Genomic DNA, 57,671 nt, shown 5'->3' on the forward strand with positions numbered 1-57,671 from the left:
GCCCACTTTACGGATCGCCTGCGCCGAGCCCTTGGGCGCGGCCCATGAGAAGAAGATGTCGGCCCCGGAATCGTGCAGCGCGACGATCTGCGAGTCGATCGAGGGATCGCTGACCTCATAGGATTTGTCGGCGATGATCATGCTGGCCTTGTCGCCGAGCCCGTCCTTCAGGCCCTTGAACTGGTCCTTGCCGGCGTCATCGTTCTGCCAGAACACCGCGATCTTGCCGTTCGGAAAATGGTCGCGGATGTATTTTGCGTAGATTCGCCCCTCGCTCTGGTAGTTCGGCTGAAAACCCATGGTCCACGGAAAGTTCTTGGGGTCGCCGAACTTGGTGCCGCCCGAGGCGACGAAGAGCTGCGGCACTTTCTTGGCGTTCATGTATTTCATGATCGCGGAGTTCGAGGGCGTGCCGAGCGCCTGGAAGATCAGCAGCACCTCGTCGCTCTCGACCAGCTTGCGCGCCTGCTCGATCGCCTTCGGCGGCGAATAGGCATCGTCATAGCTGATGAAGTTGATCTTGCGGCCGTTGATGCCGCCTTGATCATTGATCATCTTGAAGAACGCGGCCTCGGTCTTGCCGATCACGCCATAGGACGACGCAGGTCCGCTATAGGGCATGATGTTGCCGATCTTGATTTCGGTATCGCTCGCGCCGGGATCGTATTTCTTCTGCGCCAGGGCCGGTGTCATGACGAGCACGCCGGCAGCGAGCATGGCGAGGGCAGCAAGGTTTTTGCGACGACCCGGCATCGTTATCTCCCCGATTTTGTAGTCTTGTTTTGTGGGGAGTGTCGCAAGGCGGAGAGTGACTGGCAAGCGGCAGGATTTTCCGCGCAATGAAACTGCAGCTTGGGAACTTATCCGACGCGCTGCAACATTCTCAGCACTCGTCCGTCGATTACGATCAACGCGCTGCCGATGACGATCGCACCGGCGATCTCACGCGCGGAGATCGGCTCGCCCAACACCAGCCATCCAAGAAGGATAGCCGTCACGGGGATGAGCAGCGTCACCAGCATGACATTCGTTGCGCCGGAGCGTCGTATGATCTGAAAAAAGACGATGTAGGCGAGCGCCGTCGAGAGTGCGGCAAGGCCAAGCACAGCGAGCCAGGTCGCCACGCCCGGCATCGCCAGATGCCACGGCTGCTCCACCGCGCCGGCAACGATTGCCATCATCGCCGTCGATGCCATCAGTTGAAACGTCGCCGTACCCAAGGGGGCTGAGTCCTTCAGCAATCGCCGGGCGGCAAGCGCGGCGAAGCCATAGCTCAGCGCGCCGCCGAGACAGAGCAAAATGCCGAGCCCCTGCCCCGTACGCGCCTCGATACCCCACCCGCGCAGGATGATCACCCCGGCAAGGCCCAGCGCCACGCCGGCCACCCGCCGTGCCTGCAACGCCTCTTCGCCCGCCATAGCCATCACCATCACCGTGAACAGCGGCGTGGTCGCGTTCAGGATCGAGGCCAGCCCGCTTGGAACGAACGTCTGGCCGGCGACAATCAGCGAAAACGGAACGACGTTGTTGAGCAGTCCGATCACGAAAAACGGCTTCCAGCCCGCTACGCCTCTCGGAAAGCTGATCCCCTGCCGGCCCAGCAGCGGCAGCAGAATGACCGCACCGAGCGCGACGCGCAGGAACACCAGCGTCAGCGGCGGCAACTCGCGGAGCGCGGCGCCGTTGAAGAAGAACGAGCCGCCCCAGAAGATCGAGAGCACAGCGAGTAGCGACCAGTCTCGTGCGTCGATCCTGATATCGTTCGGGGGCATAGGTTTCACCTCAGCGGCCGAACCTGCCGCCTAGAGCAACGTGACAGATGTAACCACCCGATTCCCGACAGACGCCGCTGCGCGGATCTCCCCAAACCCACCCGGATTCAGAACGACATCAGCCGCATCTCGAGCGTCGCGATCAGCGAGGTCTGACCCGAGGGCAGCAAGCGCCCTCGACCAGCAACCTCTCCTTAACGGCGCGAATTCTCCTTTCTGCCGCAATCCTGGCGTGTTGTTCCAGAACTGGAACGGATAGAGGACGATGCGATGAAATTGAGTCTCACAAGCGGCACAATGGGCGCAAGTCTGATGTTTGCATGCTCTCTGCTGATCGCCCCAATGGCTCACGGGGCACCACAGACGTGCTCAGTCGAGAAACTCCAGGGCCGCTATGTATTTACTGGCCAGGGCACAAACTATCACTACGGCGCGTTTGACTTTGACGGGGCAGGAAAGTTTTCAGGCAAACAGACCTCCCTGCGTCATGCGATCGTTCAACGCGAAACTCTGAACGGGACGTACACGATTGACAAGGACTGCACGGGAACGATCACCCTCCAGGGTCAACCCGGCGGCACAGCGCACTGGGACGTCTTTTTGACTGATGACGGGAAGAAGGGACGCATGATCCGGACGGATTCCGGCATACAGGGCGTTCGCACGTTCGAGCAATAATGCAGATCAAACGCGCGGCTCATCCCGGAGATCGGGCCGCGCATTGCTCGCGCCGCGGTCAGACCGCGCCCTTCGGCCGCGACACCAACTCGATCATCTTGCCTTCATCGTCGTCGGGCATCGCGGCTTTGGCCTGCGCGTAGGCCTCGACCGCAGCGCGCGAGACCAGCGGCTTGTCCGCCAGCAGGCTCTCGGCGAGCTTCACGGCGTAGGCGGCATCCTTGTGCCGGAGCGCGGCCGTGAAGGTTGCGCCACTGAAATCGCGCGCGACCATGCGCTTGGAATGGCGCTGCACCTGCGGGCTCGCAGCAACGCCGGCCTGGATCGACTCCAGCACCAGCTTCATATCGAGCCCCGCCTGCTCGGCAATCGCGAGGCCCTCGGCGAGACCCGCGATCTGGATGGCGCCGAGGAGATTGTTGATGAGCTTGTAGACCGTGCCCGAGCCGACCGCGCCGAAATGGCGGATGGTCGAACCGATCGGTTCGAGGAACGGCCGCGCGCGCTCGAGGTCGGCGCTATCTGCGCCGGCGAGCAACGTCAGCTTTCCGGCGGCTGCCGCATCCGGCAATCCCGTCACGGGGCAATCGATGTAGATGAGCCCACGCGCATTGAGCTCGCGGCCCATCTCGCGCGCATGGTCGTAGGAAACGGTGGAGCACTCGATCGCGATGGTGCCCGCCTTCGCCGTTTTGGCGGCCCCGTTGGGCCCGAGCCAGACCGCGCGCGAGGCTTCGTCGTCGGCGACCATGGTCACGACAGCGTCAGCGTCTATCGCGGCGTCCTCGGGCGAGGTTGCCCATTTCGCGCCGCGCGCAATCAGGTCTTCCGCTTTTGATCTGCTGCGATTCCACAGCGTCACGGTAAAGCCGGCATCGAGATAGCGGCCGGCCATGCCGTGACCCATCCGCCCCAATCCGATGAAGGCGACGCGGCTCATGATCAGTCCACGTCCTCGACGTCGCCGGCGGTGGTGCCGAAGGCGCGCTGCGCGAGCGTTGCGGCCATGAAGTCGTCGAGCTCGCCGTTGAGCACGCCCGAGGTGTCGGAGGTCTGCACACCGGTGCGCAGGTCCTTCACCATCTGATACGGCTGCAGCACGTAGGAGCGGATCTGGTGGCCCCAGCCGATATCGGTCTTGGCGGCCTGATCGGCGGCGGCTTTCTCCTCGCGCTTCTTCAGCTCGATCTCGTAGAGGCGCGCGCGCAGCATGTCCCAGGCCTGCGCGCGATTCTTGTGCTGGGAGCGGCCGGCCTGGCACACCACCGCGACGCCGGTCGGAATGTGCGTCAGGCGCACCGCGGATTCGGTCTTGTTGACGTGCTGGCCGCCGGCTCCGCCCGACCGCATGGTGTCGGTGCGGACGTCGGATTCCTTGATGTCGATCTTGATGCTGTCGTCGATGACAGGGAACACCTGCACGCTCGAAAACGAGGTGTGTCGCCGTGCATTGGAATCGAACGGCGAGATGCGCACCAGCCGGTGCACGCCGGCTTCCGTCTTCAGCCAGCCATAGGCATTGTGACCGGAGACCTGGATGGTCGCGGACTTGATGCCGGCTTCTTCGCCCTCGGACTCTTCGAGGTATTCGACCTTGAAGCCGTGCGTTTCGGCCCAGCGCGTGTACATGCGCAAGAGCATCTGCGCCCAGTCCTGGCTCTCGGTGCCGCCGGCGCCGGCATGGACTTCGAGATAGGAATCAAAGCGGTCGGCTTCGCCCGACAGCAGCGCCTCGAGCTCGCGTCGAGCGACTTCCTTCTTGAGGGTCTTCAGCGCGGCTTCGGCCTCGGCGACCACGCCGTCATCGCCCTCGGCCTCGCCGAGCTCGATCATGCCGATATCGTCTTCGAGCTCCTGCTCGACCTTGCCGATGCCCGAGAGCGAATCCTCCAGCGAGGTTCGCTCCTGCATCAGCTTCTGGGCCTTCTGGGGATCGTTCCAGAGGTTGGGATCTTCTGCGAGCTTGTTCAGCTCAGCGAGGCGCGCCGTCGATTTCTCGACGTCAAAGATGCCTCCTCAGCAGCCCGACTGACTGCTTGATCTCTTCTACCAACCGTTCGATTTCGGCGCGCATGTCGTTCTCGGATCTCGCGGAATCCCGCGTACAATTCAGATGGGGGATGTAGCGGCGGCGGCCGCAAAGCGCAACCGCGATCGCCTGTCTTATCCGCTGGCCTAGTACAGCCCGCCGGTGCCCGGCCGCATGAATAAGCCTGAATCCGGTGCCTGCGTCGGCGCCGGCGGCACGCCGCCGCGTCCGTCGGCGTCGGCGACACCGATGACCGAGTAATTGTCCGGCGGCGCCGTGCCCGGCTTGAAGGCTTCGAGGATGGTTCCACCGGTCTCGCCGGGGCCGGCGCGCATGCCGGTCTTGGCGACGACGCGGATCAGCTTGATGCCGGCCGGCACCTTGAAGGGAACGGCGGGCTTGTCGGCGAGCGCGAGCTTGAGGAAATCGCGGGCGATGGGGGCAGCCAGATGACCGCCGGTCGCGGCGTTGCCCTTACCCAGCGGACGCGGCTTGTCGTAGCCCATGTAGATGGCGACCGCGATGTCAGGCGAGAAGCCGACGAACCAGGCGTCCTTCGCTTCGTTGGTCGTACCGGTCTTGCCGGCGATCGGCTTGCCGACTTCCCTTACGACGGTCGCGGTACCGGCCTGGACCACACCTTCCATCAGCTCTGTGATCTGATAGGCGGTCATGGAATCCAGCACCTGCTCGCGGCGGTCGATCAGCTGCGGTTCAGGCTGGTTCTTCCAGCCGCCGGGCGCATCGCAGCCACGGCATTCGCGCTGGTCGTGCTTGAAGATGGTGTGTCCGTAGCGGTCCTGGATGCGGTCGATCAAGGTCGGCTTCACGCGGCGGCCGCCATTTGCGATCATCGAATAGGCCGTGACCATGCGCATCGCCGTGGTCTCGCCGGCGCCGAGTGCGTAGGAGAGATAGTTCGGCAACTCATCATAGACGCCGAAGCGGCGCGCATATTCGCCGATCAGGGGCATGCCAATGTCCTGCGCGAGGCGCACCGTCACCGTGTTGAGCGACTGCCGCAGCGCGTTCCGCAGCGTCACCGGTCCCTGATATTTGTTCGCCGAGAAGTTTTCAGGACGCCACACGCCCGCGCCCTGGCCCTGATCGATTTCGATCGGCGCGTCGAGCACGACGGTCGACGGCGTGTAGCCGTTGTCGAGTGCCGCCGAGTAGACGATCGGCTTGAACGACGATCCCGGCTGCCGGTAGGCCTGGGTAGCGCGGTTGAACTGGCTCTGGTCGAACGAGAAGCCACCGACCATCGCGAGCACGCGGCCGGTCCATGGGTCCATCACCACCATCGCGCCCGACACTTCGGGGATCTGGCGCAGACGGTACTGACCTTCGACCGGTTGTCCTTCCTTGCTGTAGAGCGGATCTGCATAGATCACGTCGCCGGGCTGGAGCACCTGCGCGACTGACGTGGGCGTCTTGCCTTTCAGATTGCCCTGGGCCGCCCTCGCCCAGCGCACGCCGTCGAGCGTGACGAGGCCGGTCTCGCGCTGCTTGCTGACGGCACCGCCGAGCTCGCGGTTCGGCTGGAAGCCGATGCGCGCCGACTGGTCGCTGGTCTCCAGCACCACCGCCATGCGCCAGGGCGAGATGTCGGAGAGCGACTTGATCTCGGCGAGCTTCACGCCCCAATCGCCCGAAATGTCGAGCTTGCTGATGGCGCCGCGATAGCCCTGCTGTTCGTCATAGTTCACGAGGCCAGCGACCATGGTCTTGCGCGCCATGACCTGGATCTTCGGATCGAGCGTGGTGCGGACCGAGAGGCCGCCCTCGTAGAGCTTCTTCTCGCCATAGCGTTCGAAGATGTCGCGGCGGACCTCCTCGGCGAAATACTCGCCGGCGAAGGTGTGGGCGCCGTTGGAGCGGTTGGTGACGACCAGCGGCTCCTTGCGGGCCTTGTCGGCGTCGGCCTGCTTGATCCAGCCGTTCTCCTGGAGGCGGTCGATCACGTAGTTGCGACGCTCGATGGCGCGATCGCGGTTGCGGACCGGATGCAGCGTCGCCGGCATCTTCGGCAGCGCCGCGAGGTAGGCGGCTTCCGCCACGGTGAGTTCGTTCACCGACTTGTCGAAATAGACCAGCGAGGCGGCGGCGATGCCGTAGGCGCCGAGGCCGAGATAGATCTCGTTCAGGTACAGCTCGAGGATCTTGTCCTTCGAATAGGTCTTCTCGATTCGCATCGCGAGCAAGGCTTCCTTGATCTTGCGCGCAAACGAGACCTCGTTGGTCAGAAGGAAGTTCTTGGCGACCTGCTGGGTGATGGTCGAGGCACCCTGCGGGCGGCGGTTGGAGCCGTAGTTCTGCAGGTAAAGCAGGCCCGCGCGCGCCATGCCGGTGTAGTCGATGCCGCCATGCTCGTAGAAATTCTTGTCTTCGGCCGCGAGGAACGCGTTGATCACCAGCTTCGGCACCGCCTGGATCGGCAGGTAAAGCCGCCGCTCCTTGGCGTATTCGCCGAGCAGCGAGCCGTCGACCGCGTGCACACGGGTCATCACCGGCGGCTCGTAATCCTGAAGCTGAGAGTAGTCGGGCAAGTCCTTGGAAAAATGCCAGATCAGGCCTGCCACGGCACCGACACCGACAAGGAACACCACCGTTCCCGCAGCGAACAGGAAGCCCATGAACCGCACAAGCAAGCGCATTATGTGTTTATCCGTTCAATCCCAGGATCAGCCCAAGGCCCCCAACCAACCGCCCAAACAAGGCGGCTCAAACGGGCGCCATCCTCACGTCGCGAATTCACCGGCCTACTCGATTACACCGCCACCGGACCGAAAGACGCTTGCCGAACGGGATTCTCGTCGATTCCGGAACCCCCTGCATCGTTTTTATAAGGCGTCCGCTGTGGCCAAACTAGGGCTTAACAGCGGAACCGGCATGCCCTTGTCAATTGCTGGCCCCTGCCGTCGCCATCCGCTTGGCCAGGAATGTGTCGATCGCCTGGGCCATCGAGCCCACGGCCTTGGACCGCCAGCCCTCGGACACGAGGTGCTCGAGGTCCCCCTTGTTGGAGACGTAGCCGATCTCGACCAGCACCGAGGGCACGTCGGGCGCCTTCAGCACCCGGAAGCCGGCCGACTTCAGGGGATGCTTGTGCATCCGCACGGTCGTCTTCATTTCACCCATCAATAAATGGGCAAAGCGGTTTGAAAAGGTGCGCGTTTCCCGCTGCGTCAGATCGATCAGGATGTCGGCGACATCGGTCGGCTCCTCGGCGAGGTTGAAGCCGGCGATTGCGTCCGCGCGGTTTTCGGCATCCGCCAGGCGCTGGGCTTCGGCATCCGAGGCCTTGTCCGACAGCGTGTAAATGGTGGCGCCCTGCGCATCGCCTTCGGCCTTCGGCAGCGCGTCGGCGTGGATCGAGACGAACAGCGCAGCGTTCAGATTGCGGGCGATCTTGCTTCGGTCGTTGAGCGGAATGAAGGTGTCGTCGTCCCGGGTCATTACCACGCGGTATTTGCCTGATTTTTCCAGCCGGTCGCGCAGCGCAAGACCGAAGGCCAGCACCAGGTTCTTCTCGCTCTCGCCGCTCGACTGGGTGCCGTTGTCGATGCCGCCATGACCGGGGTCGATGACGACCACCGGTCGTCCATCGGCCGGCGCGGCCGGCTTCTGCGGCGCGGGCTCCGGAGCTGTGGGAATCGTTGCCGGCGGCGCGGCGGCGATCGTCGGCCGCAGTTCGGAGCGATTTTCGGGCGCCGGCGTCTGCACGAAGGCCGCGCGGTCGACCTCCTCGAGCTCGAGCACCAGCCGGGCCGGCTGGCCATTGGCCGCCTCGAGCACGTAGGAATTGGTGATCTTGGCTGGTCCCGTCAGATCGAACACGATTCGGGAGCCGCCTGGCATCACCAGCCCATAGCGGAACGCCTTGACCAGTCCTCGTCCGGCCCCGGTACCCGGTGCCAGCTGAAAGTTCATCTGGGGGACGTCGACCACGACACGATAGGGGTCGGCGAGCGTCGTGGCGCGGAAGCTGACGGTCTGGTCGAGGTCGAGAATAAAGCGGGTCTGCTTGCCGTCACCAGCGAGCCGCGCGGCCGAGGCAATCGGAAAATTCGCCGCCGCAACAGAGGGTTGCGGTGTGCTCTCCGCCGCATTCAGACGAGACGAATCGGCGCACGGCAATGCTGCGGCGCAAAGGAGCGCAAATCCCAGCAAAACCCGTTGATTTGTGCGGCTCGCCACCGATTCCGTGCCTCCGAGCAGCCTCTTTAACGCAATAGAACCACAGGGTTAATCGATCCTTAATGACGGTAGCGCGAAACTCTCCGACTGTGACCGGCGTGCGACGCTCCCTTGCACGGATGGCCCATTCCTCGTATGTACGGATTGCTGACGGCCAATGATTTCCGGTTGTGTCGCATTCAGCCTCTCGGTGCAGCGCCGGAGTTCCCAAAGTTCAGGAATTCCAGCGTTTTTCTGTTCCCCTCAACGACCAGCGCGGTGCGCGGCGGCGAGGCGGAACGGGGCAAGCCCCGGTGGCGGACGGTTTCCGGTTACCACACTGTTTCCGGGACAGTTTTGACAGCGACGCGACCAGTTACCCGGCTTCTCAATCCTGAGGGGGCGGTTCTTGATCCAGGGCGAGTGCGCACGCGCCATGCCTGGCCAGCAGCAACTGATTAGGGGTGGCTCCGCCGCCCAATGTTTCATACGGGCCGACGCTTGATGCGCCAGACTGTGCCGACGAATTCTAAGGGACCGTTCGCGACGCTGCGGAGTGAAAAACCCGCGCGCCGCTTCGGTCCTGAAGCTTCCGTTTCGGCAAGGCGCGAGAGACGGCGTTTCGGCCTTCCCCTCACCCCCGAATCAGGTGGACCGTCGCGTCACCCGGCAGCGCAGATTGCGCCCACGGTCGATCGCGCCCGCCGCCGCCAAGAGTTAAGACATGCCCAACAAGATGTTGATCGATGCCACCCACCCGGAGGAGACCCGGGTCGTCGTGGTCCGTGGCAATCGCGTCGAAGAGTTTGACTTCGAGACCGCGCAACGCAAGCAACTGCGCGGGAATATCTACCTCGCCAAGGTCACCAGGGTCGAACCCTCGCTCCAGGCCGCCTTCGTTGAATATGGCGGCAACCGCCACGGCTTCCTCGCCTTCAGCGAAATCCATCCAGACTACTACCAGATCCCGGTCGCCGACCGGCAGGCGCTGATCGAGGCCGAGGAGCAGGCTCATCGCGAAGCCGAGGAAGAGAGCGAGAACCGCTCCCACGGCCGCCGCCGCTCGCGCCACCGCAACGCCCGCCGTCGCGGCCATGGCGAGCGCGTTCGCAGCGACATCGTCGAGGGTCTCGATGCCGGGGCAGATTCCGCGGCCCAGCCGGTCGAGGGGCAGCCCCTGCTCGAGCATGCCGAGGGTGCGCCCCATGAAGGCGAGCACCTGCACGCCGATGCGGAGCATCACGGCGAGCACGAGGGCCGCGACCATCACGACCACGATCATCACGATCACGACGATCACGAGCATGATGATCACGGCCACCACGATCATCCGCACACCCATGATGACGCGCATGCGCACGATCATGACGATCATGGTCACGACCACGCGCACGATCATCACGACCACGAACATCACGCCGAAGAGACGTCTGCGCCCGTCGCGGCGATCGGCGCAGAGCCCGTCGTTGCGGCCGAGACCGCTGCCGAACTTCAGGAGGCCCCGACCTCCGAAGCACATGGCGAGGTTTTTGCCGAAGTCGTAACCGCCGTCACCGAGCCGGCTGATGCTGTTTACGCCGCCGGCGAAACGGCCGAGGCGCCGGATGGCGAGGCTGCGGAAGCTGCTGGTGAAGACGACGAGGACGAGGAAGACGGCGAGGAAGCCGAAGAGGAAGTCGTCGAATCCGTCGGCGGTGACGACGTGCTCGAGGAAGTGCCGGAGCGCACCTTCCGTCCGCGCCGCCAGTACAAGATCCAGGAAGTCATCAAGCGCCGCCAGGTGATGCTGGTGCAGGTGGTGAAGGAAGAGCGCGGCAACAAGGGCGCGGCGCTGACGACCTATCTGTCGCTCGCCGGCCGCTATGCCGTGTTGATGCCGAACACTGCGCGCGGCGGCGGCATCAGCCGCAAGATCACTTCGGCTCAGGACCGTTCGCGCCTGAAGGAAGTGGTGCAGGATCTCGACGTGCCCGAGGGCATGGGCATCATCCTGCGCACGGCAGGCGCCGCCCGTACCAAGCCCGAGATCAAGCGCGACTTCGAGTACCTGATCCGGATGTGGGAGACGGTGCGCGACCTGACGCTGAAGTCGCAGGCCCCCACCCTCGTCTACGAGGAAGGCTCGCTGATCAAGCGCTCGCTGCGCGACCTCTACAACAAGGAGATCGACGAGATCTCGGTCGCCGGTGACGCCGGCTACCGCGAAGCACGCGACTTCATGAAGATGCTGATGCCCGCCAATGTCAGTGCGGTGAAACAGTACCGCGACGGCCAGCCGCTGTTCTCGCGCATGGGCGTCGAGAGTCAGCTCGACGCAATGTTCTCGCCGACGGTGCAGCTGCGCTCCGGCGGCTACATCGTGATCAACCAGACCGAAGCGCTGGTCTCGATCGACGTCAACTCCGGACGCTCGACGCGCGAGCACCATATCGAGGACACCGCGCTCAAGACCAATCTGGAGGCGGCCGAAGAGGTTGCCCGCCAGCTTCGCCTGCGCGACCTCGCCGGCCTGATCGTCATCGACTTCATCGACATGGACGAGAAGCGCAACAACCGTGCGGTCGAGCGCAAGCTGTCCGACTGCCTCAGGCAGGATCGCGCGCGCATCCAGGTCGGCCGCATCTCGCATTTCGGCCTGCTCGAGATGTCGCGCCAGCGCATCCGCGCCAGCGTGCTCGAGAGCTCGACCGACCCCTGCCCGCATTGCGGCGGCACCGGCCATGTCCGCTCGGTGTCCTCGGTGGCGCTGCAATTGCTGCGCGGCCTCGAAGAGATCCTGATGAAGGGCGCGACCCACAATCTCGTGGTACGCACCCGCACCGACGTCGCGCTGTATGTGCTCAACCACAAGCGCGGCCATCTGCGCGACCTCGAAAACGGCTTCAAGGTCACGCTGTCCGTGATCGCCGACCCCAGCGTCAGCGGGCCGCAGGCTTATGTGATTGACCGCGGCGAGCAGGTCCATACGCTCGAAGCCGCCAAGGCGCTGCTGGCAGCCCAGGCCGCCGCAAGCCCGCCGCCGCTGGCCGAAGAGGCCTATGACGACGAGGACGGCTTTGACCTGGAGACTGAATCCGAGGTCGAGACCGAGGAGACCGAAGGTCTCGCCGAGGAGCAGGCCGCAGGCGACGCTTCTCCCGAGCAGGACGGTCAGCGCCGCAAGCGCCGCCGCCGCCGCCGCGGTCGCGGCGGCCAGCGCGAGGGCGAGTTGCGCGAGGATTCACCCGCGACGCTTCCCGAGCCTGCAATGATTGCCGGCGAAGGCGAAGAGGATTCCGAGTCCGAGCAGGACAGCGAGGAAGGCGAGGAACAGGCCGCCCGCGGCGAGCAGCAGGGCAACGGCGAACGCCGTCGCCGGCGTGGTCGCAGGGGTGGTCGTCGCCGGCGCGGCGGCAACGAAGAAGGTCTCGCCGGCTCGATCGGCGACGAGCTCGGCGGCAATCCGCCGTCGGAAGCGACCGACGCGGTGGCCGATTTCGACAGCGCCGGCAACGAGGCGGCGCCGTCGATTGCGCAGTCGGAGCACATCGCCGCGGTTGAGCCCCAGACCTCCCAGCCCGAGCCCCATTTCCACCAGGCACCGGTTGAAACTCCGGTCCAGGCCGCGCCGGCTGCCATCGTGGAAGACGAGCCCGCAGCCGACGACAAGGCCACGCGACGCCGCTCCACCGTTCGCGAGAAGGTGAGCTTCCTGTCGAGCAGCCCGAGCGAGCCGTCAACCGCTGCTGCAGCAGCGCCGGAGCCTGTAGCTGCGCCCGCGCCTGCACCTGAACCCGCGCCGGAAGCGACAGTCGAAACGCCGGCGGCTCCGCGTCGCGCAGGCTGGTGGTCGCGGCGTTTCGGCGGCGGCGAATAGAGCGAACATCCAAATAAAAAACGCCCGGCAAAAGCCGGGCGTTTTTCGTTTCAAACCTCACTGGACCACTACGGCGGCAGTTCGTCATCCCCGACCGGCGCCACATCGCGCGATGCGATCTGGCGCAGCTGGTCGTAGAGATCGGGCGCCTCGCTGGTGCAGAGACAGACGCCCTTGGCGGAGGCTGCTTCGCCGGCGTTGAGGTAGGCGTGGCCCATCGTGCTGTCGAGATAGATGCCGTCACCCTCGCCCAGTATCTCCGGCGCGTAGAACTCGGTGTGAACAGCGACGCGTCCGCTCGTCACCAGAAAATACTCCTCGCCGGCATGGCGCAGCAGCGGGCCGAACTCGTCGAGCGACCGCGCGCGCACCTCGGCCACGATCGGCACCATGCGTTTGCCGATCAGATCGGTGCATTGATAGGTGTAGGTGTAGAACTTCGTATTGATCAGCTGGCCCTGCCCGGCCCGGCTGATGCTCCGCCGCGCGGTGACCGGCCGTCCCGGCGCGGGCGCTGCGACCGCGGGATTGAACAGCTCCGCGATCTCCATCTTCAGGCCGGAGGTGAGCTGGAGCAGCTTGTCGTAGGTCAGCGACATCAGGCCGTTCTCGACCTTCGACAGGGTCGAGAGCGCCATGCCGGTCCGTTCCGCCACCTGCTTGAGCGTCAGGCCTCGCGCCTGGCGCGCAGCCTTGAGACATTGGCCGAGCTGGGAATTGGCACCTTCGGATGTCGTGATCTCGCTCATGCAGCATCTCTATCACGAAGCTGAGAAAAGATATTTGCGGATCGGCCTAATATTTTCGGCTTATCGCACCCCTGGATACCTTCAACGGTGGCCTCCTGGGCATAAAAGCCAGGATTTGTGCATGAAGTAGCCGACTTTGACGAATATTGGTGCGCCGGCCCTACTTTCCGATATGCTAAATCGTTTTCATAATTTGAAAGGGGCTGGCGTTGTCCGAACCGTGTGACACGAGTGCCGTTGAGCTGCGCCGCCTGCTGGCCGCGCGGGCGATCTCCCCCGTCGAACTGCTCGATTCCTGCCTGTCGCGCATCGCCACCACCAATGCTGCCGTCAACGCCGTCGTGACACTCGACGAGCCAGGCGCACGCGCTGCGGCAAAGCAAGCCGAGGCCGCGATCCTGCGTGGCGAGGATCGTGGCGCGCTGCACGGGCTTCCCGTCCTGATCAAGGACACGCAGGACACCGCCGGGATGCGCTCCACCTACGGCAGCCCGCTATTGCGCGACAACGTGCCGGCCGCCGATCAGGGCTCGGTCGCGCGGCTGCGCGCCGCCGGCGCCATCATCTTCGGCAAGACCAACACGCCGGAATGGGCGGCGGGCGGCAACACGCGCAATCCCGTGTTCGGCGCGACCGGCAATCCCTTCGATCCCGCGCGCTCGGCCGCCGGCTCCTCCGGCGGCTCGGCGGTCGCGCTCGCCTGCGGCATGGCCCCGCTCGCCTCGGGCTCCGACACCGGCGGCTCCTTGCGCAATCCCGCGGGCTATGCCGGCATTGTCGGCATGCGTCCCTCCTACGGCCTCGTGGCGAGCGAGAAGCGCGCCTTCGGCTGGTCCAACCTGTCGACCGACGGACCGATGGCGCGCAACGTCGCCGATACCGCGCTGATGCTGTCCGTGATGGCGAGCGACGATGCCCGCGATCCACTTGCCTACTCGCTTCCCGGCGAGCCCTTGCGCGGACGCGCCGAACGCTGGGCCGCGCCGCGTCCCGCAGAGCTCGGCAAGCTACGCCTTGCCTTCACCGAAGATTTCGGCTTCGCGCCGACGGAGCAGGCCATCCGCCGCGTCTTCCGCGTTCGCGTGAAAAAGCTCGCGCCGCTATTCGCCGAATGCCGCGAGGCGACGCCCGACTGCACCGGCGCGGACCATGCCTTCGCCGTGCTGCGCGCCGGACTGTTCCTGGCGATGCACGGCAAGAACTACAAGGAACGGCCCGAGATGCTCGGCCCCAATGTCCGCGCCAATGTCGAGGAAGGGCTGAGCTACACGTTGGAAGACCACGGGCGCGCCGCGACGACGCAGACGCGGATCTATCGCGCCTATCAGAGCTTCTTCGCAAGCCACGATGTGCTGATCAGTCCGACCATCACGCTCAGTCCACGGCCCTGGTCGGAGCTCTATCCCGCCGAGATCGACGGGGTGCCGACGAAATCCTATTTCCACTGGCTCGCGCTCGCCTACGCCGTGACGCTGCCGGGCCATCCCGCGATCAGCATTCCGCTCGGCGTCGACGAAGCCGGGCTTCCTTTCGGCCTGCAGATCGTCGGCCCGCGCGGCGGCGACGCCATCGTGCTCGCGGTTGCCGCGAGCATCGAGGCCGCATTCGCGAATGACGCGCAGATGTGCCAGCCGGTGCCGGACCTCGCACGGCTTGCCGCAGCGCCGCCGTTGGCGTCTGCGCCCGGCTTCCTCGCCTGGGAATAGACCCCCGGAACAAACCAAGCAGGCATGACCGCCGGGTCGCCGGCATCACGGAGATCCACATGGCCGAATTGTCGAACCGCAAGACCGGAATCGTCGCCTTCGTCCTGCTTTATCTCGCCTATTGCATCTCCTACATCGACCGCGCCGCGATCTCGCTGGCGCTGGCGCAGATCGGCAAGGACTTCAATCTCCAGGCTGCCGATCTCGGCATCGTCATCAGCGCGTTCTTCCTGGGGTACGCCGCGATGCAGGTGCCCGGCGGATGGCTCTCCGACCGCTTCGGCTCGAAATATGTGGTCATCGTCACCATCGTGATGTGGTCGCTGTTCACCTCGTTCACGAGCCTTGCCTGGTCGCTGACCTCGCTGATCGCGATCCGCTTCATCTTCGGCATCGCCGAGGGCGGCTTTCCCCCGGCGAGCATTCGCGCCATCGCCGAGCTGTTCAGGAAGGACAGCCGGCCCAAGATGTCGGCGCTGCTGCTGTCGTCGAACTATGCCGGCAGCATGGTCGCGCCGTTGATCATGGCGCCGCTGATCCTCTGGCTGGGCTGGCGTCATGCCTTCAATGCCATCGGCATCGCCGGCGTCCTGTTCGCGGCGATCTATTTCGTCTTTGTTCCGCATCTCGCGCGTATCGGCGTGGGGCCGGTGACGGCAAAGCCCCGCGCTCCGATGCGCGAGCTGATGAAGAATCCGCTGCTGTGGCAGCTGATGGTGGTGTGGTTCGGCCTCTCCTGCGTCAACAAGGGCCTGGATTCCTGGATGCCGCTCTATCTGCTCCAGCAGCGCGGGCTCGACCTCAAGACCGTCGGCGTGGTGGCGCCGATCCCGTTCGTGATGGCGACGTTCGCGACCGCGATCGGCGGCTGGGTGATGACCACGTTCTTCGCCGAGCGCGAAAAATACCTCTTGATCGGCAGCTCCGCGTTGACCGGCATCTTCCTCTACGCCATGTACAAGGCGGAGACGATCACCGCATTGATCGTCTATCAATCGGTGGTCTACTTCTTCAAATCCTTCGTGCTGGCCTCGGTGGTAGCACTTCCGACAAAGCTGCTGCGTGACGACCAGATCGGATCCGGCATCGGCATGGTCAATCTCGGCGGCCAGAGCGCGGGCTTCGTCGCGCCCGCCATCATGGGCTTCATCGTGACCGGGTCAGGATCGTTCGACGCGGCCTTCGGCTTCCTGGTCGCGATGACGGCGATGTCGGTCGTCGTCGCCGCGACCATCAACACCGCGCAGCCCAGGCTTGCGCCGAAGCCGGCCTGACAGGAGAGCTCTGCCGATGCAAAGCGCAATCATTCTCGGCGGCGGCATGGTTGGCGTGGGCGCCGCCGTGCATTTGCGGCAGCGCGGCTGGGCGGTCACGCTGGTCGACCGCAGGGAGCCGGGCCGCGAGACCAGCTACGGCAATGCCGGGATGATCCAGGCCGAGGCCGTGCGGCCCTATCCGATGCCGCGCGACCTCTCCTCACTCCTGAACATCGCCACGGGGCGCACCAACGATGTGCGCTACAGTTTTTCCTCGCTGCATCGTCACGTCGAGCCGCTGCTCCGTTATTGGTGGCACTCGGCGCCGAAGCGGCATCGCGAGGCGATCGCCGCCTGGGCCCGCCTGATCGCCCATGCGACGCCCGAGCACGACGTCCTCATTCGCGAAGCCCATGCCGGCAATCTGATCCGCCGCGCCGGCTATCGCGCGCTGTTTCGCGATCCCGCCGCCATGGAGCACGCGATCAATGACGCGGAAGCAGACCGCCGCGAGTTCGGCGTGAATTTTCGCGTGCTCTCCGGCAGCGAGCTGACCAAGGCCGAGCCGATCCTGCGCGACGACCTTCCCGGCGCGATCCACTGGCTCGATACCTGGACGGTGTCCGATCCGGGCGCGCTGGTGACCGCCTATGCAGAGCTGTTCCAGCGCCTCGGCGGTCAGATCGTGCTCGGCGATGCGCAGTCGCTGCAGCAGACCGCGACCGGATGGTCCGTCAACACCGACACTGGACGCGTCGATGCCGCCAACGCCGTCGTCACGCTCGGGCCGTGGTCGCCGGATCTGTTGCACAAGTTCGGCTATCGCATCCCGCTGGTGCGCAAGCGCGGCTACCACATGCATTACAGCGGCGGTGCCTCGCTCGATCTGCCGCTGGTCGACAAGGGCCGCGGCTACGCCATGGGCCCGATGGCCAAGGGCATCCGCATCACCACCGGCGCGGAGTTGACGGGGCCCGATGCGCTGGCAACGCCGGTGCAGCTCGCCAGTGCCGAAGCCTCCGCGCGTGAGCTGATCGATCTCGGCAAGCGCGCCGAACCCGAACCGTGGTTCGGCACCCGCCCCTGCACGCCCGACATGGTGCCCGTACTCGGCCGTGCCCCGCGCCACCCGGGCCTCTGGATGAACTTTGGCCACGGCCATCAGGGCTTTACGCTCGGCCCCGCCACCGGACGGCTGCTCGCGGAGATGATGAACGGCGAGACACCGTCGATCGATCCGACGCCGTACCGGCCGGAGCGGTTCTAGCTAGCTCTCCGCTTTCGCAGCAAGCGCTGCGAGCGCCGCCGTCAGACGCATCAGCGGATCATCCCATTCGCGGGGCCTGCGCTGGCGAAACAGGCGCATGGTCGGATACCACGGGCTGTCCTCGCGATCGCGCAGCCAGCGCCAGTCGAGCGCGTAAGGCGTCAGCATCCACACCGGACGGCCGAGCGCGCCGGCCAGATGCGCCACCGACGTGTCGACGGCGATGACGAGATCGAGCGTCGCCACAGCCGCCGCCGTATCCGTGAAATCGCCGAGCGCGGGCGCGAGATCGATGACGTCGTCGCCAAGCGCTGCCAGCACGGCACCGTCCTCAAGGCGCGGCTCCTTTTGCAGGCTGTAGAGCTGCACGCCCGGCATCAGCAGACATGGCAGCACAGCCTCGGCCGACAGCGAACGCTGCCGGTCGCCCTTGTGTTTGGGATTGCCGGCCCAGACCACGCCGACCTTCGGCCGCGCCTCGCGACCGAGCGCGGCCTGCCAGCGTGAAACCTTCTCGGGATCCGCATGCAGATACGGGACCTCAGCAGGCAGATTGTCAAGCGTGGTGCCGAACAGGCGCGGCAGGCTCATCAGCGGCAGTTGCAGATCGAACCGCGGCAGCGCCTCGCCGCGCGGGATCACGGTGACATCGGGCAGTTGCCGCAACAGCGTCGCAAGCGCGGGCTGCACCTGCAAAACAATCCTGCCGCCCTTCCCGGTCACCATCGGCAGATAGCGCACGAAATGCAGGGCATCGCCGAGGCCGTATTCGGCGAACAGCAGCAGCGTCCGGCCTGCGAGCGGCTCGCCCTGCCATTCCGGCTCGTCGAAATGGGGATCGCCGTCCGACAGCGTCTTGCATTTGCGGCGCCAGCGATAGGCGTCGAACCCCTCGGCGAAATGGCCGTTCATCAGCAGGAAATGCGCGTGGTTGTATTGCGCCAGCGGCTGCTCCGGATCGAGCGCGACGGCATGGGCCGAGACCGAAAGCGCTTCGTCGAGCTCGCCGGCATTGCGCAGCGCGACCGCGAGATTGGCGTGGCCCTTGGCATAGGATGGATCGACAGCAACCGCGTGGCGATGCGCGGCCACCGCATCGGTGACGCGCTGCTGTTTCTCGAAGATGATGCCGAGATTGGTGTAGGCCGGCGCGTGGTCGGGCTTGAGCAGCAATGCGCGCTCGCAGGCCGCGACGGCACCGTCGAGCTCGCCGAGATCGGAGAGACAGGCGCCGAGATTGGTGGCGATCGTGTGATCGTCAGGATCAGCAGCGAATGTCTGCCGGTAGACATCTGCGGCCTCCTGCAAATGGCGGGCTTCATGCAGGACGAGGCCAAGCAGGCGCAGCGCCGCGACATTGTCGGGCGCGAGCGCGATGGCACGCTGGTACTGCGCGATGGCCTCTTCGAGCAATCCTTGCCGATAGAGCGCCGCGCCGAGATTGCATAGCAGCCCGACGTCATCGGGATCGAGCTGAAGCGCGCGGCGATAGGCGGCTACCGCATCGCCAAGCCTGTTCTGGTCCGCAAGGACGTTGCCGAGATTGAGCCAGGCGCCGCGAAAAGCCGGCTCGCGCACGATCACGGCGCGATAGGCGTCCTCCGCCTCGGTCAGCCGTCCCTGTCCGGCGAGTGCAACGGCAAGGTTGAAGCATGCGCGCGTCAGATGGGCATCGAGCGCGATCGCACGGCGATAGGCCGTCTCGGCCTCGCCGAAGCGTGACAACTCGCCGAGTGCCACGCCGAGCTTGTTGTGCAGGCCGGCATCATCGGGCCGCCTGCGCAGCGCACGCCGGAACGCGGCCACGGCGCCCTCGTGCTCGCCTTTCACGGCGAGCGCATCGCCGAGCGTCACCAGCGCGGGCGCATGGTCGGGATCGATCGTGAAGACCCGGTTGAGCAGTGTCGCGCCGTCGGCGGCACGGTCGGTGACGAAGGCAGCGATCGCGGCCAGATGCAGCGCCGGCAAATGGCGCGGCTCCGATCTCAAGACCTCGGTGCAAAGCAACTCCGCCCGATCCGGCCGACCGGCCGCAAAATGCTCCGCCGCCTCGCGTACGATCCTGTCCACAGTCGCATTGCCCACGATACCGCCCGCCGCTCCGACATCAGATGCCGGTTAAACGTGCGAGCTCGCCGATTCCGTCAGTCGACCTTTGCGGCGAGGACGGCTCTGATACGCGCGGTGTCATCGGGCGTCGCCGGGTTATAGACGACCATGCCCAGATCGGGCCGACCATCGACCGCGAAGGCCGAATATTCGAACGCGATCGGGCCGAGCACGGGATGGCGCAGATGCTTGACGCCCTCGCCATGGGAGCGGACGTCGTTGTCGGCCCACAGTTTCGCAAACTCGGGGCTCTCGCGGCAGAGTTCGTCGACGAACTGCGCGACATGCGAGACCGCGCCCGCGCGCGCGGCGTCCGCCCGGAACGCTGCGACCACGAAGCGCGCCACGCTGCTCCAATCATACTGTGCGGCCCGCACATGCGGCTCGCAGAAGATCAGGCGCAGGATGTTGCGCCGTTCCGGCGGGAGCTTCGCGTAGTCGGTCAGCACCATCGTGGCCGCACGATTCCAGGCGACAACGTCCCAGGTCATGGTCCTGATGATGGCGGGGCTCGTCTCCAGCGCGTCGAGCACCCGTTGAAGCCGTGGCGAGACGCCTTCGCTCGCCTGGTAACGGACCTCGGGCGGACGGCCGAGCCCGATCAAAAACAGATGCTCGCGCTCGACGTCGGTCAGCATCAGCGCACGGGCGATCCGTTCGAGCACATCGGCAGACGGCGCGCCGCCACGGCCCTGCTCCAGCCAGGTGTACCAGGTCGGGCTGATATTGGCCCGCTGCGCCACCTCTTCGCGCCGCAGCCCCGGCGTGCGCCGGCGGCTGCCGCCAAAGCCGAACGCGGCCGCATCTAACCGGGTGCGCCGGTCCTTCAGATAGGTCCCGAGCAGATTCCCGCTGGCGATCTCGCTCATCCTGTTAGCTATTATACTCTGATAATATCACTACTTTACCCGGATAATTCTAGCGCAGATGTTGGCTCCTACCAACTTTGGGGACCTGCTCATGCGTGTATTCGTCACTGGCGCCACCGGCTTCGTTGGCTCCGCCGTCGTTGCGGACCTGATCGCCGCCGGCCACAGCGTCCTCGGGCTCGCCCGCTCTGACGCAGGTGCTGCAGCCCTCACCGGAATGAGCGCTCAGGTCCATCGGGGATCCCTGGAGGACCATGCCTCCTTGCGCAGCGGCGCGGCCGCATCAGACGGCGTGCTGCACCTCGCCTTCAATCACGACTTCACCAAATTTACCGAGAATTGCGAGCTCGACCGCCGCGCCATCATAGCGCTCGGCGAGGAGCTCAAAGGCTCCACGCGTCCGCTCATCGTCACCTCAGGCGTAGCGCTGCTCGCGCCCGGACGTCTTGCAACCGAAGACGATGTGACGGCCCGTCACTTCCCGCGCGTGTCGGAAGCCGCGGCCGAAGATCTCATCGAGCAAGGCGTTCGCGCCGGCATGGTGCGGCTGCCGCCAACCACCCATGGTGAAGGCGACCACGGCTTCGTGCCGCGCCTGATTGCGATCGCACGCGAGAAAGGCGCGGCCGCCTATATCGGCGACGGCAACAACCGCTGGCCTGCCGCGCACCGCGTCGACGCCGCCCGCGTCTATCGTCTTGCGCTCGAGCAAGGTGCGTCCGCTCGCCGTTATCACGCGATCGCAGAGGAAGGCATCCCGTTCAGAACGATTGCGGAGGTGATCGGGAAACGGCTCGGCGTGCCCGTGGTCTCGAAAACGCCTGAAGAAGCCGAGGCGCATTTCGGCTGGCTCGCGCGTTTTGCGGCCGTCGACGTCCCGACATCGAGCACGAAAACGCGCGCCGCTCTCGGCTGGACGCCGAAACAAAAAGGGCTGATCGAGGATCTCGACCAGCCCTACTACTTCAAGGTCTGACGGCGCGCTGCGCCGTCGGATCAGGGTCAGTCCGTCGTGACGGCGGTTTCCATGTCGGTCGGATCGATCTGCTGGCTCAGGCGTGCATTGAGCTTGTCGCGATCGAGCTCACCCTCCCACCAGGCGACGATCACGCAGGCGACGCCGTTGCCGCAGAGATTGGTCAGCGCGCGGCACTCGCTCATGAACTTGTCGATGCCGAGCACGATCGCCATGCCCGGCACGAGGCGCGGATCGACCACGGCGAGCGTCGCCGCCAGCGTGATGAAGCCCGCGCCTGTGATGCCGGAGGCGCCCTTCGAGGTCAGCATCGCCACGACAAGGATCGTGAGCTGCTGGCCGAAGCTGAGATCGAAACCGAGCGCCTGGGCGATGAACAGCGTCGCCAGCGTCATGTAGATGTTGGTGCCGTCCAGGTTGAACGAATAGCCCGTGGGCACCACGAGACCGACCACCGACTTGGAGCAGCCGAGACGCTCGAGCTTCTCCATCATGGACGGCAGCGCGCTCTCGGAGGACGAGGTGCCGAGCACGATCAGCAATTCGTCCTTGATGTAGGCCAGGAACTTGAAGATCGAGAACCCGGCGAGCCGCGCGATGATGCCGAGCACGACGAACACGAACAGCGCGGCAGTGAGGTAGAACGTCGCGATCAGGCCCATCAGGTTGAGGATCGCACCCGTCCCGAACTTGCCGATGGTGAAGGCCATCGCGCCGAAGGCGCCGACCGGTGCCGCACGCATCACGATCGAGATCACGCCGAACACCGCGTGCGCCGCATCGTCGATGAAGCTGCGGATCACGTGGCCGCGCTCGCCGAGCCCCATGATGGCGAAGCCGAACAGCACCGAGAACAGCAGCACCTGCAGGATCTCGCCCTGCGCGAAGGCGCCGACCACGGTGTCGGGAATGATGTGCAGGATGAAGTCGACGGATTTCTGCGCCTCCGCCTGCTTGGCGAAACCGGCGACGGCCTGCGCATTGGCGGCGGCATTGCCGAAGCCCGCGCCTGGCTTGATCACGTTGCCGATGATCAGGCCGATCACCAGCGCGAAGGTGGAGACGACCTCGAAATAGACCAGCGCCTTGATGCCGATACGTCCGACCTTCTTGGCGTCCTGGATGTGGGCGATGCCGGAGACCACGGTGCAGAAGATGATCGGGGCGATGACCATCTTGATCAGCTTGATGAAGCCGTCGCCGAGCGCCTTGATCCAGTCGTTGGTGGCGACGTGCGGCCACAGCCAGCCGACGATCGCGCCGAGCAGGATCGCGATCAGCACCTGTACGTAGAGAATTTTATACCACGGCTTGGCCGTAGCAGGTGCGGCCGGCGCGCCGGCCATCGTTGTCGTTGTCATTGTTTCGTTCCCCCTGAAAAATCAGAGCCAGCCAAGATCAACTTGGCCGGCCCTGTCAATTGGAACATTCCGTACGGTGGAATCTAGCCGCGTCTGTCGACGATCCGACGCGCAGCCGGCATTAGCGCCGCCCCGAGCGCATTCTTGATGACGGAGGCGAGGATGAACGGCGTAACGCCGACGGCCCAAGCCTTGGTCGCGCCGAGGCCGATGCCATAGGCCAGCCAACCGAAACCGCCGATGAAAATAACGACGTGGCCGACCGCCATCGCCGCAAACAACAGCATGACGTTGCGATCCCAGCCGCGTTCGGCGAGCCAGCCGGTGACGAAAGCGGCGGCCACGAAGCCGTAGAGATAACCCGCGGTCGGGCCGACCAGCGGTGCAATTCCACCGACCGGGCCCGCGAACACCGGCAGCCCCACCGCACCTTCGGCGAGGTAGGCAATCATGGTTGCGCTGCCAAGACGCCAGCCATAGCCGGCGCCGATCACCAGCACGACGAGCGTCTGCAACGTCATCGGCACATAAGGCAGCGGCAGGTTCACCTTGGCGGACAATGTCATCAGCGCGGTGCCGATCGCGATCAGCACGAAAGCGCGAACTGCGCTGACGGCTTCGCCGGGTCGGGTCGGCCACATCACTGCGGCGAGAGGAGAATGCGAGGTGGCGGCGGGCTGGACGATTCGGTCAGACAAGATGCACTCCGGAAGTGTCGCTAAAACTGGCGGCTATTTAAGCCAGTGAGCGATCCGGTCAACCGCCTCGCGCATCTCCGCGGCCGATCGTGCATAAGAGAATCTGATGAACGAGCGACCGTGAATCGGATCGAAGTCGACCCCCGGTGTTGCCGCAACGTGAGCCTTTTCCAGCATCTGCTTGGCGAAGTCGAAACTGTCGGACGTGAAATCCGAGACGTCGGCATAGAGATAGAACGCACCATCCGCCGGCAGGAACTTGCTGAGGCCCGCCTTGGGCAATCCCTCGATCAGGATGCGCCGGTTTTCCTGGTAGCCGTGCTTGATCTCCTCCATCTCGGCCGTGCCGTCGAACGCAGCCTCGGCGGCGATCTGCGACAGCGACGGCACCGAGATCGAGAGATTCTGCTGGAGCCGCTCGATCGGACGCACCAGCACGTCAGGCACGACCATCCAGCCGACGCGCCAGCCCGTCATGCAAAAATACTTCGAGAACGAGTTGATCACGAGCGCATGGTCGGACAGCGCCGCCGCCGTCACCGCGGGAAACGCGTAGTCGAGCCCGTGATAGATCTCGTCGGAGATGAAGCGAATGCCGGCATCCTCGGACGCCGCGATCAGGCCTGCGAGGGCCTCGCGGGACATCATCGTTCCCGTCGGATTGGCGGGGCTGCCGACCAGGACACCCTTCAGCGGCGCCTTGCGATGGGCCGCCAGCAGCGCCTCGCCGGTCAGCGCGTGTCGCGTGTCGTTGGTGGTCTCGATCAGCACCGGCTCGCAGCCGAGCGCGGTGAGGATGTGACGATACGGCGGATAGCCCGGCACGGTGACCGCCACGCGATCGCCGGGTTCGAACATCGACAGGAACGCGAGGATGAAGCCGCCGGAAGAACCTGTGGTCACCACGATCCTGTCGGGACTGACGGCGCAGCCGTGGGCATCGCGATAATGCCGCGCGATGCGCTCGCGCAAGGAGGGGATGCCGAGCGCCGACGTATAGTCGATCCGCCCCTGATGAAGCGCGGCCTGCGCCGCCGTGATCGCAGTCTTCGGAGCTCCCGCCGCGGGCTGGCCGACTTCCATGTGAATGACGTGACCGCCGGCCGCCTCGATTCGGGCCGCCGCGGCCATCACGTCCATGACCATGAACGGGGGAACATCACTGCGGCGGGACGGCTCGAGCCACTGCCCCACCCGGTTCCTCAATGTCGCATCGTGCATCGATTTCTGCTATTCGCTGGCGGACCGGTCCGTTCGGTCCGGAAAACAGGGCGCTTGCGCCCCAGACTAGCCGCAATATACGGCTCATAAGGGCATATCGCGTATCCGGTCCGCCGCCAATCGCCAAAACCAAGCACAAATCTGCATTCAACGCCCGTTTGACCCTGACCGTTTGATGTTGCTCCAGATCGCATTGCGCAAGAAGGCCTCGACGCTGACCGCCGTTGTCACGGCAGCGGCCATGGCGCTGTCACCGTTCGCCTCGGCGCGGGCGCAGGAGGGCAAAGGACCGCCGGTCCTGCGCGACACCGAAACCGAGCAGCTTCTGCGCGAATATACGCGCCCGATCCTGCGCGTTGCGGGCCTGGAGAAGCAGAATATCCGGATGGTGATCATCAACGACAGCACGTTCAATGCGTTCGTTGCCGATGGCCGCCGCATCTTCGTCAATTACGGCGCGATCCTCCAGTCGGAGACGCCGAACCAGCTGATCGGCGTGCTCGCGCACGAGACCGGGCATCTGGCCGGCGGCCATCTGGCCAAGCTGCGCGAGCAACTCGCGGGTGCCCAGACCCAGATGATCATCGCCATGCTGCTTGGCGCAGGTGCGCTGGCGGCAGGCGCCAGCCGCGGCGGCAATAACGGCCTCGCCAATGCCGGCGCCGCCGCGATCGCCGGACCGCAGGAGATGATCCGCCGTTCGCTGTTGTCCTATCAACGCCAGCAGGAAGAGAACGCCGACCGGGCCGGCGTGAAATTCCTGACCGCGACCCAGCAGTCGCCGAAGGGCATGTACGAGACCTTCAAGCGCTTCACCAGCGAGAGCCTGTTCGCGGCGCGCGGCGCCGATCCTTATCTCCAGTCGCACCCGATGCCCGCCGAGCGCGTCGCGGCGCTCCAGGAGTTTGCCAGCACCAGTCCGTATTGGGACAAGATGGACGATCCCGCGCTCCAGCTCCGGCACGACATGGTGCGCGCCAAGATCTCGGCCTTCATGGAGCGGCCCGAGACGGTGTACCGCCGCTACCCCCAGACCAACGACAGCTTGCCGGCGCGCTATGCCCGCGCCATCAGCACCTATCTGCACGGCGATTTGCGCAGTGCGCTGAGCCAGATCGACGCGCTGATCGCGGTGCAGCCGAACAACCCGTACTTCTACGAGGTCCGCGGCCAGGCCCTGCTGGAAAGCGGCAAGCCGGCCGACGCGATCGCCCCCCTGCGCAAGGCTGTCGCACTCTCGAACAATGCCCCCCTCATCGAGATGTTACTTGGGCAGGCTCTGGTTGGAACCGATAATAAGGCCTACACGGACGACGCCATCAAGATTCTCCGTGCCGCGGTGGCGCGCGAGCCCGAGGCGCCGATCGGCTTCACCCAGCTCGCGATGGCCTATGGCCGGAAGGGAGATTATGCCGAGGCGGATCTCGCCTCCGCCCAGGCCGCGTATTTGCGCGGCGACAACAAGACCGCTCGCGAGCTCGCCACGCGTGCGAAAACCCGTTTCGCCGTCGGCACGCCCGGATGGGTCAGGGCCGACGACATCGTTGCGTCGAAACCGCCGCGCAACTAGACCGAAGCCTGAACTGCCGCTTTGACGTCACGACACCACGATTGAGTCCGCCGGGACTTTGTTTGAAACCTGCTCTGGATAGAGGATTTGCCAATGCCTTCGCTGCGCCTGTTTGCTCCCGCGCTGTTTGCGCTCGCCATCTTCGGCGCAACGGGACCGGCTTCGGCCGACAGCTTCTCGGATGCCCAGCGCACCGATATCGAGGCGATCATCAAGAACTACCTCGTCAGCCATCCTGAAGTGCTCGAGGAGGCCATGACCGAGCTCAGCAAGCGCCAGGCCGACGCCGAGACCAAGAAGCACGAGGCCAGCGTCGCGCAGAACTCGGACGCGATCTTTAACTCGCCGCGCCAGGTCGTGCTCGGCAACAAGGACGGTGACGTCACCTTCGTCGAGTTCTTCGATTACAATTGCGGCTACTGCAAGCGCGCGATGAGCGACATGCTGGACCTGATGAAGTCCGATCCCAAGCTGAAGATCGTGCTGAAGGAGTTCCCGGTGCTGAGCCAGGGCTCGGTCGAGGCGGCGCAGGTCGCCGTCGCGGTGCGCATGCAGGATCCCACCGGCAAGAAGTATCTCGACTTCCACCAGAAGCTGCTCGGCGGTCGTGGCGCCGCAGACAAGGCACGCGCGATGCAGGCGGCGAAGGAAGCGGGCCTCGACACCGCCAGAATCGAGAAGGACATGGCCAACCCCGAAGTGCGCGCCACCATCGAGGAGAACTTCAAGCTCGCCGAAGCGATGGGCATGAACGGCACGCCGAGCTACGTGATCGGCAAGCAGATCGTGGTCGGCGCCATCGGCCTCGAGGGCCTCAAGGAAAAGATCGGCCTCGCCCGCTGCGGCAAGGCGACCTGCTGACAAGGCCACTTGCTGGTCAGACATTCTACACCTCACGCACGCAACGAGGCCGGCTGAAAAGCCGGCCTTTTTCGTTGGCCGAAGCTCTGCACAAATCTCGACGCGAAGAGTCTGGCGTGAATCCGGCGCGGACGTTCATCCCGCGTTTAGGAAACAAATGCCGGGGAACAGCAGATGTTCCGGAACAACTGGCACCTCCTCCCGTTGGTGGCGCGGGCAATGACGCAAAGAAACACGTGAGGAGAATACGATGTTGAACCGCTTTATGATCTCGGTTGCCGCACTTGCACTCGTCGCAGGCACCGGTCTGGCGAACGCACAGGGCACGATGAAGAACGAGAGCGGCGCCGGCGCTCAGCCGATGCAGCACTCGCAGTCTTCGGGCGGCGCCGCCGAGCGCGGCGGCTCGATGGGCAAGGAATCGACCCATGAGAAGGGCACGGTCGGCCAGGCTGGCGGCTCCAGCACGATGAAGTCCGGCGCCTCCGCCGAGGAGAAGTCCTCCGGTGCTGCCAAGGAGGAACACTCCGGCCGTGAGATGAACAAGAACGCGGCCGAGGAGAAGTCCGGCGCCACCAAGAGCCAGCGCATGGACCAACGCGCGCAGGGTCAGCAGGACAAGTCCAAGAGCATGAGCCAGGACACCAGCAAGTCCGGCGCCAAGGACCAGAAGGACATGAAGGCTGAGGGCAGCAAGAGCGGCGCCTCGACCAACAATGCCGAGAACCAGAAGGGCACCGAGACCCGCACCAACCAGAGCGCCCAGGGCAAGAGCAGCACCAGCACGACGGTTGGCCAGGCTGGCGCCGGCGCCAAGCTCTCGACCGAGCAGCGCACCCAGATCACCTCGGTGATCCACGAGGAGCACGTGCGGCCTGTGACCAACGTGAACTTCTCGATCTCGGTCGGCACCCGCATTCCGCGCGAGGGCATCGAGCTGCACGCCCTGCCGTCGCGGGTCGTGACGATCTATCCGGAGTGGCGGACCTACAAGTTCGTCCTCGTGAAGGAGGAGATCGTGATCATCAATCCGGACACCTACGAGATCGTGGCTGTCCTGAACGCCTAGAGGCCTGAAGACGGCAACCTCCGGGGGCGGGCAGCGATGCCCGCCCCTTTGCGTTCGGCCGGCAGCCATGCTTTGGACTGGTTAACAAGCAATTTCCGTAGTTTCCGCACAGGTTTTTGCACACTGGATGAGGTGCCTGAACCGCCCCCCGAGGCCCTTCAAGGCTTCCCCTCACGCGCTTTGTTACCTATAACCCCCGCCACGCCGAAACACCTTTTCCGGGACAGGAATGGCCGAGCCAGCAACCGACACGATCCTCGTTCTCAACGGGCCGAACCTCAACATGTTGGGGACGCGCGAGCCCGAGAAGTATGGCCATGCGACGCTGGCCGACGTCGAGGCGCTGTGCCGGGAGACGGCGGCGGCCTTCGGCCTCAAGGCCGACTGCCGGCAGTCCAACCGCGAGGGCGAACTGATCGACTTCATCCACGAGGCGCACGCCCGCAAGATGAAGGGCATCATCATCAACGCCGGCGGCTATTCGCACACCTCGATCGCGCTGCACGACGCGCTGCTCGCGGTGCAGATCCCGACCGTCGAAGTGCACGTGACCAACATCCACGCCCGCGAGAGTTTCCGTCACCATTCCTACACCGCGCGCGCGGCCTTCGCCTCGCTCTGCGGCTTCGGCATCGAGGGCTACCGCCTCGCCATCCAGGGCCTTGCCGCCAAGCTCGGCATCAAGCCCAAAGCCTGACGCTCCCTCTTCACCCAGAACATTCGGATCAATGAACATGGCGCGCCAGCCAGACGACAAAGCAGCCGCAAAGTTTTCCAGCGACGATTCCGCGCTCGTCCGCGAGCTTGCTCTGCTGCTCGATGAGACCAGCCTCACCGAGATCGAGATCGAGCGCGCCGGCCTGCGGCTGCGCGTCGCGCGCAACATCAGCGTCGCCGCGACCATGCCGATGCCGGTCGCAACCGCGGCTCCTGCGCTCGTCGCGGCGCCTGCAGCAGCCGCTCCTGCGGCCGCCGGTCCCGATTTGTCGAAGCATCCGGGCGCCGTGACCTCGCCGATGGTCGGCACCGCCTATTGGGCGCCGGAGCCCGGCGCCAAGCCGTTCGTCGAGGTCGGCTCGAAGGTCTCGGTCGGCCAGACCCTGCTGATCATCGAAGCGATGAAGACCATGAACCAGATCCCCTCGCCGCGATCGGGCACGGTGACGCAGATCCTGATCGAAGACGGCCAGCCGGTCGAATTCGGCGAGCCGCTGGTCATCATTGAATAAGCGAACGACGAATTTCGCCCGCTGAGGCACCATGTTCGACAAGATTCTCATAGCCAATCGCGGCGAGATCGCCCTTCGCATCCTGCGGGCCTGCAAGGAGCTCGGCATCGCAACCGTCGCCGTGCACTCCACCGCCGACGCCGATGCCATGCATGTGCGCCTGTCGGACGAAAGCGTGTGCATCGGGCCGCCGCCGTCGAAGGACAGCTATCTCAACATTCCCGCGCTGCTCGCAGCCTGCGAGATCACCGGCGCCGATGCCGTGCATCCCGGCTACGGCTTCCTGTCGGAGAACGCGCGCTTTGCCGAGATCCTCGGCGAGCACAATCTGCAATTCATCGGCCCCAAGGCCGAGCACATCCGTCTGATGGGCGACAAGATCGAGGCCAAGAAGACCGCGAAGAAACTCGGCATCCCGGTGGTGCCCGGCTCCGACGGTGCGGTCGGCCCGAACGACGACGCGATGGCGATCGCGAAGAAGATCGGCTTCCCCGTGCTGGTGAAGGCGGCGGCAGGCGGCGGTGGCCGCGGCATGAAGGTCGCGCAGAGCGAGGCCGATCTCCAGATCGCGCTGTCGACGGCGGCCAATGAGGCGAAATCCGCCTTCGGCGACGCCTCCGTCTACCTCGAGAAATATCTCCAGAAGCCGCGCCACATCGAGATCCAGATCCTCGGCGACGGCCGCGGCGGCGCGATCCATCTCGGCGAACGCGACTGCTCGCTGCAGCGCCGCCACCAGAAGGTCTGGGAGGAAGGCCCCTCGCCCGTGCTGGCTGCGGCGGCCCGCGCCAAGATCGGCGAGACCTGCGCCAAAGCGATGCGCGAGATGAAATATCTCGGCGTCGGTACCATCGAATTCCTCTACGAGGACGGCGAGTTCTACTTCATCGAGATGAACACGCGCATCCAGGTGGAGCATCCGGTCACCGAGAGCATCACCGACATCGACCTCGTGCTGGAGCAGATCCGCATCGCCGCCGGCGGCGAACTGCCGGCCAGGCAGAGCGAGGTCCAGATCATCGGCCACGCCATCGAGTGCCGCATCAACGCGGAGAACCCGCAGACCTTCCGTCCCTCGCCCGGCCGGATCTCGCAGTACCACCCGCCCGGCGGGCTCGGCGTGCGCATCGATTCGGCGGTCTATCAGGGCTACCAGATCCCGCCTTATTACGATTCCCTCGTCGGCAAGCTGATCGTCCACGGCAAGACCCGCGCCGAGTGCCTGATGCGCTTGCGCCGCGCGCTGGACGAGATGGTGGTCGACGGCATCGAGACCACGCTGCCGCTGTTCCGAGACCTCGTCCGCCAGGACGACATCATCAACGGCGACTACCATATCCACTGGCTGGAACAGTACCTCGCCGGTAAGACGGAACCGGCGGCGAAATAATTCGCCGAAATTGTGGAACCCCTTGGCCCCAATCGCGTTCTGGACGGTTGGGGACAGTTCCAAGGGGCTATTTTGCACTCCACTTCGCGTAACAAGGCAAGCCCATCGTGACGGTCGACGCCCAGCGCCGCCGCACGGTGATGCAAATCCTGCTGCTCTCGGCGGGATTCCTCGTGCTGGTCGCGATCAGCCTGGCCTCGACGCTGCTGATCAACAAATCCCGCGAGGACAATGCCTGGGTCGTGCACTCGGTCGAGGCCGAGAACCAGATCTCGACCGTGTTGCTCGAGGTGCGCCGGGCGGAAAGCGCCGTCCGGGCCTATCTGCTGTCCGGCGGCGCGCAATATCTCACGGAATATCGGGCGGCCGCTGCCAACGTGCTTCCCGCCATCGATCACCTCGCCCAAGTCACGCGCGACAATCCGGCCCAGGTCGCAAACATTGCCAAGCTGCGCCAGGCTGCGGAACAACGATTGTCGGAATTTGCCCGCGGCGCCGAGCAGGTCGAGAACAACGATGTCTCGAACGCCGTGACAGCCCTGCGCAACGGCACCTCGACCGGCGCGGTCGAGACCATCGCCCAGGTCGGCCGTGACATGCGGGCGGAAGAAGACCGCCTGTTCAGGGAGCGAACCGAGACCGCCGACCGGACCCAGAGGCTTTCATCGTCGGTCACCATTGCCGGCTCCGGCATGGTCCTGGCGCTCGCCTTCGGCTCGGTGCTGCTGGTGCGGCAATCCTCGCGCGCCCGCGACCGCGCCGAGACCCGCCTGCGCGACGCCAATCTCAACCTCGAGGCCACCGTCGACGAACGCACGGCAGATCTGCGCGAAGCCAACGACGAGATCCAGCGCTTTGCCTATATCGTCAGCCACGACCTGCGCTCGCCGCTGGTCAACATCATGGGCTTCACCAGCGAGCTCGAAGAATTGGGCAAGGACATCTTTCGGCGGATCGGAGGACTCACGGGCGTGCCGGCAGGCACCGCTGCGCTCGATGTCGCGGAGATTCCGCTCGAGGGCCCCGACAAGCAGCTGTCGGCGGATTTTTCCGAAGCGCTCGGCTTCATCAAATCCTCGATCGCCCGGATGGACCGGTTGATCTCGGCGATCCTCAACCTCACCCGCGAGGGCCGGCGCGAGTTCCACCCCGAGAAAATCGACACCCGCGAGTTCGTCGAAACCATCGTATCGACGCTGGCGCATCAATCGGCCGAAGCGCAGGCCGAGATCCACATCGAGCCGCTGCCCGGTATCGTCAGTGACCGCCTCGCGCTGGAGCAGATCTTCTCCAATCTGATCGATAACGCGATCAAGTATCTGAAGAACGGCGTGCCCGGCGAGATCAGAATTCGCGGGCGCACCAAGCTCGGCTACGCTATCTTCGAGATCAGCGACAACGGCCGCGGTATCGACGCCAGGGATCATCAGCGGATTTTCGACCTGTTCCGCCGTGCTGGAACCCAGGACAAGCCCGGCCAGGGCATCGGTCTTGCCCATGTACGTGCACTTGTGCGCCGCCTCGGCGGCACGATGTCGGTATCGTCGGAACTGAACGCAGGCAGCACCTTCACGATCACGCTGCCCATCACCTGGAACGCCACCAACCGGAACGCCGACAAATGACCCAGCCTGTCAGCATCATCATGATCGAGGACGACGAAGGGCACGCCAGGCTGATCGAGCGCAACATCCGCCGCTCGGGCGTGAACAACGAAATCATCTCGTTCGCCAACGGGACCGATGCGATGAAGCATTTGTTCGGGCCTGACGGCAGCGGGCTCGTGCAGAAGGGCAACGCGCTCCTGATCCTGCTTGATCTCAACCTGCCCGACATGACCGGGATCGATATCCTCAGGCAGATCAAGGAAAACAAGTATCTCAAGGCCTCGCCCGTGGTGGTGCTGACCACGACCGACGACAGCCAGGAGATCAAGCGCTGCTACGAACTCGGCTGCAACGTCTACATCACGAAACCCGTCAATTACGAGAACTTCGCCAATGCCATCCGGCAGCTCGGCCTGTTCTTCTCGGTCATCCAGGTCCCGCCCGCCGCCTCATGACCCAACAGCGCACGCCAACATTGCTCTACATCGATGACGACGGCGCACTGGCGCGCCTGGTCGACCGCGGCCTGACGCGGCGCGGCTACAAGGTCATCCATGCCGCCAGCGGCGAGGAAGGCCTCGAGCGCATCCGTAAGGCAGGGACCGAGGGCGGCATCGATGTCGTGGCGCTCGACCAGTACATGCCGGGCCTCGACGGGCTCGACACGCTCGAGCAGATCATGGCGATCCCCGACGCCCCGCCGGTGGTGTTCGTCACGGCCTCGCAGGATTCCAGCATCGCCGTCACCGCGCTCAAGGCCGGTGCGGCCGATTATCTCGTCAAGGACGTCAAGGGCGACTTCATCCCGCTGCTGCACGTCGCAGCCGAAGGCGCGCTCCGCCAGGCCGAGTTGCAGCGGGCGCGCGAGGAAGCCGAGGCCGAGATCCATGCCTCGCGCGACCGCTACGCCGCGCTTGCGGCCGAGCGCGAGCTGCTGCTGCGCGAGGTCAACCACCGCGTCGGCAATTCGCTGCAGATCATCGCTTCGCTGTTGCATCTTCAGGCGAGCTCCGCCGCGCAGGACGAGGTCAAGGCCGCGCTCACCAACGCGATGGGCCGCGTCGCCGCCGTCGCCCAGGTGCACCGTCGCCTCTACACCTCGCAGGACCTCAAGAGCGTGGTGCTGAACCAGTATCTGGATTCCCTGCTCGAGGATCTCCGCCGCTCCGCCGAAGGCAACCGGATGTCGCGCCTGACGGTGAAGGCCGAGCCGATCGAGATCGACCCGGACCGCGCCGTCGCCGTCGGCATCATCGTCAACGAGCTGGTGATGAACGCGGTGAAATACGCCTATCCCGATGGCGCCGGTCCCATTCACGTCGAGCTGACCTCGCAGGGCGAGGATCTCTTGCTGTCGATCACCGATGACGGCGTCGGCGACAACGTCAAGGCCGATCCGCGCTCCACCGGCATGGGCCAGCGCATCGTCGCCGCCATGGCCTCCAAGCTCGATGCCACCGTCGAGCGCGATCCCAACCATTCCGGAACCCGCATCATGCTGCGGTTCCGCCGCACCCCCGCCGTAGCAGGCAAGGCGAACAGCGCCGCAGCAGGCTGATCACCGAGGATAGCCCCCATCGCACCGGCGCCGCGATCCTGCTATTGTTGCGCGCATGACTTCGCGCGACTCCGCCTCGTCTGAAATCACGCCGGCCGTGCTCCTGCGCGCCTATGCGTGCGGCATCTTTCCGATGGCCGAAAGCGCGGACGACCCGACCCTGTTCTGGGTCGAGCCGGAAATGCGCGGCGTGATTCCGCTCGACGGCTTTCGCGTCGCCTCGCGCCTTGCACGCACCGTGCGCTCGGATGTGTTTCGCGTCACCGTCAACACCGCGTTCAAGGCGACCATCGCGGGCTGCGCCGCGCCGCAGGCCGGGCGCGAGGACACCTGGATCAACAAGCGCATCCGCGATCTCTACGGCGGCCTCTTCGAGCTCGGCCATTGCCACAGCGTCGAGGCCTGGCAGGGCGACGACCTCGTCGGCGGCCTCTATGGCGTGAGCCTGGGGCGGGCCTTCTTCGGCGAGAGCATGTTTCACACTGCACGCGATGCCTCCAAGGTCGCGCTGGTGCATCTGGTCGCGCGTCTCATCCATGGCGGCTTCGAGCTGCTCGACACGCAATACGTCACCGAGCATCTGAAGAGTTTCGGCGCGGCCGAGATCTCGCGGCGGCGCTATACCGCGCTGCTGGACAAAGCGCTCGCCGGCGAGCCCGGCGATTTCCTGCGGCTGTCGCGCGGCGACGCCGTCCCAGGGGCGCGCGCGCTCGAGATCATCGCCTCGCGACAATAAATCGGATTTGCCGGCTGCCGAATTCGGGAGATTTAGCCTGCGCCCAAAGCCCGGGGATCTGGCCTAGCGCCCAAAACCCGGAATACCGAACAGGCCCGGCCGCTGCTCCGGCGGCGGAGGTGGCGGGGGCGCCGGCTGCGGCGGCAGAGGCTGCGGCGGACGCTGCTGCACAGCCTGCTTGGGCGCAGCCCTCTTCTGCGCTGGAGGCGGCGGGGGCGCAGCCGGCTTGGTCGCGGGATCGGGTGCCGCGGTCGCAATGGTCTGCTGCGGCTCTTTGCAGTCGGTCAGCCAGATATCGTAGATCGGATGCTCGACGCCGTGCAGGCCGGGGCTCGCGGCGAACATCCAGCCGGAAAAGATCCGCTTCACCTCACCCTGCAAGGTGATCTCGTCGACCTCGACGAAGGCGTCGGTGTTGGCGGCTTCGGTGGCGGGCCGCGTGTAGCACGCATCGGTCTTCACGCGCAGCGCGCCGAACTGCACGGTCTCGCCGATTTCCTCGTCGAAATTGATGATGCGCCCGGTGATCTTGTCGAGGCCCGAGAAGGTCGCCTTCTTGTTCACGATCTTCTGGGCCGGCGGCTCGGTCACGACCTCGTCGCCCGGCTGGAGGCTGGCCGGGGCCTGCGGCACGGCACCCTGTTGCGTCCCGCCCTTTTGCTGGGGCTGGCGCTGGCCGGGAACAGCTCCCGGCGGTGCAATCGCGACGGGCGCCTGGTTCTGCGGCGCGACGGTGGTACCCGGCGGGGGGGCCAGCGGCTGGCTCTCGACCGGTCCCGGCATCGCATTGCCTTGCCGGCCCGGCGGCGGCATCGGGCGCGACGGCAGCACGCGACCCTGCGGCGGCAGCTCGGGCACCTCTTCGTCGTCGTCGGGGGTCGGCTGCGGCATCGGCTGACCGCCACGGGGGATGCTGCCCGGCGGCCGGAGCGGCGGCGGATCGGAGAAGATCGTGCCGATCTGCGCCTGCGCAGGCGTTGCAACCGTCAGCGCGGTGGCAGCCAGCAGCGCCGCAAGGCCCGTCAGGGTAAAGGTTTTCAACATCTCGCGCGGCTTCAACAGCGAATCGGGCTTGTTGGACATTCTACAGGGGATACGGCCGCTCGCAGGCCATCCGGTTAACACGCCGAATACGGCGGGGAAAGGGCGGCATCCCTGCCCTGCCCACTGCCGGCGTGACAGACCGGCACCCTGATGGGATAGTTGGGGGCCTCTCCCCGGGGCCGACGCGGGCATCGCCCCCGAAAATGACGTCCAACGATAACCAGAACCTCTGGGGTACCTGCCCATGCCCGTCGTGCTCGATCCCGATGCCGCTGCCGTCTACAAGGCGTTCCAGGAGGCCGGCCGCCCTGCCTATGAGACACTGACCGCGGCCGAGGCGCGCGCCTATTACCTGCAGGCGCGCTTTGCCACCAACCCCGAACCGCCCGAACTGGCCCGCGTCGCCTCGCTGTCGATCCCGGCGCCGCACGGAGCGATCCCCGCGCGCATCTACGTGCCGAAGCAGCCGCGCCGCGAGGACGGGCTGGCGCCCGCGCTGGTGTTCTTTCATGGCGGCGGCTGGGTGATCGGCGATCTCGACAGCCACGACGTGGTCTGCCGGCAGCTCGCGATCGAGGGCGCGCTGATCGTGATCGCCATCGACTACCGCCTCGCGCCCGAGCACAAATTTCCCGCCGCGACCGATGACGCGATCGCCGCGACGAAATGGATCGCCGCACATGCGCGCGAACTCGGCGTCGATGCCGCAAGGCTCTCGGTCGGCGGCGACAGCGCAGGCGGCAATCTCGCCGCCGTGGTCGCGCTCGCCGCGCGTGACGGTGATAGCCCCGAGATTGCGGGCCAGGTGCTGATCTATCCGGCCGTCGATTTCGCCATGACGCATGGCTCGCACAGCGAGCCCGAGACCAGCGTGCTGCTGACGCACGGTGTGATCCGCTGGTTCCGCGACCACTATCTCAACGGCGCGGCCGACACCCACGATTGGCGCGCCTCGCCCGCGCGCGCCGAAAACCTTGCCGGCCTGCCGCCGGCGTACGTGCTGACCGCCGGCGCCGATCCCTTGCGCGACGAAGGCAGCGAATATGCCGCGCGCCTGAAGCAGGCCGGTGTGCCGGTCACTTACAAGCACTTCCCCGGCCAGTTCCACGGCTTCTTCACCATGGGCAAATTGCTGCAACAGGCCAACGTCGCGGTGAGCGAGATCGGCGCCTGGCTCAAGGCCGTGGGCTGACAACGCCCTCAACCCGATGTCGTCCGCAATTCGCACCGTCTTCTCCCTTCCGCTGCGCGGCCTGGCCTGGCTCGGCAGCCAGGGCACGCGCGCGGTCGCGGCGGTCGTGTTCATCGCGGCGGCCGTGCCGCCGCTCGGCGCGCTGCTGCGGCCCTACGTCACCGAGGCGATCCTCGTTCTGCTCTGCATCTCCTTCATGCGGGTCGATCTCGTGGCGCTGTACGGCCATCTGCGCCGGCCGGCACTGGCGGCATCAGCCACGGCCTGGACCACGATCGGCGTGCCCGTCATCGTTGGACTCGTCACGCATGCGACCGGGCTCACCGATCGCGCCCCCGGCCTGTCGCTCGCGCTGATGCTCCAGAGCATGGCCTCGCCGATGATGGCCTCTCCGGCGCTCGCAGCGCTCATGGGGCTCGACGCGACGCTGGTGCTGGTCACGCTGGTGACCGCGACCGCGATCGTGCCGTTCACCGCCTCGGTGTTCGCAAGCCTGTTCCTCGGCGGCATGCTCAGCATCTCGCCGCTTATGCTCGGCCTGAAACTGCTCGGCATCCTCGCAGCATCGCTGCTGGCCGCGACATTCATACGCTGGCTGTTCGGCGCGGACGCCATCCAGCGCCACAAGCAGCCGATCGACGGCTTCAACATCATCATCCTGCTGATCTTCGCATCCGCGATCATGGGCGACGTCGTGAGCGATCTGGTGGCGCGGCCGGTCTTCACCATCAGCCTCGCAGCCCTGTCCTTCGCGCTCTATTTCACGCTGCTCGCCGTCACGACCTTTCTGTTCCGCCGCATCGGCTACGAGCGCGCGCTGGCACTCGGGCTGATGGTGTCACAGCGCAATCTCGGCCTGATGCTGGCGGCGACAGCCGGTGCGCTGCCGGCCACGACCTGGCTCTATTTCGCCATGACGCAGTTTCCGATTCATCTTTCACCCTACATGCTGATGCCGATCGCGCGGCGGCTGACGGCGCGGGCGGATATCTCAGGCACTGCGGCTTCGACCGACGCATCGGCTTGAGTGCCACGAGACTCGGGAGCGCCGGCACGAGACGCGGATCGCTGCTGCTTGCGCTGGATCAATTCGCCTTTTCATCAGCCTGTTAATCAGCTCAGACTTTATGATTTAATGGAGGTATTAAAATGCTTTTTCGCATTGCATTCCTTCTTGGCGCAGCCGTCTTGGGCTTCATGCCGCTGTCGGCGCAGGCCGCCTCGGAGTGTCCGGTTGTCGGCACGATGTCGAGCTGGGGCGTCAACTCGACCGGTTACTTCAACGTCTCCTCCGGCGGTACGTGTCTATTTCCCGTGAAGCTGGACGGAGTGATTGCAGGCTCGACCGTTTCTCAAAAGCCCGCGCACGGGACTCTCAAGAAGGTGAATGCGTCGACCTACACGTACACTGCCAAGGCGGGTTACAAGGGCAACGACGCCTTTGCCGTGAGCTTCACTGGAAAAGGTCCATCCGGTTCTGGAACATCGGTGATTACGCTCAACGCGACAATTCAGTGAGCCGAAGCCCCTGCGGCATCCGCCGATGCAGATGATGTGGGGAGCGCGCTGCTCCCTGCATCCCGCCCGAACGCCGGCTCCACCTGTCGCTAGACAAAATTGCACGGCGATTGACGGCGCACAGTGACGACGCGCCGACCGCAGGACGCACGAGCTAGGGCGATCTCACATCGGCACGCCCGCAGGTTTCGACGCCCTGAAGATATACCGATTGGTGCTGAAGAAATATTGTCCCGCCCCGGCCAGGCGCTCGAACTCGCTATGCCACGCGTTCAGGTCATCGACCGAAACGTCGTTCGTACGGCCGACGAAATCCCGGATTCCCCGGGCCAGTCCCTTGCTGTAGCTGTCGTCGTCGTACTGCAAATTCAGGATCGGAAAGATGGATGCCCCATCCAGATGAAAACCTGAATTGATCAGCCTGGAGGCCATCGATCTGGGAAGACGCGGATGCGCACAATGCGCTTCCCACGATGTCATCACCGAGGCCATGCGCGCCCGGTCGTCAGAATGCCACACCACTGCGTCCCAATCCGTTGCGACAAAAACCGTTCGGCCGCCCGGCTTCAGAACGCGGAACGCCTCCCTGAGAACGCGGTCGACATCAGGGACGTACTCGGCGACCTGCGTGCACACGACCGCGTCGAACGATGCGTCAGGCTGGCCCAATTCCGTCGCGTCCCCGATGGCATAGGAAATCCATTCCGAGGCCTTCTGCCGGTTGCAGACGGCGATCAGGTCGGTCGACACATCGATACCGACGACAGCGCCGTCCGGCCCGACGAGCTGCGCCATGCTTTCACAGAGATAACCCGGGCCGCATCCGATATCGAGAACACGTTCGACCGCCGATAGGCCAAGCTGCCGGATCGTCTCCGCCCGCTGGGCCTTTACGTCACTCGTCAGATAAATTCTTTGAAGCCGCTTCGCGTTCTCGTCGCTGTATTCCATCCCGCTCATCGTCGCCTCCTCGTTCGAGTGGCACGTAAGAATCCCTACCCTGCCCTTGCCGCCCTCCGCAGCGCCTGCGGCGGCTGGCCGAAGGCGCGGATGAAGGCGCGGCGCATTCTTTCAGGATCGCCGAAGCCGGTCGCCTCCGCGACGAGCTCGATGGCCTCGCGCGAGGACTGCACGCGCTCGCGCGCGACCTCGATCCGCAGGCGCTCGATCGCTTTCGACGGCGTGGTGCCGGTCTCCGCGGCAAAGGCGCGGGCGAAATGCCGCGCGCTCATGCCGGCGCGATCGGCGAGGTTTTCCACCGTCAGCGGCGCATCGAGATTTTCGCGCGCCCAGGACAGCAGCGCGCCGAAGCGGCCGTTCGGTGTCTTCAATTCCAGCAGCGACGAGAACTGCGACTGGCCGCCGCTGCGGCGATGATAGAGCACGAGCTGGCGGGCGGTCGCCTGCGCGATCTCCTCGCCATGGTCCTCGGTGACCATCGCGAGCGCGAGATCGATGCCGGCGCTGATGCCCGCCGAGGTCCAGACATGGCCGTCGCGGGTGAAGATCTGGTCCGGCTCGAACTTGACCTTGGGATAGCGCGCGACGAAATCGCGCGTACGGCCCCAATGCGTGGTGGCGCGGCGGCCGTCGAGCAGGCCGGCCTCCGCGAGCACGTAGGCGCCCGAGCAGACGCTGGCGATCCGCACGCCGCGCCGGGCCAGCCGCTGCACGAAGGCGAGCGTGGCCGGACACCGCGCCGCGGCCTCGACGCCCGAACCGCCCGCCACGACCAGCGTCGTCACCGTGTTCGCCGATCTGAAATCGCGAGCCATCATCTCGACGCCGGAGGACGAGCGCACCGCGCCGGCGTTCAGCGCCAGCACCCGCAGCGCAAGCGGCTTGCCGCCGGCACGCGCCGCGATCTCGAATACCGAGATCGGGCCCGCCGCATCGAGCAACTGGAAATCCGGGAAGATCAGGATGCCGATCATGGTCATGTCCGAAAGTGAGGGAATTACGCCATTTTGGACAGGATGGCACCATGCCATCTTGCGCCCGTCAAGCATTTCATCGGAGGCTTTCATGTCGGCACCGCTGCAGATCGGACTTTTGGTGTTTCCGCGCGTCACCCAGCTCGACTTCACCGGTCCCCTCCAGGTGTTTGCCAACGTCCCCGGTGCGAAGCTGCATCTGGTCTGGAAGCGCATTGAGCCGGTTCCGAGCGATTCCGTGCTCACGCTGACGCCGACCACGACGTTTGCCGACTGCCCGCAGCTCGACGTGATCTGCGTGCCCGGCGGCGGCGGCACCGACGACCTGCTCGACGACGAGGAGGTGCTCGACTTCCTGCGCCGGCAGGCCGAGGGCGCAAAATACGTGACATCGGTTTGCACGGGATCGCTGGCGCTCGGCGCCGCGGGGTTGCTGAAGGGCTATCGCGCCGCCACCCATTGGAGTGCGATGGAGATGCTCAACCAGTTCGGCGCGACGCCGACCAAGACGCGCGTCTGCGTCGACCGCAACCGCGTCACCGGCGGCGGCGTCACCGCGGGGATCGATTTCGCGCTGACGCTGGTCTCGATCCTGCGCGACCGCACGACGGCGGAAGCGATCCAGCTTCAGCTCGAATACAATCCGGCGCCGCCATTCAATTCAGGCTCGCCAGAGACTGCGCCTGCGGAGGTGCTCGCCTTGCTGAAGGAGCGTGGCGCGCCAAGGCAGGCCCGCCGCCTCGAAGCCGTCGCGCGAGCGTCGGCACGGATGAAGTAGTTTCAGCTCTCGTGTCCCCCCAACAGAAAAAGGCCGCTCGGTTTCCCAAGCGGCCCTTCCTGTCTCACGGCGGCGCACATTCTCATCGGGCGATTTCGGAACTCCAGACCGGGGGCCTATCTCCCGATCGAGTCCTTCCTCGGCGGCCGCTGCATCTCGGGACAGTCGCGAACTGTTGCCCGAACCGAACGCGATGGTCTCGCATCTCCGTAAGATGGGTTCATTGAGCCGCATCGCTCGTGCGGACGCAATGGGCACGCGGAAGGCGTCCCCGCTGATCCCGTTGTCCACAGCAAGATCGTCAGGATGCGTCTGCATCCAATCCGATGATGGAAGAGCGGTGGCCCTAGAGCATGTTGTTTTTGACTGGAATCGGGATTCCCACAGGGAGCGATTTCTGATTCAACCTCCATGCTGGAGGGCGGAGGCCAGCATGGATGACGCGACCCTATTCTGAAGACATTCGGGAACGGGCTTTGGCGCGAGCTGACGCGGGGGAAACGGTTCGTTCGATTGCAGAGGCGCTACAGATCAGCCCCTCCTGCGTGACGAAGTGGAAGAATCTGAGGCGGGATACCGGAGGCCTGTCACCTGGCCAAATCGGCGGCCACAAGAAACGGGTTCTGTCGGATGCCAACGCCGACTGGCTGCGCAAACGCATTCGCTCGGGGCCATTCACCCTGCGCAAGCTGACGCAGGAACTGGCTGCACGCGGGATCAAGACAGACGTGCGGGCGGTGTGGACTTTTGTTCACACCGAAGGGCTCAGCTTCAAAAAAAACGCTTCTACCAGCCGAGCAGGATCGCCCCGACGTCGCCCGTAAGCGGACCCGCTGGAAAGCACATCAAGGCAGGATCGACGTCGCGCGGTTGGTGTTTATCGACGAGACGTGGATCAAAACCAATATGGCACCATTGCGCGGCTGGGGGCCGTGCGGGCAGCGCCTCCAAGCATCTGCACCTTTCGGCCATTGGAAGACAATGACCTTCATCGCGGCGCTGCGTCACAATCGGATCAGCGCGCCTTGGGTGATCGATGGTCCCATCAATGGCGAGCTCTTCACGCTGTACGTCGAGAAGGTGTTGGCACCCACCCTCGCACCGGGCGAGATCGTCATCCTCGACAATCTTGGCAGCCACAAGGGCAAAGCGGCCCGCCAAGCCATCCGCGCCAGAGGCGCTCACCGCATCTTCTTGCCGCCATACAGCCCTGACCTCAACCCGATCGAGCAGGTCTTCGCCAAACTCAAACACCTCATGCGAGCTGCCGAAACTCGTGACGTCGAGGCAACCTGGCGAAAGGTCGGTGAACTCCTCGATCTCTTCTCAGAGCAGGAGTGCACCAACTACTTCAAAAACTCAGGTTACGTTTCCGTATAAAAACATCATGCTCTAGCCAGGCGTCCAGGGCTGGTAGTCGCCGGTCGCCTTCGGCCGTTTGCCGCTGGCGAGCGTCGAGCCGGAGGGCCGGTAGGCCTTCGCCGTGCCGGTGAGATTCGGCTGGTGCGGCTTTTCCCACTCGCGCGGCTGGTAGTTGATCTCGGTCGGCGGGGTATCGACGACGTGATGGATCCAGCCGTGCCAGGCCGGCGGAATGCGGCTCGCTTCGGCATAGCCGTTGTAGATCACCCAGCGCCGCTCGAAGCCGAGCGTGGGGTCGATCTTGCCGCCTGCGGTGCGGTAGTAGCGATTGCCCTGCTCGTCCTGGCCGACCAATTCGCCGAACCTGGAGGTCCAGAGTTGCGTGCCAAAGGTCTGGCCATTCCACCAGGTGAAGAGCTTCAAGAAGAATTGTTTCATGCGGCAAGGGCCCTGCTTCGTGGGGTCCTGATGCCATCCGGGCGGCCAAATGTCCAGTTCAGCGGGCCGCCCAACGCGCTGACGCGGGCAGCCAAAGCGACGGCAATAGGAGGCTGCCGCAAATCGGACGCGATCCGTTCATGCCGGGTACAGCGGCCGCGTGAAAATCTGGTTCTCATGCGCAAACCGGTGTGATCCCTGGAACCGTAGCCCTTTCAAGGGATTTGCTTCCGGGAAAGGAGTTTGAACATGAACAGTCTAAGAGTTTTGGGTGCGGCCGCAGCGCTGGCACTGGTTCTTCCGATGGCAACCCCGAGCTTCGCGCAGGGCCATGGTGGCCATGGCGGCGGCGGTGCCCATTTCGGCGGTGGTGGCGGCGGCGCTCACTTCGGTGGCGGCGGCGGTGCCCGCATGGGCGGCGGCAGCTTTGGAGGCGGCGCGCGGTTCAGTGGGGGCGGCGGCAATTTTGCAGCCAGCGCGGCGGTGCGCCCGAGCGGCGGCGCCACTTTCAGCGGCGGTAGCCGCAACTTCGCAGCAGCCGGAGGCCATTGGAATGGCGGCGGCGGCAACTGGCACGGCGGCAGCTGGCACCACCATCGCGGTGGCGGCTTCTGGCCGGGCTTCGCGGCGGGTGCCGCGATCGGCGGCCTTGGCTCATACGCCTATTACGGCGGTCCGTATTACGGCGATGGCTACTACGACGACGGCTATTATGACGACGGTGCGACCGTCGCCGTGGTGCCCGACACCGGCGGCGATTCAGTGGCCTATTGCGCCCAGCGCTATCGCTCCTACGATCCGGCGTCCGGTACCTATCTCGGCTATGATGGCCTGCGCCATCCCTGCCCGTAGCACGACCTGACGTGCAACGTTCGAGGGCGGCGCCGGCAATCGGGGCCGCCCTTTCGTTTACGGGCAATCTTGCTCGGCCATCTCCCGCGAATCCTGCCACGAGCAGCTTTCGTGGAGCGCGCGGATTGGATTCAACTTTTCATTGAAGTCCGACGGAATTCACCCAGCTCGCCGAACCTGCAAGGCCGCTATGCATTGCGCCGTGCATATCCTTCCAGGCCCAATCCAAAATTGACCCGGCGCACGATTCGCTTATATCACCAGTCGCTGTGGGGACTTCGATCTACTAGGGAAGGTCATGCCGCGTATTCTCGTGGTAGATGACGATCCGATGGTCGGCGCGACCATCGAGGTCCTCCTGCTGCGTCAGGGCTTCGACGTCACGTTGACTGACGGCGGCGAAAGCGGGCTTGCTGCGCTGGAAGCGCAGACGTTCGATGTGATGCTGGTCGACATCTTCATGCCGCATATGCGCGGCTTCGAATCCATCCGCATCTTTCACGAGCGTGCACCGACGATCCCCTTGATCGCCATGTCGGGCTATGCCTTCGCCTCATCCGCCTCGCCCTCCCCGGACTTCCTGCGCATGGCGCTGGAGCTCGGTGCGACGCGCTGCCTGCGCAAGCCGTTCACGCCCGAGACGCTGCTGACGACAATCCGGGAATGCCTCGGCGAGCGCGCGCCGCCGAAGGACCAGAAAGAGGCCCCTTGATCCCCTCGCAGCGCGTCATTCTCGGTGCTGGACTTGCCGTTCTCCTGCTCATCACCGCCGCCTCGATCGGTCTCGACGTCAAGTCGCGGTCGGACGCCGCTTGGGTCAACCACACCGTCGGCGTGCTGAAGAAGATCTCCGATCTGCGCGTCCTGATCCGCCGCGCCGAAAGCGCCGCGCGCGGCTACGAGATCTACCGGAGTTCGAGCTTCAACGACGAATTCCGAGCGGTGCAAGCCCAGATCGCGCCCGCCCTTGCCGACCTCAAGCGCAATATGCGCGACAATCCCGATCAGACCGCGCTGATCGAGGGCACCGAGCCGCTGGCGCTCCGCCGGGTCGAGATTGCCGCGGAGGCGATGCGCCTGCGCGCGGCCAATGACGCCGACGGCATCGCCGCGCTCAACGGCAAGGCCGAAGGCCGCGGCCTGATGGACACGGTGATGGGCAACCTCGACCGGCTGAGCGCCGGGGAAGAGCGGCTGCTCACCGCGCGATCGCAGGATTCGCGCCGCACCGGCATCGTGCTGCTCGGCATCGACGTCGCCGGCGCCCTGCTCATCCTGCTGCTGGTCGTGATCGTGACGCGCGAGAGCCAGCGCACCAAGAGCACGCTGTACGAGACCCAGGCCGCCAAGGAAGTCCTCGAGGCCGCCGTTGCCGAACGCACCGAGCATCTCGTCACCGCCCATGACGAGCTGCGCCTGTCGGTCAACGTGCTGCAGAGCACGTTCCGCAGCATGGCGGAGGCGGTGCTGGTGATCGACGCCGAGGGCACCGTGCTGCTGTCCAATCCTGCGGCCGAGCGCATGCTGCTGCATCGGACCGGCATGAGCCTCGGCAATCTGCGCGCACTGTCCGACGTCTTTCACGGCGACGGCGTCACGCCGCTCGGGTCCGACGAGCTGCCGTCGGTGCGCGTGCTGCGCGGCGACGAGTTCGAAGATCTCGAGATGATCGTCCGCCCGCACAGCGGCAACAACGTGCGCCATCTGATGATCAGCGGCCGGCCGATGCGCGACGGGCAAGGCAACATCTCCGGCGCCGTGCTGGTCTATCACGACGCGACGTCGTCGCGCGAAACCGAGCGGCAGCTGCACCAGTCGCAGAAGCTGGATGCCATCGGCAAGCTGACCGGCGGCGTCGCGCACGACTTCAACAACATGCTGACCGTGATCTCGGGCAACACCGAGACGCTGGTGGCGCGCCTGAAGGACCAGCCCGAGCTGCAGCGCACCGCGCGCCTGATCGACGATGCCGCCGAGCGCTGCGCGGAACTGATCCAGCACCTGCTGGCCTTCGCGCGAAAACAGCCGCTGCAGCCGCGCGACGTCGAGATCAATTCCGCCATCGCCGACATCGCAAAACTGTTGCGCCCCACCCTCGGCGAGCAGATCCAGATCGAGACGGCCCTGCAGCAGGGGCCGATGACCTCTCATATCGATCCCTCGCGGCTCACCAATGCCGTGCTCAACATGGCGATCAACGCCCGCGACGCCATGCCGGACGGCGGCAAGCTGCTGCTCGAGACCCGCCACGTCGTGCTGGACGAGGCCTATGCGCAGGTCAATCCCGACGTGCGGCCCGGCGCCTACGTGATGCTCGCCGTCAGCGACACCGGCACCGGCATGCCGCAGAGCGTGCAGGAGATGGCGTTCGAGCCGTTCTTCACCACCAAGGAGGTCGGCAAGGGCTCCGGCCTCGGCCTCTCCATGGTGTACGGCTTCGTCAAGCAGTCCGGCGGCCACATCAAGATCTACAGCGAGGAAGGCCACGGCACCACGATCAAGCTCTATCTGCCGCCGGGCCAGGGCGTGACGGAAGCGACAAGCTCGATCGCGCCGCAGGCCGAAGGCGGCGCCGAGACCATCTTCGTGGTCGAGGACGACAATCTGGTGCGCAACTTCGTCACTGCCCAGCTCCAGAGCCTCGGCTACAAGACGGTCTCCGCGGGCGACAGCCGCGCCGCGCTACAGATGATCGAGGCCGGCCAGGCCTTCGACCTGCTCTTCACCGACATCGTCATCCCCGGCGGCATGAGCGGCCGCGTGCTTGCCGAGGAAGTGGCAAAGCGCCGGCCGGGCGTGAGGGTGCTCTACACCTCCGGCTATACCGACAACGCCATCGTCCATCACGGCAAGCTCGACGACGGCGTGATGCTGCTGACAAAGCCCTATCGCCGCAACCAGCTCGCCGAGATGATCCGGAAGGCGCTGAACGGCGGGCCTAGCGCGTCGCCAGCACCACCGCCGCCAGCGTGAAGATCAGCGAGGCGATCTGCCCAGGTCCCAGCGGCTCGTGCAGCGCGATCGCCGAGGCCACGACGCCGATGACGGGCACGGCCATCGTGCCGATCGCCGCCACCGAGGCCGGCAAGCGCGCCAGCGCCGCAAACCAGCTGACATAGGCGATGCAGAACTGCACCACCGTGGAATAGACCAGCAGCCACCAGCCTGTTGGCGTCACCCTGTCCAGATGCGTGGTCTCGACCAGGAGGCCGATGATCGAGATCGGCAGGCAGCCGATGCCGATCTGCCAGGCCGCGGCCGTGATCGGCGGCAGATAGATCGGATATTTCTTCGAGAACACCGTGCCGATTGCAAAGCCGAGCGCGCCGCCCAGCGCCATGATGATCCCGGGCGCCTTCTGCGCGCTGGCGGCGATGCCGTTGCCCCCCATGATCGAGGCAAGGCCGGCAAACGCCATCACCAGGCCCAGGGTGCGCAGCACCGTCGGCCGCTCGCCGAGCACCGGCCAGGCGATCAGCGAGGCCCAGACCGGCATGGTGTAGGCGATCAGCGCCGCTTCGCTCGCCGGCAGCCAGAGCAGCGCCAGCCCCATCAGCACCATCCAGCCGGTGACGTTGAGGACAGCGGCGGTGAGCAGCCGCGGCCAGACGCCCGGCTCCACGCGCAGGCTCTGGCGGCGAACCAGTGCGAGCAGCGCAAGAAGGATAGCCCCCAGCACGCCGGTGACGCCGCGCAGCGTCAGCGGCGGCAGTTCGCCGATCAGGAATTTGGTCACCGGCCAATTGAAGCCCCAGCCGATCGAGGTGATGGCGAGGAACATCAGGCCGGCCGGGGCGATACGCGGCTGCGTATCCCGGCTAATCGAATCAAGCATGTGGGCAGTCCGGCAAAATCGCCCTCAGCTTGGCGCGGATTCGGCTCCCCGACCACCACCTCGGCGGGCATGCCTGCCCTCACCTTCCGTACCACTACGTGAGTCTGCCTGACGCAATCCCATCGCCCAAAAATATACCTGCCCTGTGAACAGCGGGATGAAGCGTCCGGATCATCACGGGATGCAAATTTTTTCGGTTGGGAATCCCTCAGGACTCACTGATACTTGGCTCAAGACAGGCGCGGGCTTCGCCCCCTGTTATCCCCCACAATCCACCATATTTAGTATTTGATTCAGGAACTCGCACTAGTTCTTGACGGGCGCTTTGGAGAGTCCTAGCTTTCGATCCGTTCGGCGCGAGTGAGTTTGCGTCCCGCCGGCACTCCCCCAAAGGGTCTCGCAAATCGACACTCCGCCAAGCCAGCCAAAGGCCGCGGAATGAGGGCTTGTCTGCCCGTGAAATGTGGACTCCCCGGGGCGCCAGAACGGGCCGGCAACAGGCTCTGATGGCATCGGTAGACGTTGTCACGGTGTGGGGCGTTTGAACGCATGTCGGGCTCATCCCCTTGGGGGCGGATGTTCCTGGACATGCCGGCGGATGATCGATGCGCGCATCGGTGAATCACGTCGGGAGAAACTGGGCCGGATCCACCGGCTGAACTGCGGTGCCCGAGGGCCGATCGGCCTGGGTGGAAACGCGAAACGAAATAGCGACCCGGACGCCTTCAACGAGGGGCGTGTCGGGTCAAAGATAAGGACGGGGCAAGACCATGCGGATTGAGCGGCGCCACACCACTTCGGGACAGTCACCTTACGCGGGAATCGAATTCCGCCTGACCACGTCGGAGATCCGGAATCCCGACGGCTCGGTCGTGTTCAAGATGGACGGCGTCGAAGTCCCGACCGAATGGTCGCAGGTCGCCTCCGACGTGCTCGCCCAGAAATACTTCCGCAAGGCCGGCGTCGCCGCACGCCTGAAGAAGGTCGAGGAAGAGTCCGTCCCCTCCTTCCTGTGGCGCTCCGTGCCCGACACCGAGGCGCTCGCCGCTCTCCCCGAGAAGGAGCGCTATGTCAGCGAGCTCTCCTCCAAGCAGGTGTTCGACCGCCTCGCCGGCTGCTGGACCTATTGGGGCTGGAAGGGCGGCTACTTCTCGACCGACGAAGACGCGCAGGCCTTCTATGACGAGCTCCGCTACATGCTCGCCATGCAGATGGTCGCGCCGAACTCGCCGCAATGGTTCAACACCGGCCTGCATTGGGCCTATGGCATCGACGGCCCCGGCCAGGGCCATTATTACGTCGACCCCTTCACCGGCAAGCTGACCAAGTCCAAGTCGGCCTACGAGCACCCGCAGCCGCACGCCTGCTTCATCCAAGGCGTCGGTGACGACCTCGTCAACGAGGGCGGCATCATGGACCTCTGGGTCCGCGAAGCCCGCCTGTTCAAATACGGCTCCGGCACCGGCTCCAACTTCTCGCGCCTGCGCGGCGAAGGCGAGAAGCTGTCGGGCGGCGGCCGCTCGAGCGGCCTGATGAGCTTCCTCAAGATCGGCGACCGCGCGGCCGGCGCGATCAAGTCGGGCGGCACGACGCGCCGCGCGGCCAAGATGGTCGTCGTCGACGTCGATCACCCCGATATCGAGACCTATATCGACTGGAAGGTGAAGGAGGAGCAGAAGGTCGCAGCCCTCGTCACCGGCTCCAAGATCAACCAGAAGCATCTCAAGGCTGTGTTAAAGGCCTGCGTGAACTGCGAAGGCTCGGGCGATGATTGCTTCGATCCCGAGAAGAACCCTGCCCTCCGCCGCGAGATCAAGCTCGCCCGCCGCAGCCTCGTGCCCGACAACTACATCAAGCGCGTCATCCAGTTCGCCAAGCAGGGCTACAAGGACATCCAGTTCGACACCTACGACACCGACTGGGACAGCGAAGCCTATCTCACGGTCTCGGGCCAGAACTCCAACAACTCGGTCTCGCTGAAGGACGACTTCCTCCGCGCCGTCGAGACCGACGGCGACTGGAACCTGAACGCCCGCACCTCCAGGAAGGTGACGAAGACGCTGCGTGCGCGCGACCTCTGGGAGAAGATCGGCTACGCCGCCTGGGCGTCGGCCGATCCGGGCCTGCACTTCAACACCACCATGAACGACTGGCACACCTGCAAGGCGTCCGGCGACATCCGCGCGTCCAATCCGTGCTCGGAATACATGTTCCTGGACGACACCGCCTGTAACCTCGCGTCCGCGAACCTGCTGACCTTCTACAACACCGAGACCAAGCAGTTCGACGTCAAGGGCTATGAGCACCTCTGCCAGCTCTGGACCATCGTGCTCGAAATCTCCGTGATGATGGCGCAGTTCCCCTCGCGCGCGATCGCCGAGCTCTCCTACGAGTTCCGCACGCTCGGCCTCGGCTACGCCAACATCGGCGGCCTCTTGATGACGATGGGCCTGTCCTACGACTCCAGGGAAGGCCGTGCGCTCTGCGGCGCGCTGACCGCTGTGATGACCGGCATCACCTACAAGACCTCGGCGGAGATGGCGGCCGAGCTCGGCACCTTCCCCGGCTACAAGAAGAACGCCGCGCACATGCTGCGCGTCATCCGCAACCATCGCCGCGCCGCGCATGGCGAGGCTTCCGGCTACGAGGCGCTCTCCGTCAACCCGGTGCCGCTCGACCACGCCTCGTGCCCGCAGGCAGACATCGTCGCCCATGCCAAGGCGGCCTGGGATGCGGCGCTCGAACTCGGCGAGATCAACGGCTATCGCAACGCCCAGACCACGGTGATCGCGCCCACGGGCACGATCGGCCTCGTGATGGATTGCGACACCACCGGCATCGAGCCCGACTTCGCGCTGGTGAAGTTCAAGAAGCTCGCCGGCGGCGGCTACTTCAAGATCATCAACCGTGCGGTGCCCTCGGCGCTGCGCGCGCTCGGCTATCGCGAGAGCGAGATCGCGGAGATCGAGGCCTACGCCGTCGGCCACGGCTCGCTCTCCAACGCGCCCGGCATCAACGCCTCGACGCTGAAGGCCAAGGGCTTCACGGATGAAGCCATCGCCAAGGTCGAAAAGGCCCTGCCGACCGCCTTCGACATCAAGTTCGCCTTCAACAAGTGGACCTTTGGCGAGGATTTCATCCGCGACCAGCTGGGAATCGGTGCGGAAGCCATTGCGACTCCGGGCTTCGATCTCCTCCAGGCCGTCGGATTTACAAAACGCGAGATCGAGGCGGCCAACGTCCACATCTGCGGCGCGATGACGGTCGAGGGAGCTCCCCACCTCAAGGCTGAACATTACGCGGTGTTCGATTGCGCCAACCCCTGCGGCAAGATCGGCAAGCGCTATCTGTCGGTCGAGAGCCACATCCGCATGATGGCTGCCGCCCAGCCCTTCATCTCGGGTGCGATCTCCAAGACCATCAACATGCCGAACGACGCCACGGTGGAGGACTGCAAGTCCGCCTACATGCTGTCTTGGAAGCTCGCGCTGAAGGCCAACGCGCTCTATCGCGACGGCTCCAAGCTCTCCCAGCCGCTCAACTCGCAGCTCATCAGCGATGATGAGGACGAGGATGATGCGGTCGAGACGCTCTACGAGAAGCCGATGGCGGCGCGCGCCACCCAGGTCTCGGAGAAGATCGTCGAGAAGCTGGTCGAGCGCATCATCGTGATGCGCGAGCGCGAGAAGATGCCGGACCGACGCAAGGGCTACACCCAGAAGGCGGTCGTCGGCGGCCACAAGGTCTATCTCCGTACCGGCGAATATGACGACGGCCGTCTCGGCGAGATCTTCATCGACATGCACAAGGAAGGCGCCGCGCTGCGCTCCTTCATCAACAATTTTGCGATCGCGGTCTCCCTCGGTCTGCAATACGGCGTGCCGCTCGATGAATATGTCGACGCCTTCACCTTCACCCGCTTCGAGCCGGCGGGCCCCGTGCAGGGCAACGACAGCATCAAGTACGCGACCTCGATCCTCGACTACGTCTTCCGCGAGCTCGCGGTGAGCTACATGTCGCGCTTCGATCTCGCCCATGTCGATCCCAACGAGACGGGCTTCGACGCGCTCGGCAAGGGCGTCGAGGAAGGCAAGGAGCCGGACGAGACCCATCACGCCACCAAGCTGGTGTCGCGCGGCCTCACCCGCTCCCGCACCGACAACCTTGTGGTGATGCGCGGCGGCAGCGCCGCCATCGCGCAAGGCAACGACAGCGCGCCGTCAGGCGGCAGCAAGGTCACGGCCCTCGCGCACGGTGCTTCGACCCGCGTCGGCGACGCCATCGAAGGCGCCGTCGCGCTGAAGCAGGAAGCCCAGCACGACCTGTCTCCGACGGAGAAACTCGAAGCCCTGCAGTGGAGCAAGGCCGGCAGCGCCGCAACGGTGGCGGCCCCCACCAAGGCCGAGCGCCGCGCGGAAGCCAAGGCCAAGGGCTATGAGGGCGAGATGTGCAGCGAGTGCGGCAACTTCACGCTGGTGCGGAATGGGACCTGTATGAAGTGCGATACTTGCGGCAGCACGACGGGGTGTTCGTGAGGCGGTAGCCCACCACCAGAGCTAAGCTAGGTTCGCACGAGACCACGACAAAAGACTAAGGGGGCAACTTACAGTTGCCCCCTTTTCTTTTTATGTTTTATCGAATTTGATGAAAGGCACGAACCGGAGGAAATTGTAATGCCAAAGGATTCGACGCTTTCACTGTTCTATCCAGGGCGCGCCAATCCAGGATCATTAGAAGCCAGAGAGCTACTCCAAGTCTTATCGGCCTTTACTCGCATTGCAGGCAAAGCCAGCCGAACCTGCTATGGGAACTCGGCGGGTGTATCATTGCGAATTGAGCGGGTTCAACCTGGCTCTGTTGATCTGCAGTGGCTTCACGAAATTGCAGCAACCGCCCAATCAACATTCCCCGCATTGCCTGCTCTCGCACTCGGCATTAAAGATATTCACTCGCTGATAAAAGCCTGGTTCGACCTAATGAAATTCCTCCGAGGCCAACCTCCTCAAAGAGTGCAGAACGTATCGAATGGAAATGCCCTATCAATCGAGAACGCCAGCGGCCAAACGCAGGTATTCAATGGAAACGTGTACAACACATTCATAATTGGCGACATTGGCAGCGACGCGGAGAAGCTTGAACTGCCGATCAGACGAGGCGCAACTAAGCTGGAGCTAAAACAGGGAAGGAAAAAGATTACGACCTATATTTGCAGCTTCCCAAAGCAGAAACGCTCCGAACGCGATTGCTGAAAAACAAAAAAGTAACCCGCGGCCGATAGGTCCCGACACGCCAATCTTAGCCAATATTTCACTAAGCGTTTCCATTCTCTGCCCCCGCACACAACAATGAACTAAATTCGTTACCGCAGCCTACTTACCTCACCATCCATACCACCGCCGCAGCCATCTTGTTGCCCTCCACGCTCAAATGACGCCCGTCGGGACCGACGCCGCCCGGCTGCCGCCAAACTGACATGCAGCGCGTGGGGTTGGCGCAGCGTTTCACTTGGGGTGCAGTCCAGCACTGCCCCCAAATCGCAGCTCGGTTCCGGCTTCGAGGCTCATCAACACCCTGCCTTCGAAATTGCCTTTCCGATCACCCCCTTCCCTCCTAAACTCCCACCTCCACCGGCATGCGTTCCGACGGGCCCGGTAGCAGCGGAGTCACTCTTATGCCCAAACCGGAAAGCTTCCCGATCGAGAAGATCTTCGTTCCCACGAAGCAGAAGAAAGCCATCAAGCCCGAGACCGTCGCGGAGGTCGCGGAAAGCATTATGGAGATCGGACAGCAGGAGCCCATTTCCATCAGGCTCGACGGAGACCGCCTCGTTCTGGTCGAGGGGCTGCATCGGCTGGAGGCCTGCAAGGCGCTCGGCGAGACGACCATTCTCGGTGTCCTTGTTACGGCCGAGCTGGCGCAGCACAAGCCGCTGCTCGCCGAACGACCCGAAGTCGAGGCTGAACGCCTCAAGATGGCGCGATTGAAACAGTTGCGCCTCGAGAAGGAAGCCGCAGAGGCATCGATGGCTGCCTCGACGCGCCTCAGCGCAACGGAAGCGCCGCGCGCCCGTCCGGCGAAAGGCGTCCGCGACACCACGAAGGCATCACCGGTCCGGACCACGAAATCGGCCCCGAAATCATTGTCGGCCTGGATCAATCAGCAAAAGGGCAGCGGCGGCCGCTATTGATGGCTGGCTCCAGAATGACGGCGACGGCGCACTCAATTGACCCATCCACCCCGAATTGAATGCATTGGTCACCAGCCAGGCCTGCGCGCTGCTGCGGACTATCCCCTCAACCTCTCATCCACGCTCCAGCGCCCCGGCCCCGTCACGAACAGCAGCAGGAGGCCGCCGGTGATCGCGAGATCCTTGCTCAACAGCGTGTACTGCAAATTCTGCGCGGCCTGCGGAAAATCCCAGTAGCGATGCGCGGTGGCAAAGGCGATCACCACGAAGGCGATGGCGAGAAGCGCGCCGTAGCGCGTGCCGACGCCGAACAGCAGCGAGACGACGACGACCCATTCGACCACATGCGCGAGCGTGCTCATGACGGCCGGCGCGGGATAGCCCAGCGATTTGAGATAGTCGGCATTCGGCCCGCCGCCCCACACGGTCATGAGAAACAGAACGGCCAGCAGCACGCGGCCGGCGAGCAGGATCGGATCGGTCGCGCGCGTGGCGATGCCGTCGGTCAAGGCAAGATATGAATGTGACGATCGTTCGGTCATGCTTTCCCCCAAAAGCTGAACACGTTGCGACACGCAAATTTTGGCCGCGGCGAACGCTGGTCTTACGGGTGATGCAGCGTGGCCCGGCCGTCGCCAGACTGCGCCCAAACCGCACCGTCTTACAAGCGCGCATAGGGTGGGGTTAGCCCCGCCCTACCTCGCCACGCCCACCACAGCCGCGGCCATCCTCTTGTTTCCCTCGACGCTGAGATGACGCCCGTCGGGACCGACGCTGCCCGGCTGCCGCCAGACCGACATGTAGGTCCCCCAGACGTCGACGACGCGGATGCCCCTCGCCTTCAACTGGCTCTTGATGGCCGCGATGTTCTGCATGGCCTGGGCCGGGCTCATATTGTGCCTGACGTCGTTGGCCGGGTTGTCGCAGAGGATGACGAGCTTCGTCCCAGCCGGGACGGCGCTCGGTGTGCGGGCCAGCGTCTGGTCGGTGGTCTCGCCCCAGACCCCGGCATTGGCGACGTGAACCTGGGATCCCTTGGCGCGCAGCATCCCCTCGAGCAAGGCTGGCCACATCTCGGATTCCGAGACGTTGCCGTGCACCGCGCTATGGCCGAGCGCCACGATCTGCGCGGACGCAGGATGGACCGAGGCAATGACGATGGCCGCAACGGCGGGTAAGAAAATTCGCAGCCTCGAATGGGGCATGACCGGCTCCATCAATTCCTGAAATCGCTTCGCCCGGGGCCGAATGAATGCCCCGTCGAGATCGGCCAATGTTCGCCAGCAGCCCGCGTTTGGCAACTGCGATTTGCGGCGGAGGACGTCAATCAGTTCGGGAAGCCTGTGCGATCGACCGCAGCTCGCGCTCCTTCCGGAAACAGATCACGTGCGGCGCGGCCGAGATCAATGTTTGCCAGCTCGGCAGACATCTTCCGGATGACGCGGGCGCCCCTGCTCCAACCCGCTCCCGGCCCGCCATAATTTTTCCTTTGCGCGCGCGTTGTGTTGGACAGCGGCGAGACCTATCCTTCGCGTGATCGGACCGCCTCCCATTGACGCCGACCGGATGGAGCGCGCATCGGTGCCTGAAACGAACGACGCCAACCCTGATAGGGTCAAGCCCGATATCGGCAAGCCTGATACCGCCAAGCCTGGTACCGTGAAGCCTGATACCGCGAAGCCGGACGAGGCGCGCGCCGAGGGCGGGTTGGCGCGGGCCTACGACCGGATCAAGAGCGCGGAGGAAGACCTTGCGCGGCTGGACCGGCTGGTTTCCGGAATGGAACGCGATGGCGAACGCCCGCAAACCGCGCCAGCAAACGCCGCTGCAAAGGCGGCGGAAACTCCGAGGGATGCCGAAACTCCTGATAAAATCGCGCCGGTACCGGTGAGCACAGTTCGCAATCCAGGCCTGAAGGGAAATCGGCCCATGCTGCGTGCCCTGCTCATCCTCGTGCTCGCGATCGGCGTTCTCGGTGCCGCCGTCGCGTCGCAATATCGTGAGGAGGCCACATCGCTCAGCAAGTCGATCATGGCGCGCCTGGTTCCGCCGGCCAGTCAGCCCCCACGCGCGTCCGCGGCCGAACCTCCGGCGCAACCGGCCGCCGTGCAACTGGCTGCTGCGGATCAGCCAAATTCGGTGCCCGCGCCGCCGCGCGGCAAGGACACGGACGTCACGCCAAAAGCCGACTCCCCGGGACCTGACGTTCCAAAGGCCGAATTTCTCAAAGCGGACGCGCCAAAAGCCGATGGTCCACGAACCAGTGCCCAGGCGCCTGACCCGTCATCGCCCGACCTCGCGCAGTCGCTCAAGACCGTCACCACCGAGCTTGCCAACATCACTGCAAAGCTCGAGCAGTTGAAAAACAGCAACGAGCAGACGCTACGCGAGCAGGCGGACACCATTCAACAGCTCAAGGCGGCGCAGCAGAAGGATGCGGCGGACAATGCGCGCCTGGCCGCGCAGGTCCAGGCACTGCAGACGCAACTGACGGCTTCACCGGCGTCCGCAGCCGCGAAGCCCGCCGTGCGCAGTGTGAACATGGATGCGGCGGCGCGGGCGCGACCTCACGTGCCGGACGCCCCACCGCCCCGGCGACCCAGGCCACCGCGAGAACGCTGGATGCCTCCGCCCTATATGGGCGGCCCTTACTACGGCGATCCGGATTGGTGAGCCCGCCAGGCGCGCGGGGCTCGACGGCGGTTAATGCCGTGGGATGGGTAGAGCGAAGCGAAACTCATCCTGCGCGCACTGCCGATCGCTACCACCAATACGGCCAGCGCCATCCCTCGTAGCGAACATAGGACGGCACGAACGGCGGGCCGTAGGGATCGACGCGGTCGTCCTCGGGGCGATAGCGATAACGCGGGACGACATTGTAGTCCCACGGCGTCGGCCGCAGCACGGGCGCCGTCACGATGAGCCTCTCCTGCGGTGCGCGAACGACGACGGCCTTCCGCGTTCGGGCTTCGGCACCTGATGTTGCGAGGCTCGACAGCACCAGGGCCGTTCCGAGCGCGCAGGCGACAGTCATGAGTTTCATGCGTTGGTCTCCTTCGCGGGAAGAGTGCTGGAGGACATCCGCCAAGGCAAGCGATTTTGCCCGCGGGCCCGGCTGGATGACCGCTTCTTGAAAGACGGCTTTCGCCCCGCTTCCATCCCTGATGCCGCACAGTCCGCGATATCATCGGCGCAAGCCTTGCTGGTAGCGAAAGGCTTGCTGCCAGCGAAAGGCTTGCCACTGAACTTTTGGGCCGCTCGTTCGTTCTCCATGCCAACGGAGGACGGCGACAATGACGTTTGATTTGCGGGCTGCGGTGATCGCGGCGAGTTTGATCCTGGCATCCATCGCGGTGGCGGCCGCCGAGGGCGCGCAGGACCAGCCCGCAAGGCCCGCCGCTCCCGCGACCGACCATGCCGGCGCGGCCCAGCATATCCGCGTGATCCTCCCCGCGCCCTGGGAGCCTGCGCCCGCCTCCTCAGGCGCGCAGGCCATGGTCCAGAAATAGACTGGGCGGAGGCTGCGAGAGACATCAAGCCCAGGAAGGATGCATTTTCGCTTTCAACCCAATCCGGGCTACACACCACACATCTACACGCTACACATGGGGCATCGTAATCCGCCGCCAGCAGGATCCCCCCATGACAGTCCTCCGCATCGCAGCCTTCTCCGACGGCAACCGAGGGGGCAATCCCGCCGGCGTCTGGATCGGCGAGGCCCTGCCCGATGCCGCCGACATGCTGGCGATTGCGGCCGAGGTCGGCTTCTCCGAGACCGCTTTTGC

General features: G+C 64.9%; 50 protein-coding genes and 1 pseudogene (2 of these 51 running past the window's edge). 31 read left to right on the forward strand and 20 right to left on the reverse strand.

Annotated elements, in window-relative coordinates; translation table 11 throughout:
* Together XH90_RS20235 and XH90_RS20240 are read right to left on the reverse strand one after the other, a co-directional pair.
* Positions 1–753, reverse strand: partial view of an ABC transporter substrate-binding protein gene (locus tag XH90_RS20235; protein WP_194476113.1) — the 5' portion only. Its footprint begins 483 nt before the window's first position; the window shows 753 of its 1,236 coding nt (coding positions 1–753); it begins with the start codon at positions 751–753; the stop codon falls past the left edge of the window.
* A gap of 107 nt (positions 754–860) precedes the next feature.
* Positions 861–1,772 carry a DMT family transporter gene (locus XH90_RS20240; protein WP_194476114.1) on the reverse strand — a complete coding sequence of 304 codons (912 nt, stop codon included), beginning with the start codon at positions 1,770–1,772 and terminating at the stop codon, positions 861–863.
* Between the two features lie 270 nt (positions 1,773–2,042).
* Here XH90_RS20240 and XH90_RS20245 point away from each other — a divergent pair, with 270 nt between their 5' ends.
* A complete protein-coding gene (locus tag XH90_RS20245; RefSeq protein WP_194476115.1) occupies positions 2,043–2,450 on the forward strand; it encodes a hypothetical protein in 408 nt (135 codons plus the stop codon).
* Positions 2,451–2,508: 58 nt separating this feature from the next.
* On the opposite strand, the pseudogene XH90_RS20250 reads toward XH90_RS20245, so the two are convergent.
* The 4 genes and pseudogenes from XH90_RS20250 to XH90_RS20265 form a co-directional block, all read right to left on the reverse strand.
* Positions 2,509–3,408: pseudogene (locus XH90_RS20250) on the reverse strand (NAD(P)-dependent oxidoreductase); the annotation flags it as partial.
* Positions 3,393–4,524 (reverse strand): peptide chain release factor 2 gene (prfB, locus tag XH90_RS20255; RefSeq protein WP_194476117.1). Its coding sequence is split into 2 segments (ribosomal slippage): positions 3,393–4,454 and positions 4,456–4,524, totalling 1,131 coding nucleotides; the frame shifts between segments, so codons are not numbered across the junction. The gene prfB and the pseudogene XH90_RS20250, both read right to left, overlap by 16 nt.
* A 101-nt stretch (positions 4,525–4,625) precedes the next feature.
* Positions 4,626–7,136 carry a penicillin-binding protein 1A gene (locus XH90_RS20260; protein ID WP_194476118.1) on the reverse strand — a complete coding sequence of 837 codons (2,511 nt, stop codon included), beginning with the start codon at positions 7,134–7,136 and terminating at the stop codon, positions 4,626–4,628.
* Positions 7,137–7,380: 244 nt separating this feature from the next.
* The gene (locus XH90_RS20265; protein ID WP_194476119.1) at positions 7,381–8,679 is read right to left on the reverse strand and encodes an N-acetylmuramoyl-L-alanine amidase; all 1,299 of its coding nucleotides are present in this window, start codon (positions 8,677–8,679) and stop codon (positions 7,381–7,383) included.
* 703 nt (positions 8,680–9,382) lie between these two features.
* Between XH90_RS20265 and XH90_RS20270 the strand changes: the two genes are divergently transcribed.
* Positions 9,383–12,514 (forward strand): ribonuclease E/G, encoded by a 3,132-nt coding sequence (locus XH90_RS20270; protein WP_194476120.1) that lies wholly within the window; start codon positions 9,383–9,385, stop codon positions 12,512–12,514.
* 68 nt (positions 12,515–12,582) lie between these two features.
* Here XH90_RS20270 and XH90_RS20275 read toward each other — a convergent pair whose 3' ends face one another.
* Positions 12,583–13,263 (reverse strand): helix-turn-helix domain-containing protein, encoded by a 681-nt coding sequence (locus tag XH90_RS20275; RefSeq protein WP_194476121.1) that lies wholly within the window; start codon positions 13,261–13,263, stop codon positions 12,583–12,585.
* A gap of 209 nt (positions 13,264–13,472) precedes the next feature.
* Here XH90_RS20275 and XH90_RS20280 point away from each other — a divergent pair, with 209 nt between their 5' ends.
* Genes XH90_RS20280 through XH90_RS20290 form a run of 3 tightly spaced genes read left to right on the forward strand, consistent with a single transcriptional unit; the run spans position 13,473 to position 17,492 of the window.
* Positions 13,473–14,969, forward strand: coding sequence for an amidase (locus tag XH90_RS20280; protein ID WP_194476122.1), 1,497 nt, complete (start codon positions 13,473–13,475; stop codon positions 14,967–14,969).
* Between the two features lie 59 nt (positions 14,970–15,028).
* Positions 15,029–16,243, forward strand: a complete 1,215-nt coding sequence (locus tag XH90_RS20285; protein WP_194476123.1) for an MFS transporter — start codon at positions 15,029–15,031, stop codon at positions 16,241–16,243.
* 16 nt (positions 16,244–16,259) lie between these two features.
* Positions 16,260–17,492, forward strand: coding sequence for an FAD-binding oxidoreductase (locus XH90_RS20290; protein WP_194476124.1), 1,233 nt, complete (start codon positions 16,260–16,262; stop codon positions 17,490–17,492).
* Here the strand turns inward: XH90_RS20290 and XH90_RS20295 are convergent, their stop codons facing one another.
* Both XH90_RS20295 and XH90_RS20300 read right to left on the reverse strand, forming a co-directional pair.
* Entirely contained in the window at positions 17,493–19,577 is a 2,085-nt protein-coding gene (locus XH90_RS20295; RefSeq protein ID WP_194476125.1) for a tetratricopeptide repeat protein, read from the reverse strand. It abuts the gene before it with no gap.
* 59 nt (positions 19,578–19,636) lie between these two features.
* Positions 19,637–20,470 (reverse strand): helix-turn-helix transcriptional regulator, encoded by an 834-nt coding sequence (locus XH90_RS20300; RefSeq protein WP_194476126.1) that lies wholly within the window; start codon positions 20,468–20,470, stop codon positions 19,637–19,639.
* Between the two features lie 91 nt (positions 20,471–20,561).
* On the opposite strand from XH90_RS20300, the gene XH90_RS20305 reads away from it, so the two are divergent.
* Entirely contained in the window at positions 20,562–21,446 is an 885-nt protein-coding gene (locus XH90_RS20305; protein ID WP_194476127.1) for an SDR family oxidoreductase, read from the forward strand.
* Positions 21,447–21,472: 26 nt separating this feature from the next.
* On the opposite strand, the gene XH90_RS20310 is transcribed toward XH90_RS20305, so the two are convergent.
* The 3 genes from XH90_RS20310 to XH90_RS20320 all read right to left on the reverse strand — a co-directional run bounded on the left by XH90_RS20310 (position 21,473) and on the right by XH90_RS20320 (position 24,726).
* Positions 21,473–22,807, reverse strand: coding sequence for a dicarboxylate/amino acid:cation symporter (locus tag XH90_RS20310; protein ID WP_194476128.1), 1,335 nt, complete (start codon positions 22,805–22,807; stop codon positions 21,473–21,475).
* A gap of 83 nt (positions 22,808–22,890) precedes the next feature.
* On the reverse strand, positions 22,891–23,448 hold the full coding sequence (locus XH90_RS20315) for a biotin transporter BioY (protein WP_194482745.1): 558 nt from the start codon (positions 23,446–23,448) through the stop codon (positions 22,891–22,893).
* A gap of 90 nt (positions 23,449–23,538) precedes the next feature.
* Positions 23,539–24,726 carry a pyridoxal phosphate-dependent aminotransferase gene (locus tag XH90_RS20320; protein WP_194476129.1) on the reverse strand — a complete coding sequence of 396 codons (1,188 nt, stop codon included), beginning with the start codon at positions 24,724–24,726 and terminating at the stop codon, positions 23,539–23,541.
* Positions 24,727–24,901: 175 nt separating this feature from the next.
* Between XH90_RS20320 and XH90_RS20325 the strand changes: the two genes are divergently transcribed.
* From XH90_RS20325 to aat, 10 genes are all read left to right on the forward strand, one after another.
* Complete coding sequence (locus tag XH90_RS20325; protein ID WP_194476130.1) at positions 24,902–26,296, forward strand: M48 family metalloprotease; 1,395 nt, start codon at positions 24,902–24,904, stop codon at positions 26,294–26,296.
* Between the two features lie 93 nt (positions 26,297–26,389).
* Entirely contained in the window at positions 26,390–27,157 is a 768-nt protein-coding gene (locus XH90_RS20330; RefSeq protein WP_194476131.1) for a DsbA family protein, read from the forward strand.
* A gap of 250 nt (positions 27,158–27,407) precedes the next feature.
* A complete protein-coding gene (locus tag XH90_RS20335) occupies positions 27,408–28,226 on the forward strand; it encodes a DUF1236 domain-containing protein (protein ID WP_194476132.1) in 819 nt (272 codons plus the stop codon).
* Positions 28,227–28,455: 229 nt separating this feature from the next.
* A complete protein-coding gene (gene aroQ / locus XH90_RS20340; protein WP_129273091.1) occupies positions 28,456–28,923 on the forward strand; it encodes a type II 3-dehydroquinate dehydratase in 468 nt (155 codons plus the stop codon).
* A 37-nt stretch (positions 28,924–28,960) separates the two neighbouring features.
* The gene (gene accB / locus XH90_RS20345; RefSeq protein WP_194476133.1) at positions 28,961–29,455 is read left to right on the forward strand and encodes an acetyl-CoA carboxylase biotin carboxyl carrier protein; all 495 of its coding nucleotides are present in this window, start codon (positions 28,961–28,963) and stop codon (positions 29,453–29,455) included.
* A gap of 31 nt (positions 29,456–29,486) precedes the next feature.
* A complete protein-coding gene (gene accC / locus XH90_RS20350) occupies positions 29,487–30,845 on the forward strand; it encodes an acetyl-CoA carboxylase biotin carboxylase subunit (protein WP_194476134.1) in 1,359 nt (452 codons plus the stop codon).
* Positions 30,846–30,952: 107 nt separating this feature from the next.
* Entirely contained in the window at positions 30,953–32,470 is a 1,518-nt protein-coding gene (locus XH90_RS20355; protein WP_194476135.1) for a CHASE3 domain-containing protein, read from the forward strand.
* Positions 32,467–32,907 (forward strand): response regulator, encoded by a 441-nt coding sequence (locus XH90_RS20360; protein WP_194476136.1) that lies wholly within the window; start codon positions 32,467–32,469, stop codon positions 32,905–32,907. Before XH90_RS20355 ends, XH90_RS20360 begins: the two co-directional genes overlap by 4 nt.
* Entirely contained in the window at positions 32,904–34,010 is a 1,107-nt protein-coding gene (locus XH90_RS20365; RefSeq protein WP_194476137.1) for a sensor histidine kinase, read from the forward strand. Before XH90_RS20360 ends, XH90_RS20365 begins: the two co-directional genes overlap by 4 nt.
* Before the next feature lie 55 nt (positions 34,011–34,065).
* Entirely contained in the window at positions 34,066–34,746 is a 681-nt protein-coding gene (aat, locus tag XH90_RS20370; protein WP_194476138.1) for a leucyl/phenylalanyl-tRNA--protein transferase, read from the forward strand.
* Between the two features lie 63 nt (positions 34,747–34,809).
* Here aat and XH90_RS20375 read toward each other — a convergent pair whose 3' ends face one another.
* Complete coding sequence (locus XH90_RS20375) at positions 34,810–35,829, reverse strand: DUF2155 domain-containing protein (protein ID WP_194476139.1); 1,020 nt, start codon at positions 35,827–35,829, stop codon at positions 34,810–34,812.
* Positions 35,830–36,034: 205 nt separating this feature from the next.
* Between XH90_RS20375 and XH90_RS20380 the strand changes: the two genes are divergently transcribed.
* The 3 genes from XH90_RS20380 (at position 36,035) to XH90_RS20390 (ending at position 38,500) form a co-directional block, all read left to right on the forward strand.
* Entirely contained in the window at positions 36,035–36,982 is a 948-nt protein-coding gene (locus XH90_RS20380; protein ID WP_194476140.1) for an alpha/beta hydrolase, read from the forward strand.
* Between the two features lie 16 nt (positions 36,983–36,998).
* Positions 36,999–38,009: a Na+-dependent transporter gene (locus XH90_RS20385; RefSeq protein WP_194476141.1), complete on the forward strand. Its 1,011-nt coding sequence runs from the start codon at positions 36,999–37,001 to the stop codon at positions 38,007–38,009.
* A gap of 122 nt (positions 38,010–38,131) precedes the next feature.
* Positions 38,132–38,500 (forward strand): Ig-like domain-containing protein, encoded by a 369-nt coding sequence (locus XH90_RS20390; protein WP_246755535.1) that lies wholly within the window; start codon positions 38,132–38,134, stop codon positions 38,498–38,500.
* 165 nt (positions 38,501–38,665) lie between these two features.
* On the opposite strand, the gene XH90_RS20395 is transcribed toward XH90_RS20390, so the two are convergent.
* Together XH90_RS20395 and XH90_RS20400 are read right to left on the reverse strand one after the other, a co-directional pair.
* Positions 38,666–39,460 (reverse strand): methyltransferase domain-containing protein, encoded by a 795-nt coding sequence (locus XH90_RS20395; protein WP_194476142.1) that lies wholly within the window; start codon positions 39,458–39,460, stop codon positions 38,666–38,668.
* Between the two features lie 35 nt (positions 39,461–39,495).
* Positions 39,496–40,434, reverse strand: coding sequence for a GlxA family transcriptional regulator (locus XH90_RS20400; RefSeq protein WP_194476143.1), 939 nt, complete (start codon positions 40,432–40,434; stop codon positions 39,496–39,498).
* 91 nt (positions 40,435–40,525) lie between these two features.
* Here XH90_RS20400 and XH90_RS20405 point away from each other — a divergent pair, with 91 nt between their 5' ends.
* Together XH90_RS20405 and XH90_RS20410 are read left to right on the forward strand one after the other, a co-directional pair.
* Positions 40,526–41,212 carry a DJ-1/PfpI family protein gene (locus tag XH90_RS20405; protein WP_194476144.1) on the forward strand — a complete coding sequence of 229 codons (687 nt, stop codon included), beginning with the start codon at positions 40,526–40,528 and terminating at the stop codon, positions 41,210–41,212.
* A gap of 437 nt (positions 41,213–41,649) precedes the next feature.
* A protein-coding gene (locus XH90_RS20410; protein ID WP_194476145.1) for an IS630 family transposase occupies positions 41,650–42,592 on the forward strand; the annotation gives its coding sequence in 2 pieces (ribosomal slippage) (positions 41,650–41,985 and positions 41,987–42,592; 942 coding nt in all).
* A gap of 12 nt (positions 42,593–42,604) precedes the next feature.
* Here the strand turns inward: XH90_RS20410 and XH90_RS20415 are convergent.
* Positions 42,605–43,012: an NADH:ubiquinone oxidoreductase subunit NDUFA12 gene (locus XH90_RS20415; protein WP_194476146.1), complete on the reverse strand. Its 408-nt coding sequence runs from the start codon at positions 43,010–43,012 to the stop codon at positions 42,605–42,607.
* 249 nt (positions 43,013–43,261) lie between these two features.
* On the opposite strand from XH90_RS20415, the gene XH90_RS20420 reads away from it, so the two are divergent.
* The 3 genes from XH90_RS20420 to XH90_RS20430 all read left to right on the forward strand — a co-directional run bounded on the left by XH90_RS20420 (position 43,262) and on the right by XH90_RS20430 (position 46,837).
* Positions 43,262–43,864, forward strand: a complete 603-nt coding sequence (locus tag XH90_RS20420) for a BA14K family protein (RefSeq protein ID WP_194476147.1) — start codon at positions 43,262–43,264, stop codon at positions 43,862–43,864.
* Positions 43,865–44,162: 298 nt separating this feature from the next.
* Positions 44,163–44,576, forward strand: coding sequence for a response regulator (locus tag XH90_RS20425; RefSeq protein WP_194476148.1), 414 nt, complete (start codon positions 44,163–44,165; stop codon positions 44,574–44,576).
* Positions 44,573–46,837, forward strand: a complete 2,265-nt coding sequence (locus XH90_RS20430; protein WP_194476149.1) for a CHASE3 domain-containing protein — start codon at positions 44,573–44,575, stop codon at positions 46,835–46,837. Before XH90_RS20425 ends, XH90_RS20430 begins: the two co-directional genes overlap by 4 nt.
* On the opposite strand, the gene XH90_RS20435 is transcribed toward XH90_RS20430, so the two are convergent.
* The gene (locus XH90_RS20435; RefSeq protein ID WP_194476150.1) at positions 46,803–47,699 is read right to left on the reverse strand and encodes a DMT family transporter; all 897 of its coding nucleotides are present in this window, start codon (positions 47,697–47,699) and stop codon (positions 46,803–46,805) included. The two genes, XH90_RS20430 and XH90_RS20435, sit on opposite strands and share 35 nt — an antisense overlap.
* Before the next feature lie 770 nt (positions 47,700–48,469).
* Between XH90_RS20435 and XH90_RS20440 the strand changes: the two genes are divergently transcribed.
* The 3 genes from XH90_RS20440 to XH90_RS20450 all read left to right on the forward strand — a co-directional run bounded on the left by XH90_RS20440 (position 48,470) and on the right by XH90_RS20450 (position 53,886).
* Complete coding sequence (locus XH90_RS20440) at positions 48,470–52,234, forward strand: vitamin B12-dependent ribonucleotide reductase (protein WP_194476151.1); 3,765 nt, start codon at positions 48,470–48,472, stop codon at positions 52,232–52,234.
* Positions 52,235–52,372: 138 nt separating this feature from the next.
* Positions 52,373–52,948, forward strand: a complete 576-nt coding sequence (locus tag XH90_RS20445) for a hypothetical protein (RefSeq protein ID WP_194476152.1) — start codon at positions 52,373–52,375, stop codon at positions 52,946–52,948.
* Positions 52,949–53,370: 422 nt separating this feature from the next.
* The gene (locus tag XH90_RS20450; RefSeq protein ID WP_194476153.1) at positions 53,371–53,886 is read left to right on the forward strand and encodes a ParB N-terminal domain-containing protein; all 516 of its coding nucleotides are present in this window, start codon (positions 53,371–53,373) and stop codon (positions 53,884–53,886) included.
* Positions 53,887–53,984: 98 nt separating this feature from the next.
* Here XH90_RS20450 and XH90_RS20455 read toward each other — a convergent pair whose 3' ends face one another.
* Both XH90_RS20455 and XH90_RS20460 read right to left on the reverse strand, forming a co-directional pair.
* Positions 53,985–54,461, reverse strand: a complete 477-nt coding sequence (locus XH90_RS20455) for a DoxX family protein (RefSeq protein ID WP_256442385.1) — start codon at positions 54,459–54,461, stop codon at positions 53,985–53,987.
* Positions 54,462–54,581: 120 nt separating this feature from the next.
* The gene (locus XH90_RS20460; protein ID WP_194476155.1) at positions 54,582–55,091 is read right to left on the reverse strand and encodes a GDSL-type esterase/lipase family protein; all 510 of its coding nucleotides are present in this window, start codon (positions 55,089–55,091) and stop codon (positions 54,582–54,584) included.
* 361 nt (positions 55,092–55,452) lie between these two features.
* Here XH90_RS20460 and XH90_RS20465 point away from each other — a divergent pair, with 361 nt between their 5' ends.
* Positions 55,453–56,559: a hypothetical protein gene (locus XH90_RS20465; protein WP_194476156.1), complete on the forward strand. Its 1,107-nt coding sequence runs from the start codon at positions 55,453–55,455 to the stop codon at positions 56,557–56,559.
* Positions 56,560–56,647: 88 nt separating this feature from the next.
* On the opposite strand, the gene XH90_RS20470 is transcribed toward XH90_RS20465, so the two are convergent.
* Positions 56,648–56,929 (reverse strand): hypothetical protein, encoded by a 282-nt coding sequence (locus XH90_RS20470; RefSeq protein ID WP_194476157.1) that lies wholly within the window; start codon positions 56,927–56,929, stop codon positions 56,648–56,650.
* A gap of 24 nt (positions 56,930–56,953) precedes the next feature.
* On the opposite strand from XH90_RS20470, the gene XH90_RS20475 reads away from it, so the two are divergent.
* The 3 genes from XH90_RS20475 to XH90_RS20485 form a co-directional block, all read left to right on the forward strand.
* Positions 56,954–57,190, forward strand: a complete 237-nt coding sequence (locus tag XH90_RS20475) for a hypothetical protein (RefSeq protein ID WP_194476158.1) — start codon at positions 56,954–56,956, stop codon at positions 57,188–57,190.
* Positions 57,180–57,395 carry a hypothetical protein gene (locus XH90_RS20480; RefSeq protein WP_194476159.1) on the forward strand — a complete coding sequence of 72 codons (216 nt, stop codon included), beginning with the start codon at positions 57,180–57,182 and terminating at the stop codon, positions 57,393–57,395. Before XH90_RS20475 ends, XH90_RS20480 begins: the two co-directional genes overlap by 11 nt.
* A 133-nt stretch (positions 57,396–57,528) precedes the next feature.
* On the forward strand, positions 57,529–57,671 hold the beginning of the coding sequence (locus XH90_RS20485; RefSeq protein WP_194476160.1) for a PhzF family phenazine biosynthesis protein. The gene runs 691 nt beyond the window's last position; 143 of the gene's 834 nt are visible here — the first part of the coding sequence; the start codon lies at positions 57,529–57,531; its stop codon lies off the right edge, out of view.

This window comes from Bradyrhizobium sp. CCBAU 53338, from assembly GCF_015291665.1.
GTDB lineage: Bacteria > Pseudomonadota > Alphaproteobacteria > Rhizobiales > Xanthobacteraceae > Bradyrhizobium.

Coding starts and splice junctions, on each gene's coding strand:
- XH90_RS20240 (WP_194476114.1), bottom strand. CDS start 1,772: ATGCCCCCGAACGATATCAGGATCGACGCACGAGACTGGTCGCTACTC.
- XH90_RS20245 (WP_194476115.1), top strand. CDS start 2,043: ATGAAATTGAGTCTCACAAGCGGCACAATGGGCGCAAGTCTGATGTTT.
- XH90_RS20260 (WP_194476118.1), bottom strand. CDS start 7,136: ATGCGCTTGCTTGTGCGGTTCATGGGCTTCCTGTTCGCTGCGGGAACG.
- XH90_RS20270 (WP_194476120.1), top strand. CDS start 9,383: ATGCCCAACAAGATGTTGATCGATGCCACCCACCCGGAGGAGACCCGG.
- XH90_RS20275 (WP_194476121.1), bottom strand. CDS start 13,263: ATGAGCGAGATCACGACATCCGAAGGTGCCAATTCCCAGCTCGGCCAA.
- XH90_RS20285 (WP_194476123.1), top strand. CDS start 15,029: ATGGCCGAATTGTCGAACCGCAAGACCGGAATCGTCGCCTTCGTCCTG.
- XH90_RS20290 (WP_194476124.1), top strand. CDS start 16,260: ATGCAAAGCGCAATCATTCTCGGCGGCGGCATGGTTGGCGTGGGCGCC.
- XH90_RS20300 (WP_194476126.1), bottom strand. CDS start 20,470: ATGAGCGAGATCGCCAGCGGGAATCTGCTCGGGACCTATCTGAAGGAC.
- XH90_RS20305 (WP_194476127.1), top strand. CDS start 20,562: ATGCGTGTATTCGTCACTGGCGCCACCGGCTTCGTTGGCTCCGCCGTC.
- XH90_RS20310 (WP_194476128.1), bottom strand. CDS start 22,807: ATGACAACGACAACGATGGCCGGCGCGCCGGCCGCACCTGCTACGGCC.
- XH90_RS20315 (WP_194482745.1), bottom strand. CDS start 23,448: ATGTGGCCGACCCGACCCGGCGAAGCCGTCAGCGCAGTTCGCGCTTTC.
- XH90_RS20320 (WP_194476129.1), bottom strand. CDS start 24,726: ATGCACGATGCGACATTGAGGAACCGGGTGGGGCAGTGGCTCGAGCCG.
- XH90_RS20325 (WP_194476130.1), top strand. CDS start 24,902: ATGTTGCTCCAGATCGCATTGCGCAAGAAGGCCTCGACGCTGACCGCC.
- XH90_RS20330 (WP_194476131.1), top strand. CDS start 26,390: ATGCCTTCGCTGCGCCTGTTTGCTCCCGCGCTGTTTGCGCTCGCCATC.
- XH90_RS20335 (WP_194476132.1), top strand. CDS start 27,408: ATGTTGAACCGCTTTATGATCTCGGTTGCCGCACTTGCACTCGTCGCA.
- aroQ (WP_129273091.1), top strand. CDS start 28,456: ATGGCCGAGCCAGCAACCGACACGATCCTCGTTCTCAACGGGCCGAAC.
- accB (WP_194476133.1), top strand. CDS start 28,961: ATGGCGCGCCAGCCAGACGACAAAGCAGCCGCAAAGTTTTCCAGCGAC.
- accC (WP_194476134.1), top strand. CDS start 29,487: ATGTTCGACAAGATTCTCATAGCCAATCGCGGCGAGATCGCCCTTCGC.
- XH90_RS20360 (WP_194476136.1), top strand. CDS start 32,467: ATGACCCAGCCTGTCAGCATCATCATGATCGAGGACGACGAAGGGCAC.
- XH90_RS20365 (WP_194476137.1), top strand. CDS start 32,904: ATGACCCAACAGCGCACGCCAACATTGCTCTACATCGATGACGACGGC.
- aat (WP_194476138.1), top strand. CDS start 34,066: ATGACTTCGCGCGACTCCGCCTCGTCTGAAATCACGCCGGCCGTGCTC.
- XH90_RS20375 (WP_194476139.1), bottom strand. CDS start 35,829: ATGTCCAACAAGCCCGATTCGCTGTTGAAGCCGCGCGAGATGTTGAAA.
- XH90_RS20380 (WP_194476140.1), top strand. CDS start 36,035: ATGCCCGTCGTGCTCGATCCCGATGCCGCTGCCGTCTACAAGGCGTTC.
- XH90_RS20385 (WP_194476141.1), top strand. CDS start 36,999: ATGTCGTCCGCAATTCGCACCGTCTTCTCCCTTCCGCTGCGCGGCCTG.
- XH90_RS20390 (WP_246755535.1), top strand. CDS start 38,132: ATGCTTTTTCGCATTGCATTCCTTCTTGGCGCAGCCGTCTTGGGCTTC.
- XH90_RS20395 (WP_194476142.1), bottom strand. CDS start 39,460: ATGAGCGGGATGGAATACAGCGACGAGAACGCGAAGCGGCTTCAAAGA.
- XH90_RS20400 (WP_194476143.1), bottom strand. CDS start 40,434: ATGATCGGCATCCTGATCTTCCCGGATTTCCAGTTGCTCGATGCGGCG.
- XH90_RS20405 (WP_194476144.1), top strand. CDS start 40,526: ATGTCGGCACCGCTGCAGATCGGACTTTTGGTGTTTCCGCGCGTCACC.
- XH90_RS20415 (WP_194476146.1), bottom strand. CDS start 43,012: ATGAAACAATTCTTCTTGAAGCTCTTCACCTGGTGGAATGGCCAGACC.
- XH90_RS20420 (WP_194476147.1), top strand. CDS start 43,262: ATGAACAGTCTAAGAGTTTTGGGTGCGGCCGCAGCGCTGGCACTGGTT.
- XH90_RS20425 (WP_194476148.1), top strand. CDS start 44,163: ATGCCGCGTATTCTCGTGGTAGATGACGATCCGATGGTCGGCGCGACC.
- XH90_RS20435 (WP_194476150.1), bottom strand. CDS start 47,699: ATGCTTGATTCGATTAGCCGGGATACGCAGCCGCGTATCGCCCCGGCC.
- XH90_RS20440 (WP_194476151.1), top strand. CDS start 48,470: ATGCGGATTGAGCGGCGCCACACCACTTCGGGACAGTCACCTTACGCG.
- XH90_RS20445 (WP_194476152.1), top strand. CDS start 52,373: ATGCCAAAGGATTCGACGCTTTCACTGTTCTATCCAGGGCGCGCCAAT.
- XH90_RS20450 (WP_194476153.1), top strand. CDS start 53,371: ATGCCCAAACCGGAAAGCTTCCCGATCGAGAAGATCTTCGTTCCCACG.
- XH90_RS20460 (WP_194476155.1), bottom strand. CDS start 55,091: ATGCCCCATTCGAGGCTGCGAATTTTCTTACCCGCCGTTGCGGCCATC.
- XH90_RS20465 (WP_194476156.1), top strand. CDS start 55,453: ATGGAGCGCGCATCGGTGCCTGAAACGAACGACGCCAACCCTGATAGG.
- XH90_RS20470 (WP_194476157.1), bottom strand. CDS start 56,929: ATGAAACTCATGACTGTCGCCTGCGCGCTCGGAACGGCCCTGGTGCTG.
- XH90_RS20480 (WP_194476159.1), top strand. CDS start 57,180: ATGACGTTTGATTTGCGGGCTGCGGTGATCGCGGCGAGTTTGATCCTG.